The 57,050-nt window shown below is 45.3% G+C and carries 54 protein-coding genes, 5 tRNA genes and 1 other RNA gene (1 of these 60 running past the window's edge); 32 read left to right on the top strand and 28 right to left on the bottom strand.

All coding sequences use genetic code 11. The annotated features are described in order from the left end of the window. Positions 1-942 carry the 3' portion of a Zn-dependent hydrolase gene (locus tag CSHOW_RS00300; RefSeq protein WP_004321823.1) on the top strand. The gene continues 303 nt to the left of window position 1, outside the view, so only the last 942 of its 1,245 coding nucleotides appear in the window; its start codon lies beyond the left edge, outside the window; the stop codon is at positions 940-942. A 290-nt stretch (positions 943-1,232) separates the two neighbouring features. Here the strand turns inward: CSHOW_RS00300 and CSHOW_RS00295 are convergent, their stop codons facing one another. From CSHOW_RS00295 to CSHOW_RS00280, 4 genes are all read right to left on the bottom strand, one after another. Continuing rightward, complete coding sequence (locus tag CSHOW_RS00295; protein ID WP_004321818.1) at positions 1,233-1,394, bottom strand: hypothetical protein; 162 nt, start codon at positions 1,392-1,394, stop codon at positions 1,233-1,235. A 72-nt stretch (positions 1,395-1,466) separates the two neighbouring features. Then, positions 1,467-5,087, bottom strand: coding sequence for a hypothetical protein (locus CSHOW_RS00290; protein WP_004321815.1), 3,621 nt, complete (start codon positions 5,085-5,087; stop codon positions 1,467-1,469). Between the two features lie 87 nt (positions 5,088-5,174). Beyond that, positions 5,175-5,918 carry a DUF4214 domain-containing protein gene (locus tag CSHOW_RS00285; protein ID WP_004321812.1) on the bottom strand — a complete coding sequence of 248 codons (744 nt, stop codon included), beginning with the start codon at positions 5,916-5,918 and terminating at the stop codon, positions 5,175-5,177. Positions 5,919-6,037: 119 nt separating this feature from the next. Then, positions 6,038-7,450, bottom strand: a complete 1,413-nt coding sequence (locus tag CSHOW_RS00280; protein WP_004321810.1) for an alanine/glycine:cation symporter family protein — start codon at positions 7,448-7,450, stop codon at positions 6,038-6,040. Here CSHOW_RS00280 and CSHOW_RS00275 point away from each other — a divergent pair. After that, the gene (locus CSHOW_RS00275) at positions 7,449-7,634 is read left to right on the top strand and encodes a hypothetical protein (RefSeq protein WP_004321808.1); all 186 of its coding nucleotides are present in this window, start codon (positions 7,449-7,451) and stop codon (positions 7,632-7,634) included. The two genes, CSHOW_RS00280 and CSHOW_RS00275, sit on opposite strands and share 2 nt — an antisense overlap. 161 nt (positions 7,635-7,795) lie before the next feature. Here CSHOW_RS00275 and CSHOW_RS00270 read toward each other — a convergent pair whose 3' ends face one another. Together CSHOW_RS00270 and CSHOW_RS00265 are read right to left on the bottom strand one after the other, a co-directional pair. Further along, on the bottom strand, positions 7,796-8,980 hold the full coding sequence (locus CSHOW_RS00270; protein ID WP_004321804.1) for a replication-associated recombination protein A: 1,185 nt from the start codon (positions 8,978-8,980) through the stop codon (positions 7,796-7,798). Between the two features lie 226 nt (positions 8,981-9,206). After that, the gene (locus CSHOW_RS00265; RefSeq protein WP_004321802.1) at positions 9,207-11,360 is read right to left on the bottom strand and encodes a TonB-dependent receptor domain-containing protein; all 2,154 of its coding nucleotides are present in this window, start codon (positions 11,358-11,360) and stop codon (positions 9,207-9,209) included. Positions 11,361-11,516: 156 nt separating this feature from the next. Here CSHOW_RS00265 and CSHOW_RS00260 point away from each other — a divergent pair, with 156 nt between their 5' ends. After that, the gene (locus tag CSHOW_RS00260) at positions 11,517-11,789 is read left to right on the top strand and encodes a DUF5339 family protein (RefSeq protein WP_004321801.1); all 273 of its coding nucleotides are present in this window, start codon (positions 11,517-11,519) and stop codon (positions 11,787-11,789) included. A gap of 100 nt (positions 11,790-11,889) precedes the next feature. Here CSHOW_RS00260 and CSHOW_RS00255 read toward each other — a convergent pair whose 3' ends face one another. Further along, positions 11,890-12,408, bottom strand: a complete 519-nt coding sequence (locus CSHOW_RS00255) for a pyridoxamine 5'-phosphate oxidase family protein (protein WP_004321797.1) — start codon at positions 12,406-12,408, stop codon at positions 11,890-11,892. A 79-nt stretch (positions 12,409-12,487) separates the two neighbouring features. Here CSHOW_RS00255 and CSHOW_RS00250 point away from each other — a divergent pair, with 79 nt between their 5' ends. Continuing rightward, positions 12,488-12,784, top strand: coding sequence for a hypothetical protein (locus CSHOW_RS00250; RefSeq protein WP_004321793.1), 297 nt, complete (start codon positions 12,488-12,490; stop codon positions 12,782-12,784). Positions 12,785-12,995: 211 nt separating this feature from the next. Here CSHOW_RS00250 and ung read toward each other — a convergent pair whose 3' ends face one another. Further along, positions 12,996-13,682, bottom strand: coding sequence for a uracil-DNA glycosylase (ung, locus tag CSHOW_RS00245; RefSeq protein WP_004321791.1), 687 nt, complete (start codon positions 13,680-13,682; stop codon positions 12,996-12,998). 191 nt (positions 13,683-13,873) lie between these two features. On the opposite strand from ung, the gene CSHOW_RS00240 reads away from it, so the two are divergent. The 3 genes from CSHOW_RS00240 to CSHOW_RS10620 are packed head-to-tail and all read left to right on the top strand — an operon-like array spanning position 13,874 to position 16,161. After that, positions 13,874-14,362 (top strand): YbaK/prolyl-tRNA synthetase associated domain-containing protein, encoded by a 489-nt coding sequence (locus CSHOW_RS00240; protein WP_004321788.1) that lies wholly within the window; start codon positions 13,874-13,876, stop codon positions 14,360-14,362. Positions 14,363-14,388: 26 nt separating this feature from the next. Further along, positions 14,389-15,885, top strand: coding sequence for a DUF7380 domain-containing protein (locus tag CSHOW_RS00235; RefSeq protein WP_004321786.1), 1,497 nt, complete (start codon positions 14,389-14,391; stop codon positions 15,883-15,885). A 6-nt stretch (positions 15,886-15,891) separates the two neighbouring features. Further along, positions 15,892-16,161, top strand: coding sequence for a DUF4209 domain-containing protein (locus CSHOW_RS10620; RefSeq protein WP_081451820.1), 270 nt, complete (start codon positions 15,892-15,894; stop codon positions 16,159-16,161). 124 nt (positions 16,162-16,285) lie between these two features. Here the strand turns inward: CSHOW_RS10620 and CSHOW_RS00225 are convergent. The 5 genes from CSHOW_RS00225 to CSHOW_RS00205 all read right to left on the bottom strand — a co-directional run bounded on the left by CSHOW_RS00225 (position 16,286) and on the right by CSHOW_RS00205 (position 16,851). After that, a tRNA-Ser gene (locus CSHOW_RS00225) sits at positions 16,286-16,375 on the bottom strand. 30 nt (positions 16,376-16,405) lie between these two features. Continuing rightward, positions 16,406-16,561 (bottom strand): hypothetical protein, encoded by a 156-nt coding sequence (locus CSHOW_RS00220; protein ID WP_004321784.1) that lies wholly within the window; start codon positions 16,559-16,561, stop codon positions 16,406-16,408. A 19-nt stretch (positions 16,562-16,580) separates the two neighbouring features. Beyond that, positions 16,581-16,654: transfer RNA gene (locus CSHOW_RS00215), tRNA-Cys, on the bottom strand. Positions 16,655-16,664: 10 nt separating this feature from the next. Continuing rightward, a tRNA-Leu gene (locus CSHOW_RS00210) sits at positions 16,665-16,751 on the bottom strand. A gap of 25 nt (positions 16,752-16,776) precedes the next feature. Further along, positions 16,777-16,851, bottom strand: a tRNA-Gly gene (locus tag CSHOW_RS00205). Positions 16,852-16,968: 117 nt separating this feature from the next. On the opposite strand from CSHOW_RS00205, the gene CSHOW_RS00200 reads away from it, so the two are divergent. The 15 genes from CSHOW_RS00200 to CSHOW_RS00130 all read left to right on the top strand — a co-directional run bounded on the left by CSHOW_RS00200 (position 16,969) and on the right by CSHOW_RS00130 (position 32,161). After that, a tRNA-Ala gene (locus CSHOW_RS00200) sits at positions 16,969-17,044 on the top strand. Positions 17,045-17,183: 139 nt separating this feature from the next. After that, positions 17,184-17,879, top strand: coding sequence for a response regulator transcription factor (locus CSHOW_RS00195; protein WP_004321782.1), 696 nt, complete (start codon positions 17,184-17,186; stop codon positions 17,877-17,879). Next, entirely contained in the window at positions 17,863-19,302 is a 1,440-nt protein-coding gene (locus tag CSHOW_RS00190) for an ATP-binding protein (RefSeq protein WP_004321781.1), read from the top strand. The genes CSHOW_RS00195 and CSHOW_RS00190 overlap by 17 nt, the downstream gene beginning before the upstream one ends. 97 nt (positions 19,303-19,399) lie before the next feature. After that, positions 19,400-21,466, top strand: coding sequence for a cytochrome c3 family protein (locus tag CSHOW_RS00185; protein WP_002953273.1), 2,067 nt, complete (start codon positions 19,400-19,402; stop codon positions 21,464-21,466). Between the two features lie 54 nt (positions 21,467-21,520). Next, positions 21,521-22,333, top strand: coding sequence for an FKBP-type peptidyl-prolyl cis-trans isomerase N-terminal domain-containing protein (locus CSHOW_RS00180; RefSeq protein WP_004321780.1), 813 nt, complete (start codon positions 21,521-21,523; stop codon positions 22,331-22,333). A gap of 36 nt (positions 22,334-22,369) precedes the next feature. Then, positions 22,370-23,053: a 4Fe-4S dicluster domain-containing protein gene (locus CSHOW_RS00175; protein WP_004321778.1), complete on the top strand. Its 684-nt coding sequence runs from the start codon at positions 22,370-22,372 to the stop codon at positions 23,051-23,053. 1 nt (position 23,054) lies between these two features. Further along, on the top strand, positions 23,055-24,026 hold the full coding sequence (gene nrfD, locus CSHOW_RS00170) for an NrfD/PsrC family molybdoenzyme membrane anchor subunit (protein WP_004321776.1): 972 nt from the start codon (positions 23,055-23,057) through the stop codon (positions 24,024-24,026). Between the two features lie 19 nt (positions 24,027-24,045). Next, positions 24,046-26,742, top strand: coding sequence for a cytochrome c biogenesis protein CcsA (ccsA, locus tag CSHOW_RS00165; protein ID WP_004321775.1), 2,697 nt, complete (start codon positions 24,046-24,048; stop codon positions 26,740-26,742). Between the two features lie 11 nt (positions 26,743-26,753). Continuing rightward, complete coding sequence (locus tag CSHOW_RS00160) at positions 26,754-27,599, top strand: cysteine-rich Sel1 repeat protein (RefSeq protein ID WP_004321773.1); 846 nt, start codon at positions 26,754-26,756, stop codon at positions 27,597-27,599. Between the two features lie 14 nt (positions 27,600-27,613). Continuing rightward, positions 27,614-28,750 carry a nitrous oxide reductase accessory protein NosL gene (locus tag CSHOW_RS00155; protein ID WP_004321772.1) on the top strand — a complete coding sequence of 379 codons (1,137 nt, stop codon included), beginning with the start codon at positions 27,614-27,616 and terminating at the stop codon, positions 28,748-28,750. Further along, entirely contained in the window at positions 28,747-28,935 is a 189-nt protein-coding gene (locus CSHOW_RS00150; protein WP_004321771.1) for a hypothetical protein, read from the top strand. The genes CSHOW_RS00155 and CSHOW_RS00150 overlap by 4 nt, the downstream gene beginning before the upstream one ends. Further along, on the top strand, positions 28,925-30,034 hold the full coding sequence (locus CSHOW_RS00145) for an ABC transporter permease (protein ID WP_004321769.1): 1,110 nt from the start codon (positions 28,925-28,927) through the stop codon (positions 30,032-30,034). Before CSHOW_RS00150 ends, CSHOW_RS00145 begins: the two co-directional genes overlap by 11 nt. Beyond that, entirely contained in the window at positions 30,031-30,705 is a 675-nt protein-coding gene (locus tag CSHOW_RS00140) for an ABC transporter ATP-binding protein (protein WP_004321767.1), read from the top strand. The genes CSHOW_RS00145 and CSHOW_RS00140 overlap by 4 nt, the downstream gene beginning before the upstream one ends. Beyond that, the gene (locus tag CSHOW_RS00135; protein ID WP_004321765.1) at positions 30,702-31,655 is read left to right on the top strand and encodes a hypothetical protein; all 954 of its coding nucleotides are present in this window, start codon (positions 30,702-30,704) and stop codon (positions 31,653-31,655) included. The genes CSHOW_RS00140 and CSHOW_RS00135 overlap by 4 nt, the downstream gene beginning before the upstream one ends. After that, complete coding sequence (locus CSHOW_RS00130; RefSeq protein WP_004321763.1) at positions 31,652-32,161, top strand: hypothetical protein; 510 nt, start codon at positions 31,652-31,654, stop codon at positions 32,159-32,161. The genes CSHOW_RS00135 and CSHOW_RS00130 overlap by 4 nt, the downstream gene beginning before the upstream one ends. A 398-nt stretch (positions 32,162-32,559) precedes the next feature. Here the strand turns inward: CSHOW_RS00130 and CSHOW_RS00125 are convergent, their stop codons facing one another. Genes CSHOW_RS00125 through rsmA form a run of 4 tightly spaced genes read right to left on the bottom strand, consistent with a single transcriptional unit; the run spans position 32,560 to position 37,265 of the window. Further along, a complete protein-coding gene (locus CSHOW_RS00125) occupies positions 32,560-33,333 on the bottom strand; it encodes a pseudouridine synthase (RefSeq protein ID WP_004321761.1) in 774 nt (257 codons plus the stop codon). 1 nt (position 33,334) lies between these two features. Beyond that, positions 33,335-34,294 carry a KpsF/GutQ family sugar-phosphate isomerase gene (locus tag CSHOW_RS00120; protein WP_004321759.1) on the bottom strand — a complete coding sequence of 320 codons (960 nt, stop codon included), beginning with the start codon at positions 34,292-34,294 and terminating at the stop codon, positions 33,335-33,337. Between the two features lie 9 nt (positions 34,295-34,303). Continuing rightward, positions 34,304-36,454, bottom strand: coding sequence for a ribonuclease J (locus CSHOW_RS00115; RefSeq protein WP_171992798.1), 2,151 nt, complete (start codon positions 36,452-36,454; stop codon positions 34,304-34,306). Beyond that, positions 36,402-37,265 carry a 16S rRNA (adenine(1518)-N(6)/adenine(1519)-N(6))-dimethyltransferase RsmA gene (gene rsmA, locus CSHOW_RS00110; protein ID WP_004321755.1) on the bottom strand — a complete coding sequence of 288 codons (864 nt, stop codon included), beginning with the start codon at positions 37,263-37,265 and terminating at the stop codon, positions 36,402-36,404. Before rsmA ends, CSHOW_RS00115 begins: the two co-directional genes overlap by 53 nt. A gap of 103 nt (positions 37,266-37,368) precedes the next feature. Between rsmA and hisF the strand changes: the two genes are divergently transcribed. From hisF to CSHOW_RS00085, 5 genes are read left to right on the top strand one after another with little or no spacing between them, the layout of a single operon-like run. Beyond that, positions 37,369-38,124: an imidazole glycerol phosphate synthase subunit HisF gene (gene hisF / locus CSHOW_RS00105; RefSeq protein WP_004321753.1), complete on the top strand. Its 756-nt coding sequence runs from the start codon at positions 37,369-37,371 to the stop codon at positions 38,122-38,124. A 37-nt stretch (positions 38,125-38,161) separates the two neighbouring features. Next, positions 38,162-38,827, top strand: a complete 666-nt coding sequence (locus CSHOW_RS00100) for a hypothetical protein (protein ID WP_004321751.1) — start codon at positions 38,162-38,164, stop codon at positions 38,825-38,827. Beyond that, on the top strand, positions 38,824-39,915 hold the full coding sequence (gene rlmN / locus CSHOW_RS00095; protein WP_004321750.1) for a dual-specificity RNA methyltransferase RlmN: 1,092 nt from the start codon (positions 38,824-38,826) through the stop codon (positions 39,913-39,915). Before CSHOW_RS00100 ends, rlmN begins: the two co-directional genes overlap by 4 nt. Beyond that, positions 39,912-40,016 carry a cellulose biosynthesis protein BcsF gene (gene bcsF / locus CSHOW_RS10615; RefSeq protein WP_081451819.1) on the top strand — a complete coding sequence of 35 codons (105 nt, stop codon included), beginning with the start codon at positions 39,912-39,914 and terminating at the stop codon, positions 40,014-40,016. The genes rlmN and bcsF overlap by 4 nt, the downstream gene beginning before the upstream one ends. Continuing rightward, entirely contained in the window at positions 39,997-40,326 is a 330-nt protein-coding gene (locus CSHOW_RS00085; protein WP_004321748.1) for a hypothetical protein, read from the top strand. The genes bcsF and CSHOW_RS00085 overlap by 20 nt, the downstream gene beginning before the upstream one ends. A gap of 49 nt (positions 40,327-40,375) precedes the next feature. Here the strand turns inward: CSHOW_RS00085 and CSHOW_RS00080 are convergent, their stop codons facing one another. Next, positions 40,376-40,969: a hypothetical protein gene (locus CSHOW_RS00080; protein ID WP_004321746.1), complete on the bottom strand. Its 594-nt coding sequence runs from the start codon at positions 40,967-40,969 to the stop codon at positions 40,376-40,378. Beyond that, positions 40,966-41,889 (bottom strand): pseudouridine synthase family protein, encoded by a 924-nt coding sequence (locus CSHOW_RS00075; protein WP_004321744.1) that lies wholly within the window; start codon positions 41,887-41,889, stop codon positions 40,966-40,968. The genes CSHOW_RS00080 and CSHOW_RS00075 overlap by 4 nt, the downstream gene beginning before the upstream one ends. A 124-nt stretch (positions 41,890-42,013) precedes the next feature. Here CSHOW_RS00075 and purB point away from each other — a divergent pair, with 124 nt between their 5' ends. After that, the gene (gene purB, locus CSHOW_RS00070; protein WP_004321742.1) at positions 42,014-43,357 is read left to right on the top strand and encodes an adenylosuccinate lyase; all 1,344 of its coding nucleotides are present in this window, start codon (positions 42,014-42,016) and stop codon (positions 43,355-43,357) included. After that, positions 43,357-45,732 (top strand): ribonucleoside-diphosphate reductase subunit alpha, encoded by a 2,376-nt coding sequence (locus CSHOW_RS00065; RefSeq protein ID WP_004321741.1) that lies wholly within the window; start codon positions 43,357-43,359, stop codon positions 45,730-45,732. Before purB ends, CSHOW_RS00065 begins: the two co-directional genes overlap by 1 nt. A gap of 263 nt (positions 45,733-45,995) precedes the next feature. On the opposite strand, the gene tpx is transcribed toward CSHOW_RS00065, so the two are convergent. After that, positions 45,996-46,520 (bottom strand): thiol peroxidase, encoded by a 525-nt coding sequence (gene tpx, locus CSHOW_RS00060; protein ID WP_004321739.1) that lies wholly within the window; start codon positions 46,518-46,520, stop codon positions 45,996-45,998. A 148-nt stretch (positions 46,521-46,668) separates the two neighbouring features. Between tpx and nrdD the strand changes: the two genes are divergently transcribed. Continuing rightward, on the top strand, positions 46,669-46,830 hold the full coding sequence (gene nrdD / locus CSHOW_RS00055; protein ID WP_004321737.1) for an anaerobic ribonucleoside-triphosphate reductase: 162 nt from the start codon (positions 46,669-46,671) through the stop codon (positions 46,828-46,830). 17 nt (positions 46,831-46,847) lie between these two features. After that, the gene (locus tag CSHOW_RS00050; RefSeq protein ID WP_004321736.1) at positions 46,848-47,534 is read left to right on the top strand and encodes an anaerobic ribonucleoside-triphosphate reductase activating protein; all 687 of its coding nucleotides are present in this window, start codon (positions 46,848-46,850) and stop codon (positions 47,532-47,534) included. A gap of 230 nt (positions 47,535-47,764) precedes the next feature. Here CSHOW_RS00050 and CSHOW_RS00045 read toward each other — a convergent pair whose 3' ends face one another. Then, positions 47,765-48,181, bottom strand: coding sequence for a hypothetical protein (locus CSHOW_RS00045; RefSeq protein ID WP_157753479.1), 417 nt, complete (start codon positions 48,179-48,181; stop codon positions 47,765-47,767). A 100-nt stretch (positions 48,182-48,281) separates the two neighbouring features. Continuing rightward, positions 48,282-48,716 carry a hypothetical protein gene (locus tag CSHOW_RS00040; RefSeq protein ID WP_004321731.1) on the bottom strand — a complete coding sequence of 145 codons (435 nt, stop codon included), beginning with the start codon at positions 48,714-48,716 and terminating at the stop codon, positions 48,282-48,284. Between the two features lie 53 nt (positions 48,717-48,769). On the opposite strand from CSHOW_RS00040, the gene ffs reads away from it, so the two are divergent. Continuing rightward, positions 48,770-48,867: signal recognition particle sRNA small type (gene ffs, locus CSHOW_RS00035), an RNA gene on the top strand. A 4-nt stretch (positions 48,868-48,871) separates the two neighbouring features. Here ffs and CSHOW_RS00030 read toward each other — a convergent pair. From CSHOW_RS00030 to dnaA, 6 genes are all read right to left on the bottom strand, one after another. Further along, positions 48,872-50,101 (bottom strand): HD domain-containing protein, encoded by a 1,230-nt coding sequence (locus tag CSHOW_RS00030; protein ID WP_004321729.1) that lies wholly within the window; start codon positions 50,099-50,101, stop codon positions 48,872-48,874. Next, a complete protein-coding gene (gene queF, locus CSHOW_RS00025; RefSeq protein WP_004321727.1) occupies positions 50,098-50,805 on the bottom strand; it encodes a preQ(1) synthase in 708 nt (235 codons plus the stop codon). Before queF ends, CSHOW_RS00030 begins: the two co-directional genes overlap by 4 nt. A 9-nt stretch (positions 50,806-50,814) precedes the next feature. Beyond that, positions 50,815-52,206, bottom strand: coding sequence for an EAL domain-containing protein (locus CSHOW_RS00020; RefSeq protein WP_004321724.1), 1,392 nt, complete (start codon positions 52,204-52,206; stop codon positions 50,815-50,817). Continuing rightward, entirely contained in the window at positions 52,207-54,516 is a 2,310-nt protein-coding gene (gene gyrB / locus CSHOW_RS00015; RefSeq protein ID WP_004321722.1) for a DNA topoisomerase (ATP-hydrolyzing) subunit B, read from the bottom strand. Positions 54,517-54,533: 17 nt separating this feature from the next. After that, positions 54,534-55,601, bottom strand: coding sequence for a DNA polymerase III subunit beta (dnaN, locus tag CSHOW_RS00010; protein ID WP_004321720.1), 1,068 nt, complete (start codon positions 55,599-55,601; stop codon positions 54,534-54,536). A gap of 138 nt (positions 55,602-55,739) precedes the next feature. Further along, entirely contained in the window at positions 55,740-57,050 is a 1,311-nt protein-coding gene (gene dnaA / locus CSHOW_RS00005) for a chromosomal replication initiator protein DnaA (RefSeq protein WP_004321713.1), read from the bottom strand.

Raw genomic sequence — 57,050 nt, 5'->3', positions numbered from 1 at the left:
GAGCTGATTAGAACGCTAAACGACGAAGGCGTACAGACGCGCAGACCGCTTGAGCTGGTCGTCTTTGAGTGCGAGGAGTCGAGCAGATTTAACATCGCGACGCTTGGCAGCAAGGTCATGTGCGGCAAGCTGGGTTATGAAAAGCTAAAAGACGTGCGCGACTTTCAGGGGCGCGCTATCGGCGATATCTTTGCCGAGTTTGGCATCGATCTAGCGAGTATCGAAAAGGCTAAAAATTTGACGCCGAACTATGAGAGCTTTTTCGAGCTACACATCGAGCAAGGGCCGCTACTATATAACGAAAATATCCAAATCGGCGTCGTGAGCGCCATCGCCGCGCCGCACAGATTTAGCGTGCGCGTGCAGGGCCAGGCTCAGCACTCCGGCACGACTGCGATGAAGTACCGCCGCGACGCGCTTTGCGCAGCGGCACAGATAGTGCTAGCCGTCGAGAGCGTCGCGCGCGAAAACGCGGCAAGCGGCGTGATAGCGACCGCGGGCAACTGCACGGTAAAACCGGGCGTTATGAACGTCGTACCGGGCGAAACGACGCTGCTAATCGACCTGCGCGGCATCGACCTGCGCACGCGCGAAGCGGCCTACGAGCAGATCTTAGGCGAAATCTCGCGCATCGAATCACAGCGCGGCGTCAAATGCGAGATCAAGCAGCTAGCCTTCGACGAGCCGTGCGCGCTGGACGGCCGCCTCATCGAGCTAATCGCCCAAAAAGCCGAGCAGCTCGGGCTTAGCTTTGAAATCATGCCAAGCGGCGCGGGGCACGACGCTATGCATATGAGCGAGCTGTGTCCTACGGCAATGATCTTTATCCCGTCTAAAGACGGTATCAGCCACAATCCGGCGGAATTTTCCAGCTGGAGCGATATCGCTAACGGCGTAAATTTACTAAAAAGCGCGGTTTTAGAAACGGCTGGGAGAGCTTGAGTCTAAGGCTAAATTCGGCGGGCGGCGAAAATTAGGCAAAGGCGGCTTAAATTCGCATTTAGCGCAAAAATATCCGCCTTAAGTTTCGGTTTAAATTTTACTCGCTCTTTGGGCGACTAAATTTGGATTTTAATTTTACGAATTTTACGGATGATTTAGCCCTAAAACGGCCTAAATTTAAAACACAGTATTGTCGTTTTCGCTTTTTGGGTATGCCTTGGACGATATCCCGGTACTCGACGATCTTGCCGTCCTTGACGCGAAATATATCCATAGCCGAGCGTCCGCGATCATTCGCGTTTAGTTTGACGAGGCTGCGGATAAAAACCGCTGCCCGTGCCGATATATTTGATCTGCGCGCTTGTTTGCATTTGCGCGAGTTCGTTGCATGAACTTGCGACAAGCTCGCCGCTACAGCCAAATAAAGATGTAGGCCTAGTAGCTATAGCCAAGCGCTTTATTTTGGGCTAAAGCGTAAATTAAATTTAGTCGACCGACTCGGCCGACTAAATTTCATCGCAAAACTACAGCTCTGCGTTAGCCGCGGTTATGTCGTAGTTGTTTTGAAAGCCGCTATTGGTATTTACGATGCCTAGCAGCTTGATGTCGCCCTGGTCTAGCTTGCCGTTGCCGTCGTCCTCGATCTTATAGACGTAGTTATAGGAGTACGAGTTGCCCTCTTGCTTGAGGTTTTTAGCGATAAGCAGGGCTTTTGCGCCTTTTTCAAACGACTCTTCAAATACCTTTTTAAGCGCGTTTAGCTCGCTATTTGCGCCGCCGCCTTGATTTGACGGCGTAAAGCTTAGCTCGGCTTTATAGATCTTGCCGTCTTGTAGCGTCGCTTTTTGCCCGTTTGCGTTTAGGTCAAACTCGCCCGCGCTTAGCTGCTTGCCCTCAAATACCTTTGAAAAATCAAGCTTATCATCTGCGCCGAATTTCTCCAGCTGCCAGTTTTTCTCGTCTTTATCCAGAGTAAAGATATATTTGCCCCCGTCCGCGCTCGCGGTTTTGCCGTCCTTTAGCGCCTCGCTTATTTTTAACGTTTGGCTAGGGGCAAATTTGCCTTTTAGCTCGCCTAGCTGCGAGGCGGTTAAATTTATAGGCTTATCGTCGCTGCTGCTAATGCTTGCTATTTTGTCTTTGTTTGAGATTAAATTCGCCAAATTTTGCTTTATGTTTTCCGCCGTATCTAGCAAATTTAGCCCGCCGGCGCCTTTTGCCGCTTCGGTCGCAAACTGCGCCGCGCTAAGGCTTTTTGACGCGGCTGCTAGCACGATATTATCAGCGCTAAGATTAAAGTCGCGGTTTGCGCTAACGGAGCCTATATATTTTACCTCATCCTTAGTTATTACGTTATCGCCGTTATTTTCGACCTTATATATCTCAAAACCGCTGTAAGTTTTAGCTAGGATTATCGATTTTTCGTTGCCTGCGGCTTTGGTTAAAAAAGCCTTGCCTTCGCCGAAAATCTTATCAAACCCGGACGCAAAGCCTGCCGCCGTACCGCTAACGTAGTAAATTTTGCCGTCTTGTAGCTGCGTTTGCGCGTCTGCGGCAACGTTTAGATCGCCGACAGACGTTACGTTAGAAGCCAACCGGGAGAAATCAAGCTTGTCGCCGTTAGATAAGGCGTTTATAACGACTCTAGACGCGTCTTGCTTAAAGGTAAAGGTTTCTTTGGCGTCGCTTGCGTAGACCGAGCCTGTTACGTTTGTTATTTTTAGATTGTCGTCTGCGGCAAATTTAAAAGTTTCAAACGTATCTTTATCAAGTTCTAAAACGTCGTCTCCTTGCACATCGATCTGTTTTTTGGCATTTCCTGCGCCAAAAGATAGCCCCGCAAAGGCCTTTAGCAGCTTTGAACCGTCCGCGTTTAGCTCTTGCGCGCTTTGCTTTAGCGTGATTTGCGTGCCGTATTTAGTATGCAAATTTAGATCGTTAAGCTTAGCTAGCTCTTCCACGTCGCTCGCGCTAAGTTCGATGTTTTTATCTTTTAAATTTAGCGCTTCTATCTTTGAAACGTCCGCCGTCTTTAAAAATTTCATGATTTTTTTAAAGTCGTCTGCGATATCGAATTTTCCTTTTCCCGCGAGTTTAGCGGCAAATTTAGCGTATTCGTCTACGCTTACTTCTAGCGTTTTGTTGATTTCAAAGCTATCCACCTTGTCGCTTAGCACGGCATCCTTATCGTTTGAGCTAACGCCCGTTAGTTTTATGTTATCGTTAGCGTCAAATTTATTCGCGCCGATTTTATTAAAATTCATGGCCGAGATTTTTAGCTCCGCGCCGTCTGAGGTTTTTATGGATTTTATCTTTTCGCCGAAATAATTAAGCCTGTTTTCTACCGCGTTTTGTAAATTATTCGCGCTATCTTCGATCTCTAGGGCGCCGTTTGCGATTTTATAGCTTGAGAGCTTGTCGCTAGATAAAAAGCCTTTGCCGAAAATTTCGTAAAAATCAGCCGCGCTTAGCTTTTGTGTTTTAGCTATCGCGCCGTCTTTTAGCTTGTCGCTAAACGCGCCTAAAGCTTTTAGAGACTCTTTGCTAAACGCGTCTTTATCCGTTAGCGTTACGGCCGAATTCGCGATTTTATCCGCAGCCTCTTTGTTGAGCGACGTTAGCTCGGCTACGCTTAGAACGGCCGATTTTACCGCACCGTTAGCAAATTTAGCAGCATTTTGAGCTAACGTTTGTAGCTGGGCGTTTGTTAGCGTGCCGTCTTTGCTAAGCTCTACCGCACCGTCTGCGATCCTATCTTTTAGCGTGTCGCTTAATATCTCCTTAGCCTTTTCAAAGCTTGCGACTAAAGATTTTATATCGCCGTTTTGCTTGAGCTCGAATTTAACTCCGCCAGTAGTTATGTTTGAGTACGCGTTAGGTAGGATTTTATCTCCTAGCTTGCCGGATAAAAACGACTCTTTGGTTATGTTTTTGGCTCCGTCTAAATTTAGCGAGCCTAGATACTGTGCGCTGTTTTCAAACGTAAAATCATCGCTTGATATCTTTGCGACATTGCCTTTGTCGAAAAACTCGTAAGTCGTATCGCCGCTTTTTAGCGCGTCGCCTTTTTGCGAATTTGAGCTTAGGCTTTGTTCGTCGTAGGCTTTTACCGCGTCTTTGGATTGCGATTTTTTCGCAGACCTAAAGGTATAAACGTCGCCGTTAGCGAATTTAACGGCCTTTATGTTTAGCGCATCCGCGTCTAAAGGCTTGGTAGCTTGCGCGTCTTGATAAAATTTGCCCTCTTTTTTATAGACGTTTTCCGTGCCGTCTAGCTTAAGAGCAGGCGCGTCGTCAAATAGCTTGGTAAAGCCCTGCGCGTCGGTTGCCTTGATGGCGCCGTCGGCTAAAATATTTTGCTTTAGCGTAAAGGCTCCGTCTTTTGCGGTCGGATCGATACTAACGCCTTTAAATACGATCTTTAAATCATCCGAGTTGCTAAAGCCCGCGTTTTTACCGTTAGCGTAGAGGATAGTGTCGTCGCCGTCTTTGATAAACTGCTTTGCGCCCGCTTGCAGTCCGTCCTCGTTTTGAGCCTGCGTAAGCGAGTCTGCGCCTCCTGCAAATTTGACCTTGTCGCCAGGTTTTGCGCCCTCTATGACGACGGTGCCGGTATGAGAGTTAAAATGCGGAACGGCCTCTTTATTTGTAACGTAATAAGTCGTTTGTCCGTCTTTTACGAGCTTATAAACCATACCGCCCGCGCCTTTATCTACCTTTTGCGCGCTGACGCCGTCTGTCGTGCCCTCTACCAGGCCAAACGGCCGCTCGAAAAAGCCGTTGTCGTTAAATTTAACGCCCGATCTAGGCTGGAGGCTGTGGCTGTAAGGGACGCCGTTTTCTTGATCTTTGGCGCTAAATTCGTGCCCGTCTTTGGTAAATGCGCCAAGTATTGCCGTGCCTTTTTCCGCCTCCAAGCTATCGCCTGTCGGGAAGTTTTTTACCGTATAAACGTCGGCTTTTAGCGTCTTGCCCTCGGCGGTTTTAACCGCGCCGTTTTGGACCGATAAATTTATCTTTTGATCGGCGCTTAAATTTACGCCGTCGTTATCCGCGCTTCTTATGCTTACGAAGTATTTTTTACCGCCGTGTTCTATCTTCGCCGAGTAGCCGATGACCTCGGTCGATGAGGCGGATGCTAGCATCTGTTTTAGCGCGCCCTCTACGCCGTCGTTTGGAGTAGGCTTAGGTTGCGGCTTGGGATCTGGAGTTGGGGTCGGTTTAGGACCCGGCTAAGGTTGAGGTTTTGGATCCGGCGTAGGGTCAGGCTTAGGATCTGGCGTAGGGGCGGGTTTTGGAGCGAGTTCTTTTGAGATTTCATCCTCCGTTTTGCCGGTTACGCCGGAGATGATTTTTACCTTAGAGTTGGCATCTAGCGCAGCGTCTAACTTCGCCTCGTCTACGGTCAAATTTAAGCTTTTAGCACCCGCTAGCACGGCGTTTTTGATGTCGCTTGCGTTTGAGTGGGGCGTAATGGTTTTATTTATCTGGATAAAAGCTTTTAATTGCTCCTTTATATCGCCGCCGTTTGGAACGTCTTTAATGAGGTCGGCTACGACGTTTGAGGCGATTATCTTGTTTATCAAGAGATTATGCGCGTTTTTCGTAGCTTCGTCGGCGGCATTTGAGTGAACGGGGTCGCAAGCGGCCTTTAGCATATCGGCCGCGACCTTCCCTCTATCTTCGCCATCGTTTAGCTTTTTCGTCCAGCCGGCTTTGCCCTCTTTGTCTAGATTAGCTCCGCCTTTGCCAAATACGTTAGCATATATATGCTCGACGAAATTTGCGTTTTCGTTTACGCTATCGCCAAAAAACTCTTTTGCCGCTACGGTGTCTAGCATCGTATTTGCGATGGTAGAAACGCTTAAATTTTGCGTATTTGCAGCACCCAGCCAAGCCTTACTGCCCGCGCCTTCGCTCGATCTGCCGAAGAGCCCGACGTAAAGCGCAGAAATTTGCGTCTGAGTTATATTCATAACGATCTCCTAGATTTAGATTAAAAATATAGGAAATTGTAACAAATCCAACTGAAATCAATTCTTAAAATTACAGCAAAAATATATAAAATAGCAATTACATTAAAATTTTAAGTTTTCTAAAATAAATTCGGCTCTCTTACATAGTTTTTCTGTTCGTATTCCTTGCCCGCATCGTGATCTTTTAGGAGCTTAACTACGACCGGGCTAAGCGCGATGATGGCGATCAGGTTTGGAAGCACCATGAGGCCGTTAAACATATCGGCTAGCTCCCAGACGAAATTTATCTTTAGCAAGCTGCCCGCGAACACAAATCCGACGACTAATATCTGCAAGATTCGCACGAATTTGGCTCCAAAAAGATAGCGCACGTTGATCTCGGCGAAGTAGTACCAGCCCAAAATCGTCGTAAAAGCAAAGAAAAACAAGCAAATCGCTACGAATCCATAGCCGCCCGCGTGTCCCAAAACATGCGTCGAGAAGGCCTCTTGCACGAGCGAGATGCCAGTTAGCACGGCTTTGCCGTTTTCAAAATGTATCACGTCGGCACTAAGCACGACGAAAACGGTGATATTTAGCACGATAAATGTATCGACGAACACGCTCATGATGCCGAGCACCGCCTGATCTACCGGGTGTTTGACGTTGGCCGCAGCGTGCGCGTGAGGAGTCGAGCCCATGCCCGCTTCGTTTGAGAACAGTCCGCGCGCGATACCGTATCTCATCGCCGTAGCGATCGTGGCTCCGGTAGCGCCGCCCCAAGCTGCGGACGGATTAAACGCGGCCTCGAATATAAGCGCTATGACGCCCGGAATTTTATCAAGATTAAAGCAAATGATCACAAGTCCGACCGCGACGTACAGGATCGCCATGATAGGTACAATCTTTTCGGCGACTCTGGCGATGGCTTTGACCCCGCCGATAAATATCATAGCGCAAATCGCAGCCAAAAATAGTCCGCTCGCCCACTGCGGTATGCCAAACGCGCCCTTAAATCCGTCCGAGATCGAGTTGGCCTGCACCATGTTTCCCATAAATCCGAGCGCCAAAATGATCGCTAGCGCAAAAAATGCCGCCAAAACCTTGGCGTAGCGGCTCTTTAGCCCGCGACTGATATAAAACGCCGGTCCGCCGATCATGTGCCCGCTGTCGTCTTTGGTGCGGTAAATTTGCGCGAGGCAGATCTCTGCGAAATTCGTCGCCATGCCTAAAAACGCCGCGCACCACATCCAAAATATCGCGCCCGGTCCGCCCATGATGAGCGCGGTTGTGGCGCCCACGAGGTTGCCCGTGCCCACCTGCGCCGCGACGGCCGTGGCGACTGCCTGAAACGAACTCATGCCCGATTTTCCCGCCGCTTCGCCGTGCAATGAGAAGTTGCCAAAAAGCCTATTAAGGCCCATTTTAAACTTAAAAATCTGCACGAAACGAAGCCTAATCGTAAAGTAAAGCCCCGTACCGCAAAGTAGCGCGATGAGGAAATACGGCCCCCAAAGGAATGAATTTATAGAGCTTACAAGGTCGGTGAGCATGGATTTGCCTTTATTTTTTAAAATTTTTCAAGTATATTTAAAAAAATATAAAACTAAAATAAATAATAAAAATTTTTTAGCCTATTTTAAAAATATAGGTCAAATTTGGATCGAATTTCGTAAAATAGCGATTTTTGAAGCGTTTTTAAATTGGATTTTGCCGTTACGTTTGGAGTTTGAGTAAATTTGCCGAGTAATTTAACGAACTTGGCAAAATCCAACACGAGGCAAATTTGACTGCGATACTTTTTTGTAAAATTTGACGCGATGGCATGGGTAAATTTGATCGGCGCAAATTTAATGTAAGTAATTTAAATTTTGTCATCCGCCGCAATCACTCCAAATTTAACCCTTAGATTTTATTTTAACCAGCCAATCATCTAGCGTCTTTTCAAAGCCGATACCGTTGCTCTCGTAAAATTTAAGCGGCTTTTCTAGGTATTTTTGCTCTACCCAGCCGCCAAAGCTATGCGGATACAGATAGTCCTTGGCCTCGGGCGCGGTGTTGATGAGATAGGGCGGTATGGCTAGCGGCGGCTCGTTTTTGACGTAGGACAGTGCGGCGTTTATGGCCTTGTAGCTGGAGTTTGACTTTGGCGAGTGGGCTAGATACATCGCGCATTGAGCCAGGATTATCCGCGCTTCAGGAAAGCCGATCTTGCTAACGGCAGCTAGCGCGTTAGCGGCTAAATTTAGCGCGTTAGGGTTTGCGTTACCGATATCCTCGCTGGCAAATATCGCCATCCTGCGCGCGATAAAATCAGCACTCTCGCCAGCGTCGATAAGCCTTGCTAGATAGTACATGACGGCATTTTCATCGCTTCCCCGCAGGCTTTTTATAAAGGCACTTGCCAGCCCATAGTGCACATCGTCATCGCTAACGCCTTCGCTAACCGCGTTAGCTCGCAGCGTTTTTAAATTTTCTAACGTTATTTTTTCATCCAGACTCACGGCAAACTCGAGCAAATTTAACAGTCCGCGCGCATCTCCGCCGCTACTTTTTACGAGATAGGCCTTAGCTTCGTCTGAGATGTCAAATTTAACCTCGTCCCTCACGCGCTCAAGCAGTTTTTCAAAATCCTCGCTCGCAAGCGGCTTAAACTCAAATAACATCGAGCGGCTGCGGATGCCCGAGCTTAGCGTGATGTAGGGATTTTCGGTGCTGGCTCCGATTATGGCGGCGCGGTAGTTTTCCATCGGTATCAGCAGGGCTTCTTGCTGCGTTTTGCTTAGGCGGTGGATTTCGTCGATGAAAAATAGCGGCTTAGAGAGTGCATTTTCGTGGTTTTTTAGGATTTTGCGAAATTCCTCGATCTTTAAATTTCCGCCGTCAAATTCGTAAAAATCATACTCCATCGACCGCGCGACGACGCGAGCAAAGCTAGTCTTGCCGCAGCCTGCCGGCCCGTAAAATATGCTATGCGGGATTTTTTTATTTTCGATAAATTTTTTAAAAACGCCCACCAGCTCGCGCTGTCCGCAGATCTCGTCCAAACTGCGCGGGCGAAATTTCAAGGCGAAATTTTGCAAATTTGCTCCTTTTAAATTTTAAGACATTATAGTCAAATTTAAATTAAGAAGCGGATTTGCGGGAACGGGTGGGTCAAATTTGAGCGGGTAAAAAAGCAAAATTTGACGCTAGCGCCCTACCCTAGTAAATGAGAATTTAAACAAAAACGAGCCCTCAAAAACGGTAAATTTAACGGCTAAAGCGAGCCGAATTTAAACCAAATTTAGCTCGCTCGCCGCGTCAAATTTAAAACGTCTTCTCAAAATCTACGTAGAAGTTTCTGCCTTTGCCCACTCTGGTCGTATTTTTAAATCCGTTTGCGAAAATGTACTCTTTGTTAAAGATATTGTTTACGCCAAAGCTGATTTTTAGCCCTTTGTTTAGCAGATGGCTGTCGAAATTTTTCGGCTCCCATCTACCTTTAAAGTTTACGATAGTAAAGGTTTCGTCTACGTATTCGTATTTTTGACCGCGCACGACGTAGTATTTCTCGTCGTTGTTAGGCCTAAACCAATGCGTCATATCGCCGCCCAGACTAAGCCCCCACGGCTGGTATCTATACATCGCGCCCAAAGTTAGCTTATCAGCGTAGACTGTGAGTATCTTTTTGGTCGCTTTGTCGTAAATTTTCGTATGATCATATCCGAGCGAGAATGTAAGGTTGTTTATCGCGTATTTGGACTCGATCTCGACGCCTCGGCGTTTTGCGTTATCTACGTTTTCGTACATACCGTAGCGTCTGCCCGGCGCTTCGGCGTCAAACGGCGGATTGCCCTTGTCCGGTCTTGCTTTTAGATTTATCATATCTTTGATGTTGCCGTCGTAGTAAGTGGCCTTAAAGTACAGCTCGTCATCACCCAAAAGTCCCTGTTTGTCGATAGAAAAGCCCACTTCGTACTCTTTTGCGATTTCAGGCTTTAGGTCGGGATTTGGCATGTACCAGTAATGCGGATTTAGCGGGCCGGCTGATGACGTCTCGTTTGGCGTCGGTCCTCTAAAGGTCTCTGCGTAGCCTGCGAGTAAATTTATGCCGTCAAAGACCTCGTATGCAAGGCCCAGTTTTGGAGAAAATCTAGACTCCGAGTATGAGTTGCGATCGCCGCTTTTGACTCCGCGTTTAAATTTATCGAATCTACCGCCCAGAGTAAACTCGAACTTGCCTACGCTAAATACGTCTTGCGCGTATATACCGAGGTCTTTGTAAAAATTCGGAAATGAGCCAAAGTCGCTAAGCGCGCCGTTGTACCAAAATATCGCGTCCTCTTTTCTGTGTTCGTAGTCGATGCCGGTAACCAGCCTGTGCTCTAGCACGCCGGTGTCAAAGAGGCTTTCGTTTTTGAGCCTGACGCCCCATCTGTCGTCTTTGTTTTTGTAGTCGATGTAGACGGGATTGCCTCTGCTAAAGCCTGTTCTGATCCTGTGATTTAGGGCTTTTGCGTTGTAGTACTGAGCGGAGAAATTTATCCATCTATTATTAAGCGGAGTATACTTATATATCACACTATAGTCTCGCTGTTTTAGCCGTCCCGAGGTAGGCAGCTCCACATCCTCGCTCCAGAAAAGCGACTGCCAAGGCGAGGAGGAAAATTTTTCGTGGTAGTTAAATACGCTAGCCTCCAAAGCATGCTCGTCGGTTATCGCCCACTCGGCTTTGGCAAAGACGGTGTTTACCTGCTCGTCGTTTTCTGCATATTTCACGCCCGAGCGTTTGCCGTCTCTAGCCATCTTTATCTTGCCGAAATCCGCATGCTTGCCGTATAGCAAAATACCGAAATTTTCCGTCGGCTTAGCTGCGACGGCGGCTCGATTTGAGTTCATGTGATTACTTTCTTGGCGGTGGCCGATCGTGACGCCGTAGTCGCTGCCCGGGTTTATAAAGTCGCTCACGTCTTTAGTTTTCATACTCACGATACCGCCGACCGCGCCGCTGCCGTGCAGCACGGAGCTAGCGCCCTTTACGACCTCGACGCGTTTTAGCAAGTCGTTATCCACGCGAAAGGTTGAAATTTGATTAGAAAAAAGTGAAGGCGACCGCTTGATACCGTCTTGTTCGATGATAACGCGCGCTTCGCTCTGATAACCAAAGCCGCGGATGTTGTAGTATTGGCCGACTTGTCTGCCGTGGTCGTTGCCGAGCATCACTCCAGGCACCGAGCCAAGGGCGTCGATAACGGACGGCGATTTAACAAGGTCGTTTTGATTTAGGACGCTGACTTGGCCCGCGTATTTAGCGACGTCTGTTTCACTCCTGTTTGCCGTGACGGAAACCATATCTAGCTTTACAGATCCGGTTGCATTGCTATCGGCTCGCTTAAATTTGCTATCCACTCCTCCTGTCTGTGCGAGAGCCGAGGCTGCACTCAGTAAAACTGCAGCCGCTATAATGCTAAATTTACCCATAACATCCCCTTTATATTAAGAAATTGATAATAGGTATAATTTTATCTATTTTTTATTTAAATTAACTTTTATTTTTAACGAAATTTTTAAATTTCATTTACGAAAAAAGGAAAGAAAAAGGATATAATGCCCGCCTATTTCATCTAAGGAGAATATATGAAAAAGTCATTGTTAGTAATCGCCGCCCTTGGTCTAATGGGCGCAAATGCCGCTGCCACGGTTGAGCTTTCGCCTTCTTGCGAAGAGTACTTTAAGCTAGTTGACCAGTTTGTTGAAAAAACAAAAGACAATCCGCAAATGGCGGCTATGAAATCTACTTACGAAGATCAAAAGGCCCAGTTTGCTCAGCTTCCTCAAGACTCTCAAGAGGCCGCTTGCAAACCTGCCCTTGAACAAATGAAGCAAGTTATAGCTACGCTACCTAAATAATTTTTATCCCTCCGCTTGGAGGGATTTTTTGTTTTTTCAAATTCTTAGTTACTATCCAAATTTTATATATTTATCAAATTTGCCGCCCCAAAGCGCAAATTTAATCCCGAATAATCTTCGCCTTCGCCGTTATGCTCGCGATCTTTAGCTCGTAGATATTCATCGCTTTTAGTCCGTGAGACGCTGCGACGTCAAAGGTACGCATGTAGTTTGGCGTGTATTTTTCGCTAAGTAGCCGCAGCGCGTGCAGCCTCGCCGCTTCGTCCGTCACGGTGTAGGCCTTGGTTATGGCGACGGCGGATTTGTACTCGGTCGTAAAAACTTTCGCGCCAAGCGCCTTGCCGTCGTCCTTGATCGCATCTAGCTGCTCGTCTGTTAGAACCGGTACCCGCGCGTAGCTCACGCAAACTAACGTCACGCTCTTGCCGTCTTTTAGTAACTTTGCCTTAGAACCCGCAGGAGCGCCGTGCAAAAATACGCTCTCACCCTCGCGTACGACCGAGATTGGCACGCTAAAAATCTCACCCGCCTCATCAATGCAAGAGATCGTGCCGTATTCGCACACATCAATGATCTCAAGCCCCTCCTGCGCGGTTAGTTCTCTATCTTTTCGTCTCATTTTCCACCTTTAAATTTTTGAAAATTATAAAATTTAAATCCTAAAAAAGTGTATAATTTCGCAAATTTAAAGGACGGCAATGAGAAAAATATTAATATTTTGCGCTCTGGGCGCACTGGCTTTAGGCGCTCAAAACGCGTGCGAGGAGTACGTGAAGCAAAGCAAAATTTACCTAAACGAGCTTTACGAAACAAAATCCAAGCAGTTAAAAGACGATCCGCAGGCCTTTAGGCTCTTTGAGCTTAAATTTGACGAGCTACAAAAGGCACAGGAGGGCCAAGCGGCGCTAATCATGCAAAGCGGCGACGAGAAATTTTGCGAGCGCGAATCTGCCAAGATAAAATCCATGCTAGACGAGATGAGGGCGGAAAAGTAGGCGTTTGTATAGACAAATTTGAGTTGCTTTTGCCGAGTAGGGCCAAAATCTCTACAATCAAATTTGAAACCCGCCAAACCTAGTCTGGCAAGCTTTTGAATGCAAATTTAATGTAGCCTGGCACAATTAAAATTGTATGCTTACTAAATTTTGCAAACTCGCTTTAGCCAAATCATAAAAGCTCGTTTTGTCGCAGCCGCATAAAAGCACACTAACTAGCGTTGTTTAAATCCCAATCTATCGGCGCTTTGCCGTGTTCGGCGAGATACAAATTCGCCTTTGAAAAGTGCCTGCAACCAAAAAACGCGCCGCGCGCTAACGGACTTGGATGCGCTGCTGTTAGTACAAGGTGTTTGTTAGCGTCGATGAGAGGGATTTTGGCTTTAGCCGGATTGCCCCAGAGCATGAAAACGACGTTCTGGGCGCAATCGCTAAGCTTCCTGATCGCAGCGTCCGTAAACTCCTGCCAGCCGAAATTTGAGTGCGAGTTAGCCTGCCCTGCACTAACGCTTAGCGTCGCGTTTAGTAGCAGCACGCCCTGCTTCGCCCAGTAGCTCAGATCACCTGAGTTTGGCTCAGTTATGCCCAGATCGTCGCGGATTTCTTTGTAGATGTTGGCGAGGCTCGGCGGGATTTTGACGCCGTGCGGTACAGCGAAGCTTAGCCCCATCGCCTGCCCCGGGCCGTGGTATGGGTCTTGGCCCAGGATCACGACCTTGACGGCGTTAAACGGCGTGAGATTAAAGGCGTTAAATATCAGCGCGTTTGGCGGATATACTTCGCCGGCAGCCTTTGCGCGCAAGAAATTTTCCTTTACGCGAGCGAAATTTTCGCTCAAAAACTCCTCTTTTAGCGCTTCTTTCCAACCCGCTTCGATTTGGATTTTGTCGATCTGCATGATTTTTCCTTTGTAAATTTGCTCTTTTTCTTTACGTTTATTTTAAGGCAAATTTACGAAATGATAGCCAAAAAATATTTAAATTTAGACGCATTTGGCTTGCTAAATCTTTAAAATAATCGGGGCGGCAAGGCGGATATTTTAAAATTTGCTGTATAATCAAAACTAAAATTTAAACCAAAGGAATAGCGATGTCCGAGCAAATTTTCGAGAAGATAAAAGAGCTGTTAAGCGCGCAAAACGCAAACTTTCGCGCGGTATCTCACGAAAGCGTCAAAACCTCGGCCGAGGTCGCCGTAGCGCGCGGAACGCAGCTAGGACAGGGCGCAAAGGCGCTCGTTTGCGCCATAAAAGGTGGCGGCGCCAAACGATATGTTTTGGCGGTGCTGCCGGCGGATTATAAGGCTGATTTACAGCTCATCGCGCGCGCACTTGGCGGATCAAGAGCTAGCCTAGCAAGCCCCGACGAGGTCGCGAGGCTAACGGACTGCGTACCCGGCAGCGTTCCGCCCTTTAGCTTTTGCGAGGAGTTAGAGCTAATCGCCGATCCTAACTTATTTACGCGCTACGCCGAGCTTGCTTTTAACGCAGGCTTGCTAGATCATTCTATCATTTTAAATACGAAAGACTACGAGCGTATCGCGCGGCCGAGATTGGTCAAATTTGCGATGACGGAGTAAGAAATTTAGTCTAAAAAGGATAAAATTTGATCGAAAAAATACAGCAAACAACGATAACTAAAGATAATTTTTTGGGTATAAACTTGAACGAAATACTCAAAGACGCAAAATATTTTGACGATTACAGTTTTAAATTTGCGGACTTGTGCAAGGAAAATTTTAGAAATGGAAATTTAAAAGCGAGCAAGGTATTTTATTTATTAAGAAATGCTTGCTCTATGACTTTAAAACCCGGAAGCCTAAACGAGCCGTACGAAGCCGGGTGCATCTGGGGCAATGGCAGACCGGCAATATTGGATGATTTTACCGAGCAAGATTTGGAATTTTTCGAAAGTATTTTGGATGAAATAACCGATTGCAGACTAAAATCAAGGATAGCCGATATTTTATGGATTTTAAAAAGTCCCAAAAATACTAAATTTTTAGAGATCGCCGCAAATGAGTACTCGAAAATATCTCTAGAGCCAAGCTCGCTAAATCAATTTAAGATAGATGCGTTTGAAAGAGCTATTAGACTATCGCAGCTATCTAAAATTACAAAAAATCAATACGCCGAAATATCGAATAAAATTTTAGAATGTTTTAATAAGGCAGAACCGGCCGATAAATACTACTGCTTAAGGATGTCGTATTTATTAGATATCGCTAAGCTAGACAAAAAACTGCAATCAAGCGTAGCTGGAAAATTAGAAAATTTTGCCGATACCTTTGCCAAAGAGGAAGAATTTATTGCAGCAATAGACTATTACCAAGAGTCGCAAAAATGGTATAGGAAGCTCGAAAATAGCCATAAAATAGCCGAAACTGCACTTAAAATAGCTAATATCTTAATAGAAAAAGCAAAAGGAAATGGCGCTATATCGTCAAAAATAGATCTAGAGCAAGCGCTAAAAGAGCTTAGAAGCGTTCCCAAAAAAGATAGAAATAGGCTAGGAATCGATCAAAAAATAGACGAGATACGCGAGCTGATAGAGCAAAATAATCAAGATATCGGAAGTGAAATGAGCTTAATTGCTACCGATAAGATTGATATTTCACGCTATCAAAATAATGCAAAGCTAGCAGTAAAAGGCAAGCAACTAACTGAAGCGATATTATGCCTAGCTAATATCACAGCAAATCCGCTATATGAAGATATCAAAAAGTCATCCGAGAGCATTTTAAAGGAGTCTCTGCTTTCAAATTTTATTACTCAAATTTACGTAGATACCGACGGAAGGAAACCATCGCAAATAACGACAAAAGATGATCGATTAAAACATGAAATGTACCAGGAATACTATATACACGTCAAGTTGGCGGTAGACGGCAGTATACTGCCCGCATTTTGGCAAATTTTAGAGGAACATAGAGTGCCTATACGCTTCATTTATGATATTTGCAGAAATTCTAGCACGGTTCCGGCTGGCAGGGCAGATATCTGGGCGCAAGGTTTATATTACGGTTTTGACAGAGATTTTTTGGTTTCAAGTCATTTGCTGATACCTCAAATAGAGCATTTGACGAGAATTTTGCTACAATAAGAAAAAATTCCTACGACTACTATCGATGAATACGGCGTAGAATCGGAAAAAAGCATAAACTCGCTTTTACAAGAACCAAAAATATATGAATTGCTCGGGAGAGATTTGACGGAAGAGCTAAAATTTCTACTAACGGAGCCGATGGGGCTAAACTACAGAAATAAAATATGTCACGGACTAGTCGGCGAATCTCCAAACGATGCCGATATTTATATTTGGTGGCTTTGCCTTAGGCTAGTGGTTAATAATTGTGTTTTATTCGGGGTTACTCGCTAGAATTTATTACTTTAACTGCAAATAATACACGCGATAAAATCAAAAAAAATTACTAAAATTTAAAAAAATACAACTAAAAGTTGGGGATACTCATATATTAGGAGTTAATACAATAATTAAATAGTGGCCGGGAGATAGGGATTCGAACCCCAGGAGGCTTTCACACCTCAACGGTTTTCAAGACCGCCGCTTTCGACCGCTCAGCCATCTCCCGTAAAAATATTTTGGCTAATTATAGCCAAATTTATTCGGTTTTTTCCTTAACGTAGGAAGCGCCTTTATTGACTTTTTCCTTTGACCATTCAACGGCGTTATTTGTATCCTCTTTGGCTCCGCGCCAAGTATTTGAACAGCCAACCATAAACAAAGCAGCAGATAATAGCACTAGTAAATAACGCATTTTCTCTCCTTATAATTTTTGGAGGCGACACCCGGATTCGAACCGGGGATCAAAGCTTTGCAGGCTCATGCCTTACCACTTGGCTATGTCGCCTAAAAGTCAATGGTGCCCGAAACCGGACTTGAACCGGTACGGTAAAAAATACCGAGGGATTTTAAGTCCCTTGCGTCTACCATTCCGCCACCCGGGCAAAAATTCCCTAAATTTAAAACCGATGGAGCGGGAAACGAGATTCGAACTCGCGACCCCAACCTTGGCAAGGTTGTGCTCTACCCCTGAGCTATTCCCGCATTTTATTTGAAAAATGAGATTTTAGCTGATTTTTGCTTAAAATTTTATTTTATTTCGTCAAATTTCAAAATTTCGTAAGATAAAAATGATATAATTCCAAAATCTTTTCAACAATTGGGGTTATAGCTCAGCTGGGAGAGCGCTTGAATGGCATTCAAGAGGTCGGCGGTTCGATCCCGCTTAACTCCACCAACTTTTAAATTTTTCCCCAAATTTTGCTTCATCAAAAAACTTTGATTAATTTATATTTTATAGTTAATATCTCAATCCTTGAAAATAGTATTTTAAGCTTGCTTGTGTTAGTATCGGTAAAATTTAGTACGAGAAAAAGATGCAAGATTACTCTATTTTAGATGTTTTATCCAACAAAAAAGTCCTTTGCTTAGAAGATGAACCATATATATTAAAAAATATGATCGACTCCCTCGAGCTGTTTTTTGCCGAAGTAAAAGGCGTAAGCGACGGCATCGAGGCGCTAGATGAGGCTATGAGCGGCTCATACGACGCGCTCGTCCTAGACGTCAGCGTCCCGCACATGGACGGATTAGAGGTAGCCAAAAAGATCCGCTGTGCAAACCGCAAAATCCCTATCGTCATCATCTCAAGCCACACTGAGCAAGAGTATCTGTGGCGCGCGGTCGAGCTAAAGATCACGAGATATCTCTCAAAGCCCTACGATAAAGATACGTTTATAAAAGCGCTAGAAGACGTCGCGATGGAGCTCATCGATCATACGCCGATGTTTAGTATCAACGACGACCTCAAATACGACTTTAGTAAAAAAATCATATACATAAAGGAAGAGGCCTGTCGCCTCTCCAAAAGCGAGAGCAAGCTTTTGGAGTATTTTTTAAACAACAAAAACCAAACCATCACTTACGAACAGCTATTTGACTACATGTGGGAATTTGAACAGCCGACCAAAGAGGCCATCAAAACCATCGTAAAAGAGCTGCGCCGCAAGATCGGCAAAGACACAATCAAAAATTTATACGGCGTAGGATATCTATGTGAAGTCCAAATTTAAATTTATCGTCCTGCTGCTCGTCGTTTTGTACGGCGCCATTACCGTTTTGGTTTTTAACTTTTACCGCGATCTTGCGCTAAAAGACGCCAAGCAGGAGGCCGTTTACGTGCTAGATGCGATGAACGGCATACGCGACTACATCTCTACCGTCCAGCGCCCGCTCATAGATGAGCTAAAAGATCACGGCATCATAGACAAAGACCTTTTTGACCCCAGACTCATGTCCTCATCCTACATCACGCGTCAAATTTACAAAATCCAGCTCGCTAAAAAAAACATAAACTACGACTACAGGCTAACGGCGACGAATCCGCTAAATCCCGAACACGAGGGCACGGAGTTTGAAAATGAAATTTTAGAAGGGTTTAAGGAGGGCAAATACGAGGTCTACTCTGACGTAATCAAAGACCAAAACGCCTCGTACTTTTTCGTCGGCCTTCCTATCAAAAACTCACACCCGTCCTGCGTCGAGTGCCACAACATAAACAGCGCGCCTAAAAAAATGCTCGAACAATACGGAAATTTAAATAATTTCGAGGGCAAAGTCGGCGACACGATAGCAATGGTGAGCTTTAAAATCCCGGTAAAAAGTATTTTGCTCTATCACAAGCAAGAATTTATAGTTAGCGGCGTGGCGATCACGGCGATCTTTGCGGCGTTTTTATTTTTCGTTTATAAAATCCACAAAGGCAACGAAAAAACCAAGCTGCAAAACGAGCTTTTGATGATAAATCAAAGCCGCCTGGCCTCGATGGGCGAAATGATCGGCAACATCTCGCACCAGTGGCGTCAGCCTCTAGCGCAGATCAGCTCGACTCTGGTAAATTTGGAGCTTTATTCCGAGCGAGGCAAACTAAGCGAGCAGAGGCTAAAAGAGGCCATCGAAGAGGCAAACGAGCAGATCAAATTTATGTCTGACACTATCGAGGACTTTAAAAATTTCTTTAATCCAAATATGCCAAAGAGCGAATTTGACGTAAAACAAGCTATAGAGCAGGCTTGTAAAATTTTAAACGCGACGCTCAAAAGGCACGTCATCGACGTAAAAGTCGAGATAAAAGAAAATTTTACGCTTTACGGAAATATAAACGAGCTCATTCAAATTTTAATTAACATTATAAATAACGCCAAAGAAGCATTTTTAAATCTGCCGCAAGAGCGGGCGCAAGCAAACCGAATGCAAATTTTAATAACCGCCCTTTTGCAAAACGGAGAACGAGCGATAACGCTCGAAAATAACGCCGGCAACATAGATAAAGGCGTGATAAATAAAATTTTCAAGCCGCATTTTACTACAAAAAAGTCGGGCAGCGGGCTTGGACTATATATGAGCAAGGTAATAGCCGAAAAAAATAACGCCCGAATTTACGCGCAAAATATAAATAATGGCGTAGTATTTACTATTAAATTTAAAAATTCATAATTTATTAAATTTCCCCTTTTTTCGCCCCCTTTTTACGATAGCATTATCAGTATGAAATCTTTTTGATTTTAGATCCAAAATTTATAAGGAGGGCGCAATGAGGAATTTAAGTAAAACCTTATTAGGTTTGCTTATGGGCGTTAGCGTCTTCGCATCGCAAGCCTGTTGCGAAGAACACAACATGCAGATGTCTCAACAAGCGCGAGACGTCATAGCAAACCCAAAAGGCACGCTTCAAAGTAGAGGCGTAATATCCTTGCAAGACTACATCGTAGAAGAGCAAGAGATGTATGAGTGGCTGTTTAAAAACCACCCGATTTTCACAAAATACGGCGGTAAAACAGTCGGTAAACTGGACGTTCACGACCGTGGACTTGAGTGGCTTGCCGAAGGTCACGGCTTTGACATGTCAAAAGCTAGTAAAAGAGACGGCGGTAAAGGCTACAGCTCTATGATGTATAGGATACCTGCGGGTTCGTCTTTGCAGTTTCCTAACAAATTCGTAGGATCCGAAAAGTGCGGCGAGTGCCACCCTGCGCAGTACGAGGTATGGAGCAGATCGCGCCACGCCACTACTATCCGCTTCCCCGGCGAACACCCGGAGGTTAATAACAACCTAACCGATCCGGTATTTAGCCCGGATACCGCGTCTATCTTGCCTCAGGGTATTACTCCAGATGTTATTTATGCGACCGTCGGACACCTAAGAACCAAATTCGGCTACATAGACGCGTGGCTTTTGCGCGGAACTTACCACGTAGAGGGCGGTTTGCTACGAGACGGCACAGGTCAGATCGTAGCAGGCGGTAACCAATTCCAAAGAACTTGGGCGTTAAATTTAACTCCCGAAACAGTTAAGAAAATCAAAGATTTCGTTCCTGATTTTCCGGAAACTCTAGCTGATTACGGCGATAACGGCGGATACGTCAGAGGCCTAGCCTCATACGCCGCTAAATACAAAAAGTCGATGTTTTTCCAAGCAAACGGTTCTTACTGCGAAGTTTGCCACCCGTTCAAATTTGACTTTAAAACTAAGAAAGAGTTCTATGCGGCTCTTGGTAATGCCAAAGAGCTTCAAAAGCACACTATCTCTAAAGGCGTAAGCTGTGAGGAGTGTCACGGAGCCGGCGGTCACCTTGACGGAGCTACAAACTTTAGAACTTCAAACTGCGAACGCTGTCACCAAAGATTTAACTATAGCCCAGACCTAGCTAGAGCCAATCCTCTAAACCAAGGCAAGCTTGACCTATCTCTAAGCTCTAAATTTAAATCAATGGGACCAGGATGCGGATCTGAGGGTTCACAATCATACTTTACCGCTCACTACGATAAAGGTATGCGCTGCACCACTTGCCACGATCCTCACGATAACACAGGTCCGGTTGTAGGCGATAAGACTATCAAAGGCGTAAACTATAACTCAGAGCAAGGCTACCTAAGTGCGCTTTACACTAAACCAAAAATCAGAAAAGATTGTCAAGATTGCCACAAAGAGCAAGCATATATCGCTTCTAGAGCCGATACGCATAAAGATAACACTTGCGCATCTTGCCATATGCCGTTCATGATGAGCTGCGAGAACTTCTACGCTATTCAGTTCCAAGACAACGCGGGATTCGATACTCAAAGAAGATCGCACATCTGGAAGATCGACGTAGATCCTGCTAGAAAATCTCTAGTTGCGGGCGACGCGGCTAAAGGACCAAGAGATGCTAAAGATTGGCACTTCCAAAGAGATAAAAACGGACATAACTTCGTTGACCTAATGTGGGCGTGCGCTAGAACGTCTTGGGCGGATAAAGATATGCAAGATACTAAAGGCTGCCACAGCCCTGTTCTATCTGAGCTAAAACCTACCCTACACTTCAAGAACCAAAAACAGGTTTACGACGAAGTAATGGGATGGCAAACTCCTGTTAAAAACGACTTCTCTCAAGTCAAAATCGGTATCGAGGGACTTTATGCTATCTTAGAAACTAAGAAACTAAGCCCTAGCGATAAGACGAGAGTTTATGAGCTAATCGAAAAAGCGCAAGACACAGTTGACTTGCTACAAAAAGACGGCTCATGGGGTATGCACGGCTTTAAATATACAAAACAAAGACTCGACGCTTCTAAAGAGTACATCAAAGAAGCCCAAAGAATCATAAACAACAATTTATGATACGATTACGGACGCCGCGATTTTACGGCGTCCAAATTTAATAAGGTAAAATTTATGCGTTTTAAACTTAGCAAAAATCCGCTTTTAGCTCTCTACCTAACGGCCGGCTGCGTTTTGTACGCAAGCGCTGCAGACAAAGAGGCGATGACGCAAGAGCAAAAAGAATCATACAGTATCGGAATTTCAACCGGAACCTATATATCCGCACAACTAAAAAAACAAGAAAGCCTAGGCGTTAAATTTGACAGCAAGGCTCTTTTAGACGGCTTTGCAGACGCCTTTAAAAAAGAACAAAAACTAACGGACGAAGAAATAATCTCCCTGCTTAATCAAAGGGATGAAAAACTAAATAAGCTAACCCAAAACGCGCTAAAAAAAGCGCTTGAAAAAAATTTAAAAGAGGGCGAAGAATTTATGGCGAAAAACGCCAAAAACAAAAAGGTCAAAACGACTAAATCAGGGCTTCAGTACGAAGTCATAGCCGTCGGCGACGGCGACAAGCCAAGGCCTGAGAGCGTCGTAGCGCTAAACTATAAAGCCTACCTCATAAACGGCAAAGTTTTTGACGACACGTACTCTAGAAACGAGCCTGCGATCCTCTCTATGGTAAATTTAATAGACGGCCTACAAGAGGGCCTCATGATGATGAACGGTAACTCGAAATATAAATTCGTCATCCCGTCTCACCTAGCTTACGGAGACGAGGGCGCGGACGAGATACCGGGCGGCTCGACGCTGATTTTTGAAGTCGAGCTAGTAAAGGCGCTAAAACCTGGCGAGTTAGCCGGCGCAGCCAAAAAACTAAGCGAAACTCAGCCGCGAAATTTCCATGGCGCGCATAGCCACGGAAGTAGCGTTGGTAGATAAATTTAGGATATTTAATCCATACGGATGGAGAAGAATATGAAAGAGCAAAATACAAGAAGGACGTTTTTTAAATTCCTTGCTTCGGGCGCGGCAGTTGCGGGAGCGACTAGCGTACTGGGCAAGAGTATAAATTTAGACGCCCAAACGGAAAACGGCAAAAAGCCGCACTATGGCATGATATTCGATCAGAACAAATGCGTCGGCTGTACCGACTGCGAGATCGCCTGTAAAAAGGTAAATTCGGTTCCGAAAGGTCAGATGAGGCTTTTTATCCAGGATAAAACCGATCCGCTAAATTTAAAAGAAAAGCGCTACGTCAGGGTATCTTGTCAGCAGTGCGAGGACGCACCGTGCGTGAACGTCTGCCCGACCAAAGCCTGTCACAAGGACGAAAAAACCGGCATTACGACGATGAACACCGACGACTGTATCGCCTGTAAATACTGCATCGTCGCCTGTCCTTACGACGTGCGCTTCATAAACCACGAAACAAGAGCCGCAGAGAGCTGCAACTTCTGCTTGGATACGAATTTAAAAGACGGTCACGAGCCCGCCTGTATCGAGGCGTGCAGATACGAGGCGATCGTATTTGGCGATCTAAACGACGAAAACTCGCACATCAGCCAGCTACTTCGCGTAAAAGACAGCCTGCGCATGCATCCTGAGTGCGGCACGAAGCCGAGCCTGCGCTATATTCCTGCGGTTAAATTGGGGGTGTGATATGAACGGAGCTATAAATTTCACTGCGACCTTCTCGCACGGCGTAGAGTGGGGCTGGCCGATAGCGGTTTATCTCTTGCTAGCGGGTATGAGCGGCGGCGCTTTGATCGTCGCGATCCTCGTCAAATTTTATAAAAATCAGACCGAAAGCACGCCGCTGTTTAAGGCTGCGTCATTGCTATCTTTAGTTACGATCTTACTCGGCATGGTCTGCCTGGTAGCCGATTTAGAGCGACCGCTTCTTTTTTGGAAAATTTTGATTAATTATAACTTCACATCGGTTATGTCCGTGGGCGTTGCAGCGCTTTGCGTCTATATCCCGCTTAGCTTCGTAGCCTGCCTTTATGCGTTTGAAGATTGCCTAAGAGAGTTTTTGACGCGCAATCTTAGCTTTTTAAAAGGGCTTTTCGAGCTTGTGATGAAAATCGTAAACGCGCTTCGTCCGCTACTTCTTGCGCTTACGCTTCTTTTTGCGGTCGCGATCTGCGCATATACGGGATTTTTGATCTCGGTTTTAGTTAGATTTCCTATCCTTAATACCGCTGTTTTACCTGCGCTTTTCGTGGCGTCTGGCTTATCGGCAGGCATCGCGGGCTCAAGCCTGATAGCCGCGCTTTTCTTTAGAGCTGACCCGCACGGCGGCGATCTAAAAACCTTGCACGCTGTCGAGTGGCCGGTTTTGGCGATGGAAATTTTACTAATCGGCATGATTTTCGTCTCGCTAATCACCGGAAGCGACGTGCAAAAAGCCGCGAGTGTCGCATTTAGCGAGGGATTTTATGCGAAGATGTTTTGGCTAGGCGTCGTAGGCGTTGGTTTTTGCGTACCGCTAGTTTTAAATTTCGCACTCGGCAAAAAGATCGCTCACACCGCGTTTGCGTTCTACGTTAGCGCGCTTGCCAGCGTGGTCGGAGTATTACTTCTTAGAATGTTTATACTATACGCAGGTCAAACTTACGATATAATAATGTAAAAATTCGAAAGAGGCGATTTTGGGCGTAAATTTATTTAGATTTTTCACTTCTTACAAATTTGCGCTCTGCCTCCTCTTTATCCTTGCCGCGGGTGCAGGTGTCGCAACCTTCTTAGAGAGCATTTACGATACGCAAACGGCTAAAATTTTAGTCTATGAGGCGCGCTGGTACGAGTGCGTCATGGGCGCTGCGACGCTGGGCCTACTCGACATAATCATAAAAACAAAAATGTGGCGCCGCTTCGGTTCATTCGTACTTCACGCGGCATTTATCGTTATCTTTATCGGTGCGGCGCTAACGCGTTATCTGGGCGCCGAGGGCGTACTGCACGTAAGAGCGGGTGAGAGCGAAAACGAGATGGTAAGCGTCAAGCCGTTTTTGCAAATACGCACAAAAGACGCATTTTTCGAGTATCCGCTAAATTTATCCCAAATCGGCGATAATAATTTTAGCTTCACGCAAAGTATAAATTCCAAAAATTTCACCGTCAAATTTGACTCCTATAAACCAGCGCCCAAAGGCGAGCGCGGTACTCTCGTAGTAAAAGCCGGTTTTGAAGGGCAGCGAGAACAAACGGCTAAAATCCACGGCGGCGTAGGCTGGCTGGGCGAGCCTAGCACGCTAAATTTTGACGGCGAGGAGATAATGCTAACATGGGGCTCAAAGCTAGTTAGCTTGCCGTTTTCGATAAAGCTTATTAAATTTGAGCTTGAGCGCTACCCAGGCTCGCAAAGCCCGTCCTCATACTCTAGCGACGTAGAGGCGCTTTCAGACGCGGGCGAGGTTTTAACGAGATATAAAATTTACATGAATCATCCGCTAAATTTGCAAGGCTTTAAACTCTTTCAGTCATCCTACGACGCGGACGAGCAAGGCACTGTACTAGAGGTCAACCGCGATCCTGGTAAAATTCCTACCTACATCGGATATTTCTTGCTTTGCGTCGGCGTCATCGGCAACTTTTTTACCAAAAACAGCCGCTTTTTAAAGCTCATAAATTTCATCAAAAACAGCCGATTTTCGCTCGTCGCAGCATTTATCGCACTTGGTTTTTTAAATTTTAGCGCAAACGCAGCCGAGCAAAACGAGAGCGAGATTTTAAAAACTTTCGCCACAAACACCGCCGCTCACGCTAACGGCGAATTTGCAAAGCTTCTAGTGCAAGACTACGCGGGCAGGATAAAGCCGCTTAGCACGGAAGCCGGCGAAATCGTAAATAAAATTTCCGGCACAGACTCGCTTTATGGCCTAAGCGCCGAACAAATCGTGCTTGGGATGAATCTAAATCCCGCGCTGTGGCAAGATATCAAAATCGTCAAAATAAAAAACGGCGAGATCAAAAAGATGTTAAATTTGAGCGGAGATTACGCGAGCTTTAGGGACGCTTTTGACGCAAACGGCGAATATAAACTAGCCGCGCAGGTCGAAGCCGCGAACGAAAAACCGCTCTCTAAACGAGGTACGCTCGATAACGACCTCATCAAATTTGACGAGCGACTAAACATCGCGTATCTCACGTTTAAGGGCACGTTTTTTAAATTTATCCCGGTAGCAAACGACCCGCAAAATGCGTGGCTCTCGCCAAACGACGCATTTGGCGACGAGCGAGTCGATACCAACGCAAAAAGCATGCTAAACGACTATATAACTGGCCTACAAGAAGGCATCGCGGATAACGACTGGAGCAAGGCGGACTCCGCGCTAGCTGCGCTAAGAAACTATCAGCGAACGGCTTCGGAGGAAATTTTACCTAGCGTTAGCAGAGTCGATGCCGAGGTATTTTATAACCGTGCTTCGGTGTTTAAAAAACTGGTTTATTTCTACTGGATTTTGGGCTTTGCCGCGCTTTTGCTTGGGCTTGCTTCAGTGTTTTTATCGAGGCGAATTTTACCGCTTGAGCGAGCGATTTTAGCGGCATTTGCGCTGGGATTTGCCGTGCATACGGCGGCTTTAGCTCTGCGTTGGTACGTCTCAGGACACGCACCTTGGAGCGATAGTTACGAGTCGATGATCTATATCGGCTGGTCGGGAGCGCTAGCTGGGATGATATTTTTTAGACGTTCGTTGCTTGCGCTTGCTGCGGCTGCGTTGCTAGCCGGCATCGTGATGCTGGTGGCGCATATGAGCTTCGTAAATCCGCAGATTACCAACCTTGTGCCGGTACTAAAGTCATATTGGCTCAGTATCCACGTATCGGTTATCACTGCTAGCTATGGATTTTTAGGCCTTGGCTGCGTGCTGGGTCTTATCGCGCTAGGGCTTATGGCGTTTAAAAACAAAGCTAGCGAAGCTCGGTTAAACGAGCAGATCAGATATATCGCAGCGATAAATGAAGCTAGTCTAATCATCGGTCTTTGCTTGCTAACGCTTGGAAATTTCTTCGGCGGGATTTGGGCGAACGAGAGTTGGGGGCGCTACTGGGGCTGGGATAGCAAGGAGACATGGTCGTACGTATCGATCCTAGTTTACGCGATCGCGCTGCACCTGCGCTTTATACCGAAGCTAAATTCGCTCTACGTATTTTTGATCGCATCGGTGTTCTCTTACGCTTCGATCGCGATGACTTATTTTGGCGTAAATTTTTACCTAACGGGCATGCACTCTTATGCCAGCGGAGATTTGCCGCCGGTACACATTAGCGTCTATATCGCGCTTGGCTGCATGCTTTTGATAACCGCGCTAGCCTTTAGAGGGCGCGACGTAAAAACGATTTAAAAGGAGAAAAAATGTATAAAAAACTACTAATGGTGGCGGTTTTATGCGCCGGCGCAAACGCGGGCTTTATCCAAGAAGGCATGCAAGCCCAGCAAAGCGGCGACCATAAAAAGCTGATAGAAATCTACGAAAAAGCCTGCCACGAGGAAAACAAGGCATCGGGCTGCTACAACCTTGCAGTGGTGTATTTTGAAGGCACGGGCGGAGTGGAGAAAAATTACGAAAAGGCGATAAATTTATACCAAAAAGCTTGCAATGCCAAATTTGCGCTTGCTTGCAACAACCTAGGCTACATCTACGAAAGCGGTAACGGCGCGACTCAGGACTTCGCTAAAGCCGCCGCATACTACGAAAAAGCCTGCCAAGACGACGAAGGCTGCACCGCACTAGGACTTCTTTATGCAAACGGTGCAGGCGTCAAAACCGATATCAAAAAAGCCATCTCGCTCTACACCAAAGCCTGCAACTACGGCGATATGATGGGATGCAATAACCTAGGCTACCTGCACCTTGAGGGCATGGGCGTAGAAAAAGACTACGCTAAAGCAAAATCATTTTACGAAAAGGCCTGCGCGGGCGGCGTGGGTATCGGCTGCGATAACCTCGGCTTTTTATATGCATTCGGCCAGGGTACGGAGCAAGACTACGCTAAAGCTAAAGAATTTTACGAAAAATCCTGCAACCTAAACTACGACAAAGGCTGCAACAACCTAGCCATAATGTACGCCGAGGGCAAAGGTGTCGCGGCCGATATCGCCAAGGCCAAAGAGCTCTTTGACAAAAGCTGCGCAAAGGGCCTAAAAGTCGCGTGCGAGAATGTGGAGTTTTTAAAACCGGAAACAAATAAAACTAAATAATTTAAGGAGATAATATGATTTTACGTTCTATTTTGGGTTCGGCGCTACTAGCGGCGTTAATGTTTGGCGCCGAAGCAAATGAACAAGCCGGCAAGATGAAGCCGATGTTTCAAAGCGTGGATCCAAGCAAAGCTACGCTCGTAGGAAGCGGCGAGGATAAAGAGTACTGCGCCGTTTGCGGGATGAATTTGGTTAAATTTTATAAAACAAACCACGTTTATAACGGCAAGCAAGTAGCATCGCTCCACTGCCTATACGAGCTCACGGAAGGCAAGATCCCAAGCGACGCGCAGGTCGTCGATACGAAAAATCTAAATTTGATCGATGCAAATAAAGCCTTTTACGTAGTCGGCAGCAAAATAGGCGGCACGATGACTAGAAATAGCAAATACGCCTTTTCAACCGAGGCCGACGCAAAAGAGTTCCAAGCCGAAAACGGCGGCGAGATAATGGACTTTGCCAAAGCATACGAGATCGCTGGACAGGACTTTGAGGGCGATAACAAGATGATCAAAGCCAAACGCGAAGGCGGCGTTTACGCGCACGGCAAGGAATTTTACGAAGCAAACTGCGAGAAAACCGATCCAAAAAGCTTTAAAGCCATCTCCGAGCTAAAAGCCCACCTCAAAAAAACATGCGACGCAAAGGGCGCCAGCAAAGCTCCTGAGTACGACAAGCACCTACAAGCCGCAGCTTTGTATCTATGGGACGCTCCGGCAAATTTAGGCACGAGCGATCAAGCCTCAAAATCTAAGCAAAAAACGCAAAAAGCCGAGAGGATCGTCGTACCAAAAGGCGCACGCTGCCCTGTTTGCGGTATGCTAATCGGCAAAAACCCGCAGTGGGCGACGATGATAAAAACAAGCAAAGAGGAGCTTTACTTTGACGGCGTCAAGGACATGATGAAGTATTATTTCGAAAAAGGCAAAAAAGACGATCAAATTTACGTTAGCGACTACTACAAGCTAAACAAAATCGACGCCAGAACCGCCTACTACGTAACCGGCTCAAACGTACTCGGACCTATGGGCAACGAGCTCATACCGTTTGCCAGCGAAGAGGATGCTAAGACCTTTGCCAAAGATCACGGCGGCAAACAGATCGTCAAATTTGACGAGATCACGACTCTTTTAGTAGAGAGGTTGATGTGAGACTTATCTGCGTTTTAGCGGGCTTTTTTGCGCTTCTTTACCTTTGTATCGGGGCGCATTACCTTGGCTACGATAGAGCGAGCAAGGAGGCTCAGCTAAATTTGATCCAAAAATCCGTCAAAGACGCGCAAATTTCGACGAATTTTATTTCAAAAGAGTACGGGAAGTTTGTCTATGCCGAGTAAAAATTTTATCGATTACGCAGTTACGCTGCTCTATAAAGACCGTGCCGATCACGCTTTTAGCTTTTTTATCTTCGCTTTTATCGTGTTTATCTTAAGCGCGGTTCTTTTCGTCTCAAGCTCCATCCAAAGCGACCTAACGAATTTGACTCGCTCAAAGCCGGAAGTCGTCGTCGAAGCTCTACGCGCGGGCAAACGCGACCTGATACACGACGGCTACATCTATGACGTCTCAAAGATTCCCGGCGTTGCTAGCGTCGAGGGAGCGGTCGAGGGAGAGTATTATTTCGCGCAAAAAAGAGTCTGGTTTCATATCGTCGGCGATGAAAATTTAGACGAAAACGAGATGATCGTGGGCGAAGGCGTGAAAAAAGAGATGGCGGAGCTTTATTACGAGGACGTTTTTAACTTTTTAACCGAAGAAAAAATGATCCCGATAAAGATCAACAAAACCGCGCCGCATGAAACAGGCATCGTTTCAAACGACGTTATCTACATGAATCCCGCCACCGCGCGCGAAGTACTAAGTCTAAAAGAGGGCGAATACACAAGACTCTACGTCGAAGTGCCAAACGTAAACGAGATCAGCGAAGTGGCCCTAAAGATCCAAAACGTCTATCCAAACACCGAGGTTACGAGCATCGAGGACGGAGTAGCCAAAATAAGGCACCTTTACTACTACAAAGGCGGCATTTTCATGGTGCTTTACGTCGTGGCGATGGTTTCGTTTTTCATCCTGCTGAAAAATCAAATTTCGCTCGCTTACGGCGAGAAGAAAAAGGAGATCGCGATATTGCGCAGTATCGGCTTTAGCGTAAGAAATATCATCGCGCTTAAATTTATCCAAAACATCGTCGTTTCTTTTAGCGCCTATTTGCTAGGCGTCGCGGGAGCGTATCTCTACGTGTTTTTATTCGGCGCGCCGTTTTTACGCGATATATTTTTAGGCAGCGAGGTGGCGAATTTTACGGATTTTACGCCGATCATCGACTTTAACATGCTGTTTTTGATCTTTGTTTTTAGCGTGATTCCGTTTTTGGCATTCGTCATCATCCCGTCGTGGCGCATCGCCGTTAGCGACATGAGCGAGGCAGTAAAATGAACGCGATAGAAGTAAAAAATCTCTGTAAAATTTACAATCAAAACAAACCAAACGAATTTCACGCGCTGAAAAATATAAATTTGACGGTAAAAAGCGGCGACCTAGTAATCCTAAAAGGCGTTAGCGGTAGCGGCAAAAGTACGCTACTAGGCATTCTAGGCGCGCTTAGCAAACCAAGCAGCGGCGAAGCGCTAATCAACGGTCGCAACGTCTCAAAACTACCAGACATCATGAGTTCAAATTTTAGACATAGCGAGGTTGGGTTTATATTCCAGTCGTTTAACCTGATCGAGGGCCTTAGCGTCTATCAAAACGTACTAGCGCCGCTAAGCCTAACAAGTCTTAAAAAAGCCGAGCTAAATTCGCAAATCGATCGCGCGCTAAATCTCGCCAACATCGCGCACAAAAAAGATCAAATCATCTCAAAGCTAAGCGGCGGCGAGAAGCAGCGATGCGCGATAGCAAGGGCTCTAGCGATGGATCCTAGCGTCATACTAGCCGACGAACCGACGGCAAATTTGGACAAACAAAACTCGCTCATCTTCATCGAAATGCTAAAAAAATTCAAAGAGCTAAAAAAGACCGTCGTAGTCGCCACGCACGACATTTTGTTTGACGATCTGGACTTCGTGGACGGTTACGTGAGGATGCAAGACGGAGAGATGCTGTGAGCGTATTTTTATCGGACGTTGTTATCGCGTTTTTGCTGATCGAGCTCATCATCATCGTGCTGATGGGCATTTCGCAGTATTTCGTCGTGTGTATCATGCGCCTGTGGGACTTTAACTCGACGTCAAATTTACAATACGACCTAGAAAAGCGCAACTACCTCGTAAATACGATTTTGTTTTTCGCCGTAGTTTGCAAGATCGTTTTGTTCGTATTTTTCGCGCTATCTCTAAACGAGCTAGCAGACGTGGTGCCCGGCGCCATGTGCTCGGCGGGCGTCATCGGATCAAACGAATTTGGCGGCATTTTGCTACTGCTAAAACTGCTGCTTATCTTTGGCTTTGGACTGTGGCTCATCATAAATTCGCTTGATTTAAAGGCGACGAATTTTCCGTATTTAAAGCGAAAATACATCATCTTCACCGCGCTTTTTATCGGCGTTTTGATCGAATTTGCCGCCGAGATCCTATTTTTTAGTAACGTGCCGTTAAAAGTGCCCGTCTTTTGCTGCTCGGTCGTGTTTCAGGCGCCAAAGCTACCGTTTGGCTACACGAAGTTAAATTTGGTCATATTTTACTACGCCATTTTTGCGGTCATTTTGACGCTAAATTTACTCAAACAGACGATGGCGAGCTTTGTTTGCAACCTGCTGTTTTTATTTATTGCATACTACGCGATTACTTATTTTTTCGGGCTTTACGTCTACGAGCAACCAAATCACAAATGCCCGTACTGCATGCTAAAGGGCGAGTATTTTTACGTCGGCTACCTCATCTGGGGCTCGCTGTTTTTGGGTATTTTCTACGGCATATCGGCGTTTTTGGTGGAGCTAATCGTGAAAAAACCTTACGAGCATTTGCTCAAAATTTCCTCTTTTTGGCTGGCCGTAAATGCTCTTGTTTGCAGCTTTTTCGTCGCTAAATACTACCTTTTGCGAGGAGTTTTATTATGATAAAGCAAATTTTCGCCGCCGTGCTACTCATCGGCGTGGTGGCGCTGCTCGCGTTTTCGGTGGATACTAGCGAGGGCAAGATCGTCGTTCGCCACGGCAACGTAGAAAAAAAGCCGCTAGAAATCGAGCTTAACAAATACCTCTGCTTTGAGAGCAAGGTTCTCATCAGCGACCTAAACAACACGGCTCAGGCTGTGATGCCAAACGGCGATACGTACTTTTTCTACGACATCTCAAACTCGTTTACGTGGCTAATGCGACAAAAAAACAAAGATGATATCGTGCTATGGGTCTATTCGCAGGACACCAGCCGATATATCCTAGCTAAAGACGCCTGGTACTCGCGCGTAGACATCACTCCGATGGGATACGGTATCGGCGCGTACGAGTATCACGTTTACGGCATTAACGATAACTATTTCGAGGACGTCATGCTCTACGCCGCACGCGGAGAAACGCTGATAAATCCGCTGATTTTTATCTTGCTTTCGGAGAATAAAATTTAGCTTTTAAAGCCTGTTTGTTTTATTCTCCTAAATTATCTCTACAAAGTAAAATAGTTAAATTTGACGGATTTAATTTTAAATTTGCTTACATTTTAAGGCTTTAGAAGAACCCGTTTAGCCTATATGCAGCTAAATTTTAGTGAAACACGCGCAATGAATCTCCTCGCAGCCTGTAAATTTGACGTCCAAACAGGCGTTTAAACGTTAGTAAATTTACTGCTACAGGAGATGACTTATTAACGGTAAATGTTGAAATTTCATCTTTGTCGGTTAAATTTGCACGTATTCCAAAAATTTGATCAATTTTTCCGCCAGTTTACCAGTTTGATGAACTATTAGCTAACGTTAATTTTTAACTATGAATTTTACATAACTGACGGGTAACGTTTTACAAAAGGTTAGTACCTAACGTTATTTACCTTTAGAAAATCCCTCAGCGCTTCGTATTCGCCGTTTTCAAAATAACGCCATTTGCCGGGCTTTAGCATGCCAAGATCCACGCGGCCGAAACTAACTCGTTTTAGATCCATTACCTCAAGGTCGAAATATCCGAAAAACCTGCGTAGTTCGCGGTTTTGCCCTTCGTTTATCACGACTTTTAGCTTTGTAAAGCCGCCGCTTGAGCCAAAAATTTTATAGTCTAAAAAAGGCTTAAATTCCATCGACTTTATCGCAGTTTTAGCATGCGCGCCTTTAGTAGCGTCCGCGGCGAAAAACCCCTCGTTCATCGCCGTTATAACCTCAGGCGTTATCTCACCCTTTACTTTTAGATAGTATTCGCGCTCTACGTCGCTGTTCATCAGTGCGGTAGCGATCGCCGGTGCGTCCGTTAGTAAAAGTAGTCCCTCGCTAGCGTAGTCAAGCCGCCCGATACTAACAAATTTAGCAAACTGTCGGTCAAGGCTATCATAAATCGTTTTGCGTCCGCGGTCGTCTTTTTTACTAACCAACTCGCCTTTTTGTTTGTGATAAACGATCATCGTAAATTCTTTTTTTAGCCTTACTATGCGACCGTTTATCTTTACTTTATCCTCATCGCTAACGCTAGTGGCTAGCTCGCTAATGACGCGGCCATTTACGCTAACTTTGCCCTGTTTTATGAGCTCGTCGGCCTCTCTGCGTGAATAACTCGTGTTATGCGATATAAATTTGTTTAGTCTGCTTTTTTGCATTTTATAGTCCTAAATTTGCAAGGTCGTGTATGTGTAAAACGCCGACCGGAACGCCGTTTTCTACGACGGCTAGTAGCTGGATCTTGTAACGCTCGATGAGCGCTAACGCATCTATCGCTAACATCTCTTTATCATTTAGCTCTTTTGGTTTTAGCGTCGCGTATTTGATCGCAGCGTCGTTTAGATCAAAATCCTCTCTCATCAGCGCGCGCCTAAGGTCTCCGTCGCTTAAAATAGCGTCCAAAACGCCGTCTTTATCGACGATCAAAACTGTACCGAGTTTGCCGTGCGTCATCGTGTCGATCGCCTGTTTTAGGCTCGCATTCCAGCGGACTATAGGCAAATTTTCGCTTCTCATAACGTCTTTTACTTTTAGAAATAGCCTTTTACCAAGGCTGCCACCGGGATGAAAATTCGCAAAATCCTCTTTTTTAAAGCCTCGCTTTTCCATCAAACAAACGGCTAACGCATCGCCTAGGGCTAACGTTAGCGTCGTAGAGCTAGTTGGCGCGGCATCTAGCGGGCAGGCTTCTTTGCTAACGTCAAGTTTCACAAACGAGTTGCTAAATTTACCGAGCGTGCTAAATTTATCCCTCGCCATCGCAACTATCGGTACGCCAAAACGCTGCACGTGAGGCAGGATTTTGGTTAGCTCCTCGCTCTCGCCGCTAAAGCTGATAGCTAGTAGCGTATCATCCTTGCCGATCATACCCAGATCGCCGTGCATCGCCTCGGTCGGATGCATGAAAAAGCTAGGCGTACCAGTGCTAGCAAGCGTCGCGGCGATCTTTGCGCCCACGTGTCCGCTCTTACCCACGCCAGTAACCACGACTTTGCCTTTGGTTTTATATAAAACCTCAACCGCTTTTTCAAATTCGCCATCTAAAATTTCGGCATTTCTTGTTAGCTCGTTAGCTTCCGTTTTTAGCACATTAGCGGCTATTTTTATTATATCGCTCATTTTGCGCCCTTACATCAGGTATATGATCGGCACGATGGTCGGATACTTTTTGACTTTTCTAAATATATGCTTGCGGATGACTTGGCGCACCTGCCCCTCGAGTATCCTGCCGTCTTTTAAAAGCTCCTCTTTGACGTTGCTTAGATACTGCTCCAGCACGCCCTCCATCTCTTTTCTAAACTCACCGTCTTGCTTATCGCCCACGAGTCCGTAGCTGATAACGCGAGGCTTGTTGATGAGCTTAGCGCCGTGGCGGGAAATTTGCGCGATGATCATCACGACGCCCGCTTCGGCCAAATTTTGCCTATCGATCACGACGTCGTCTGAAATTTGCTTGTTGATTTGGTTGTCGATAAAGACCTTGCCCGTTTTTACCGTCTTGGCGCGCTTCATGTATTTTTGGCAAATTTCTATCTGATCGCCGTCGCTCATCAGGTAGATGTTTCGCTCATCCACGCCACATGCCACGGCAGTTTCTTTATGCTTTGCGATGTGGTTGTACTCGCCGTGAACGGGGAGGAAAAATTTAGGCTTTATCAGGCGCAGCATCAGTTTTTGCTCCTCTTGTGCCGCGTGACCGCTCACGTGTATCTCGCTAAAGTCCTGATACGCGACGCTAGCGCCTGATTTGATGAGGAAATTTAGCACAGTCGAGACGCTACTTTCGTTGCCAGGGATCGCCTTTGAGCTGATGATGATCTGATCGGTCGGCTTTATTTTGATATATTTGTGCTCATCCGTAGCCATGCGGTACAGCGCGCTCATCGTCTCGCCCTGAGAGCCGGTGGTGACGATCAGCACTTCGTTATCTTTAAATTTGCCGACCTCGTTAGCGTCGATAAAAATTTTCTTATCGAGTTTGATGTAGCCAAGCTCCATCGCCGTGTAGAGGTTACGCTCCATGCTGCGGCCGATGACGCAGACCTTGCGGTTGTATTTTAGTCCCCAGTCGATCGCCTGATAGACGCGGTGGATGTTGGAGCTAAACGTACTCATTATCACGCGGCCTTTGGCTTTTGAGAAAATCGCGTCAAAGGTCTTACCCACGCTACTTTCGCTTTTCGTAAAGCCCTCGCGGTAGCTGTTCGTGCTATCGCTCATGAGGCACAGCACGCCGCGCTCGCCGTAGTAGGCTAGGCGCCCCAGATCGGTAGGATAGCCGTCGATCGGGGTGTGGTCGATCTTAAAGTCGCCCGTGTGGATGATGGTGCCCGCCTTTGTCGTGATGGCAAGCGCGCTGGCGTCGATGATAGAGTGCGTGATATGTATCCACTCGACCTCAAAATCCCCTATCAAATACGGCTTACGCTTTTCGACCGAGCGGAAAAGCGAACGCTCCTGTTTTAGCCCGTGCTCTTCAAATTTATTATTTATCATACCGAGCGGTAGCGGCGTAGCATAAATCGGAAATTTAAACTCTTTGTAAAAGTAGGGCACCGCGCCGATGTGATCCTCGTGGGCGTGCGTGATGACGACGCCTTTTATCTTATCTTTTATCTTGCGCACGTAGTCAAAGTCGGGGATCAGGATATCCACGCCATGCATACTCTCGCTAGGAAAGCTCATGCCGATATCGACGATGATCGCGCTCGTGTCGGTCTCAAATATCGTCATATTTCCGCCGATCTCGCCTAGTCCGCCAAGAGGCGTGATACGGATCCTGTGATCGGTGGAGTTTAGGTATTTCATCGGCTCCAGGCGCAGTTCGTGGACGGCTTTGTTTGCCTCCATAGATGCGGCGATATCTTGCTGCCACTGCTCGTTTCCGCTTAGCTTGGCGGGTAAATTTTTCTTCGGCTTTCGCTGTTTTTTAGGCTTAGCTTCGCCCGTTTGATTTTCGGCGTTAGCGGCTTGCTTGTTAGCGTTTTTATTTTCGCTTTGCGCGCTGTTTTGGGAGTTTTGTTTGTTATTTTTACTGCGATTTTTTTTGCCGTTTTGTTTGTTAGCGTTAGTTTGTTCGCCGTTTTGAGTATGCTGTTTGCCGCCGTCAAAAGGCTCTAAAAAGAAATTATCTATCACGCTTTGACTAGCTTTTTGCTCGCCGTTTTGCGCGTTTTGATCTAAATTTTCTTGTTTATTTTTATTTCTCGGGCGAAATCTGCGCTTTTTATTGCTCTTGCCCTGAGAGGCCACCGCTTTTTCTTCGTTTTTGTCGTTCATTATCTTCCTTTAAATTTTTAAATACTTCTAGATAAAGATCGACATTTAGCTCATGCGGACGGATGTGTGCGCTCAAATTTAGCATGCTGAAAATTCGTTCGATTTCAGGCCTTTCATAGCTTGAACTCAAATTTTTCATCAGCGTTTTTCTAGGCGCGCTAAAGACGATTTTGAGGTAAGTTTTAAATTTTTCGTATTCAAATTTACTCTTAAATACGCCCGTTTCGCCTATTAAATTTTTACTTTTTTGCAGTTTTATAACCGAGGAAGTTACCTTCGGCGGTGGGTTAAAGCAGCTCGCAGCCACGTCAAAAAGCAGCTCGCAGCCGCCTTGAAGCGAGGCTAAAATCGCCAAAGAGCTAAAATCTCTATCGCCGCTTTTTGCGCTAAATTTAAGCGCGACTTCCTTTTGTATCATCACGACCAGGCCGCGACATTTTTCGTCTTCGATCGCATTTAGGATCATTTTCGTAGCGACATAGTAGGGCAGGTTTGCCGCTAAAAAATACGGCTCATAGCTTAGGCCGTCTTCGCTCCATTGATCCAGCGCGTCTTTGCAAAAAAGTTTCAATCGTCCGTTTTGAATTTCGTTTGCGAATTTTTTCTGCAGCAGCGCAAAAAGCTCAGTATCTATCTCGTAGCTAGTTACGCCGCAAATCCGCAAAATTCTAAATGTCAAATCACCTAAGCCAGGCCCAATCTCAACGATATTTTGCGTATCTTTGGGAATCGCTTGGATGATTTTGTTTAGCGTCGCTTCGTCGTGTAAGAAATTTTGTCCGAAGCATTTTTTTGCTTTAATATTTTCCATTTTTTTCCTAAATTTCGCCGATTTTACCCAAAAATATCTTATGTAATGATTAGATAAGTCAAATTTAGCTAAAATAAAGCAAAATTTTAGCTAAAGAAGAGCGATGAATCATTTTGCAAAACGCATAATCCCGTGCCTAGACGTCAAAGACGGACGCGTGGTAAAGGGCGTAAATTTCGTAGGTCTAGTGGACGCGGGCGATCCGGTCGAGATAGCCAAACGCTACAATGAGGAGGGCGCGGATGAACTGTGCTTCCTCGATATCACGGCGTCACACCTTGAGCGCGATACGATCGTGGATGTCGTAGAGCGGGTCGCGCGCGAGCTTTTTATCCCGCTAACAGTAGGCGGCGGCATACGCACGATCGACGATATCTCGCGCCTGCTAAACGTCGGCTGCGACAAAATAAGCCTCAACTCCGCCGCGATAAAAAATCCAAATTTGATAGACGAAGCGGCGAATAAATTCGGCTCGCAGTGCATCGTAGTCGCAATCGATGCGAAGAAAACGGGCGAGAGTTATAGGGTTTTTATAAACGGCGGTAGGCTAGATACCGACAGGGACGCGCTTGCTTGGGCGAAAGAGGCGCAGGAGCGCGGTGCGGGTGAAATTTTACTCACGTCGATGGACTGCGACGGCGTTAAAAACGGCTTTGAGCTAAATTTAACGCGGATTTTTAGCGAGCTTGATATCCCCGTGATCGCAAGCGGCGGTGCGGGCAAAATGGAGCACTTTAAGGACGCATTTTTAGCGGGCGCGGACGCATGCCTAGCGGCGTCGATCTTTCACTTTAGAGAGATCGAGATTAAGGCGCTTAAAACATACCTCAGACAAAACGGCATCGAGGTCAGACTGTGAAATTTGAGCTCAAATTTAGCGCGCAAAAGGGCAGGGTATGATTATCTCAGCAGGACGAAACGAGATATTTCCTTTCACGCTACCTATGGGAGTCGGGCTAGTAGATATGAGCATAAATTTGACGGCGCTTTTACAAAAGCGAGCTATGGTTGATGGTTGCGGTAAATACGAGCAAAATTTGACGGCTAATCAGCAGCTTGACGAGAGGCTAAATTTGATTGATTCACCTATTTTGCAAAGCGCGAAATCCGCACAAAATCCGGATAAAATTTTAAATGCGCTGCCGAGTGAAATCATTTTTATAGGCTCGGCAGGACTTTACAAAGACGGTGAAGTTTTTGAAATTTACGAGAGCTCGTCTGCGGCAAATATCGAAATTTCAAGCCTAGAAAACAAGAGTTATTCGCCGATAGAAAGTGAAATCGCTTCTGTTGTTCCACGTGGAACATGCAAGGTAAATTCTTCAAATTTTATCACGACCGATCAAAATTTGGCTCATGAGCTTTTTGATTGCGGATATTTTTTAGAAAATATGGAATTTTTTGCCGTCCTCAAAGTCGCGCAAAAATTCCAAATCCCCGCTTACGGTATATTCGTTGCGACGAATTTCTGTGACAAAAACGCACACGCAGACTTTATCAAAAACCACGAGCAAGCAAAAAAAGAGCTTGAAAAATACTTAAAACAAAAGGAAATCATTTGAAAAATTTGCTTGATTTTACATTAGATGAGCTAAAAGATCAGCTCTCACCGCCGTTTCGCGCGAAGCAAATTTTTGAGTGGCTATACAAAAAAAACGCAACTAGTTTTGATGAAATGCTAAATTTGCCGAAGGATCTGCGCGCAAATTTGGTCCAGGAGTTTTACCTTGATCCGCTAAAGTGCGTCAAATTTGAACGTAGCGCCGATGGCTCTATAAAGTATCTTTTCGAGCTTAAAGACGGGCTGCGTATCGAAAGCGTACTGCTACCGATGAAAGAGGAGCTAAACGACGAAAACGGCGAGGTAACACGCCATGCTCGTTATACGATCTGCGTTAGCTCCCAGGTAGGCTGTCGTATGGGCTGTTCGTTTTGTCTAACGGGCAAGAGCGGACTAACGAGAAACCTAACGCCGGGCGAGATTGTAGGGCAAATTTTATGTATAAAAAGAGAAAACAAAATCCCCTACGAACGCCGCGTAAACGTCGTATATATGGGTATGGGCGAGCCACTGGACAACCTAGAAAACGTTAGTAAAGCCATAAAAATTTTAAAAGAAAACGATGGGTTAGCTATCACGCCGCGCCGCCAGACCGTTAGTACGAGCGGGCTGGGTAGCCAGATAAAAAAGCTCGGCGAGATGGATCTGGGCGTGCTGTTAGCAATATCTTTGCACGCCGTTACTAACGAGCTTCGCAGCAAGCTAATGCCTATAAATAACGCCTACAAAATCGAGTCCGTTATGGAGGCGGTGAGGGGTTTTCCGATCGATATGCGCAAGCGAGTGATGTTTGAGTATCTCGTCATAAAAGACATGAACGACGGTATAAAAGATGCTAAAAAGCTCGTTTCGCTGCTGCACGGCATCAAAGCAAAGGTAAATTTGATCTACTTTAATCCGCACGAAGGCAGCGAATACGGACGCCCGAACACGGCCGATATGGAGGCGTTTCAGACATATCTGCGCGATCACGGCGTGACCTGCACTATCAGACAGAGCAAGGGCCTTGACATCAGCGCGGCGTGCGGTCAACTAAAAGAGCGCGACAACCAAATGAGCGGCAAAACGCTAGCCAAGACGGCAAAATGACGCTACTTGATATATCCCAGATAGTTTTCGTTTGCGTTGTGGTTTTTATCGGGCTTGGACTAATTATAAAAACGGCTTTTTATGACAAACGCGACCGATGATATAGCATTCTTGTATGAGCAAATAGATAGAAATAACGATAACTCGTTTTTCGTTTTGCTCTATGATTTTTGCTATTTCGATAAGAAAGTTTTTAAGAAAATCCTAAAAGTCTGCCTAGAAACCGAGATAGAAGATAAAAATTTAAGGGCCGAAATTTTAGATATTTTACACTTTACGACCTATCTGATCCTCTGTCATCGCGACAAAAAAGATGTATATAAGATAAAAAACTTCAAAAAAGTCGAGAAAAAATTCGGCGATTATTTTCAAACTATGAGGCAAATCAGTAGAAAATTTATAACACAATAGCGCTAGAGTAAAATCCTAGATTTTATTAATTATGGTTAAATTCTATTTTTTAATAAACATACAACACTCCGTCGCCGTAGCTAAATTTATCCCGCTGCCTTACGCTATCGCCCACAAAGGTAATCGGATTATAAGCCTGCCGGAGCTTTGGCGCATTATGCTTCCAACCGCAAGGAAGGTAGCCTAAATTTAATATTTTTAGCAAATTTGTATTGAAATCAATGCGGAAATTCGGGCAAATTTTACGTATGCCGTACTCTTGAAATGCGCGCAAAACAATCGGAAGCACCGAATAATCATAAGTTTCAGCCGGTAAGTCATGTGCCCGGATATCTTGGATCAGATGATCTTTTTTAACTGACAAAATCTCCCGAGCCGCGCCTGCGAGCTCATCCGTCAGCGAGTACTGCCGTAAAATTTGATCACTAAAACAGCAAATTTCGGCAAAAATATCAAGATCGATATCGCTCCACTCGTTTGACTTTAGTAGCTTTGATAACTGCTCAAATTTTGCAAATTTGACGCAAAACGGAGCGAAATTTTTATCGGTATCTAGCGAGTGATTGCCGATATTTTTAAACCAATTTTGCGTATTTAGCTCGCTTTCAAATTCTGATTTTAATTGCTTGATGTCTAACTTCATCGCTTGTCTTTTATTTTGATTTTTACGAGCTTGTAAAACTCGTTTCTAGCGTCAAATTTTGATTTTATTTTGTACTCTACGCCATCAAATTTAAAGCAAATTTCATCCGAATGTAGTAGCAACCTCGGTGCGCCTGTTATCAAAATTCGCTCGGCTTCGTTCATCTCTTTATCTAAAATTTTCTCGATTTGCAGTCGCGAGAGACCATATAGCGGTTCACCTAAAATCTTATGTTCCACGTGGAACAAATGCAAACGAATTTGATGCTGTCTGCCTGTGAGCGGTACGGCTCGCACCAGAGTCGCATCGATATCGGCAAAATACTCTATCGGCAAAATCTCCGTCACAGCGCCTTTGCCGTCCTCGCAAATTCGCATTCGCATTTTCACGTCGTCATAGTCGTTTGCTAGATCCATATTCGCTTCGATATGCAAATTTTCGCTTATTTTGCCGTACACGAGCGCGACGTAACTTTTATAAACCTGTCTGTTTTCAAAAAGTTTTTTCAAATTTACGACCGCGTTTTTATCTTTACCCACGACGATGAGTCCGCTAGTTTCACAGTCCAGCCGATGTGCGACCGACGCCTCTCGGCCGTAGAGCGACCAAATTTCGTCATTTAGCGAGTACTCGCAGTGCCTGCCGTTTGGGTGACTGAGCACACCGCTTGGTTTATCAAAAACAGCAAATTTATCGCACTCAAAAATCGGCTGTAAACCGCGCGGATTCGTCTCATAATCTATCAGACAAATTTCACCGCTTAGCAAAGCATTTTTCTCGCTGACAACCGCGCCGTCGCAGGTAAGCCTGCCTTTGTCGATTAGGCGCTGGACTTCGCGCATTTTATAACCGTTTTGCAGTAAAATTTCATACGCTTTTTGCCCTTCGGCACGCGCGATAAATTTATGAATATAAGGCAATTTTCACTCTTTAAATCTAAAATTTAAGGGCAAATTTAGCGGATACTAACCGCCTTTTCAGCCCAGTTTTTGTATAATCTTTCCTAAAAAAATTATACAAAAATTCGCATAAAAAAGGCTAAAAATGGTAGAGAGATATTCGCGCGAACAGATGGCGCAGAAGTGGGATACGCAGGCAAAATACAGCGCGTGGCTGGAGGTCGAAAAGGCCGCGGTCAAGGCATGGAATAAGCTGGGTTTTATCAGCGATGCGGACTGCGAGAAAATTTGCAAAAACGCTAAATTTGACGTAGCGCGCATCGACGAGATCGAAAAGACGACCAAGCACGACGTGATCGCGTTTCTAACGAGCGTGAGCGAGAGCCTGGGCGAGGAGAGCCGCTTCGTGCACTACGGCATGACTAGCTCAGATTGCATCGATACCGCCGTCGCGCTTCAGATCAAAAGCAGCATGGAGCTCATTATCGAGGACGTAAAGGGCCTCATGAGCGCGATCAAAACCAGAGCACATGAGCACAAAAACACGATGATGGTCGGCCGCAGCCACGGTATCCACGGCGAACCGATCACCTTCGGACTCGTGCTTGCGGTCTGGTACGACGAGGTCGCGCGAGCGCTAAAGCTACTGCAAGACGCCAAAGAAGTCGCCGCCTACGGCAAACTAAGCGGCGCGATGGGAAATTTCGCTCACGCACCGCTCGAGTTTGAGGAGCTAACCTGCGAGCAGCTAGGTCTAAAACCGGCTCCCGCGTCAAATCAGGTCATCCAGCGCGACCGCTACGCCCACGTCATCAGCGCGATCGCCGTCCTAGCCGCCACCTGCGAAAAGATCGCCGTCGCCGTGCGTCACTTTCAAAGGACGGAAGTTTACGAGGCTGAGGAGTACTTCAGCCCGGGTCAAAAGGGCTCCAGCGCGATGCCGCACAAGCGCAACCCCGTGCTTAGCGAAAACATCACCGGCCTTTGCAGGATGCTGCGCTCATACGTGACACCGGCGCTCGAAAACGTCGCGCTCTGGCACGAACGCGACATCAGCCACAGCTCGGTCGAGCGATTTATCCTGCCGGACGCCTTCATCACGGCCGATTTTATGCTTGCGCGCATTACGAATTTGATCGCAAATTTGGTAGTTTATCCGGAAAATATGATGAAAAATCTAAATTTAACCGGCGGGCTCGTCTTTTCTCAGCGCGTGCTTCTACAGCTTCCGCAGCGCGGGATTTCGCGCGAAGATGCGTACAAGATCGTACAGCGCAACGCGATGAAGGTCTGGGCGGATCTGCAAGAGGGCAAAAAGGCGATAAACGAAAACGGCGAGAGCCTGTTTTTGCAAAATTTGCTCGCCGACGAGGAGCTACGCGCAAGCCTAGGCGAAGCCGAGATCAAAGAGTGCTTCGATTATGCGTATTACGCCAGGCACGTGGATGGGATATTTAAGAGAGTATTCGGAAAGCAGGGCGAAATTTAATGAAAGTACTAAAACGAAACGGGCGCACGGAAGAGCTTGACGTAAGCAAAATCAAAAAATACACAAGCGAGGCGGTCGCTGGGCTAGCAAACGTGAGCCTAAGCGAGCTTGAGGTGGATGCGAAAATTCAATTTCGCGATATGATCACGACCGAGGAGATCCAGCAAACGCTAATCAAAACAGCCGTCGAAAAGATCGACATCGACCGCCCCAACTGGACCTTCGTCGCGGCGAGGCTATTTCTGTACGACCTTTATCACAAGGTCACGGGCTTTAGCGGCTACAACCACCTACGCGACTATCTGCAAAAGGGCGAAAAAGCGGGCCGCGTCATCCCTGGACTAAAAGAAAAATACGACCTGGACGACCTAAACGACTACATCAGGCCCGAGCGCGACTTGCAGTTTGCCTATCTAGGCATCAAGACGCTATACGACCGCTACCTCATCAAAGACCGCAGCGGCGCGCCGATAGAGCTTCCGCAGCATATGTTTATGGCGATCGCGATGTTCCTCGCGCAAAACGAACTAGACTGCCAAGGCTGGGCGAAGAAATTTTACGACCTCATATCTAAATTTGAAGTCATGCTCGCCACTCCGACGCTCTCAAACGCCCGCACGACGCGCCATCAGCTAAGCTCTTGCTACGTGGGAAGTACGCCCGATAATATCGAGGGTATTTTTGATAGCTACAAAGAGATGGCGCTACTTAGCAAATTTGGCGGCGGTATCGGCTGGGACTGGTGCAAGGTGCGCGCTATGGGCGGCAGCATCGACGGACATAAAAACGCAGCCGGCGGCATCATCCCGTTTCTAAAAGTCACGAACGACATCGCCGTCGCCGTCGATCAGCTAGGCACGAGAAAGGGCGCGATAGCCGTCTACGTAGAGCCGTGGCACATGGACGTGAGCGACTTCCTAGATCTTCGCAAAAACTCGGGCGAAGAGCGCCGCAGAGCGCACGAGCTATTTCCAGCGCTTTGGATAAACGACCTTTTCATGAAACGCGTTAAAGAAAACGCACGCTGGAGCCTATTTGACCCGGCAGAGGTCGCCGATCTGTGCGATCTATACGGCGATGAGTTCGAGGCTCGCTACATAGCATACGAAAACGACGAAAAGATCCAAAAAAACGTCGTCATGGCAAAAGAGCTGTGGAAGAAAATTTTAACTAGCTATTTTGAATCTGGCATGCCGTTTTTGTGCTTTAAAGATAATGCCAACAAAGCCAATCCAAACGATCACGACGGTATCATCAGAAGCTCAAATTTATGCACCGAAATTTTCCAAAATACGCAGCCAAACTACTACAAGATCAAGATCACGTTTGAGGGCGGCTCCGAGCAGCTATTTGACGAAGAAGAAGACGTCACGGTTGATAGCGGCATAACCAAAAAGGCCAAAAAGCTAAGCGCGCTAGATAGCATCGATGGGAAACAAATTTTCATCGTCGAAAAAGAAAGCGTCGAGGGCAAAACCGCCGTGTGCAACCTCGCGAGCATAAATTTAAGCAAAATCAACAAAAAAGAGGACATCGAGCGCGTCGTACCGATCGCCGTACGTATGCTAGATAACGTCATCGATCTAAATTTCTACCCGCACAAAAAGGTCAAGCACACCAACCTGGCCTCCCGCTCGATCGGCCTTGGCGTCATGGGCGAGGCGCAGATGCTAGCCGAGCGCGGCGTGAAATGGGGCAGCTACGAGCACCTAGCGCTGATCGATAGCGTGATGGAAAACATAAGTTACAACGCCATCTACGCCAGCTCAAATTTGGCGGTAGAAAAGGGCGTGTATCCGCTTTTTGAAGGCTCAAAGTGGAGCAGGGGAGTGATGCCTATCGATACGGCAAACGCAAACGCCAAAGCGCTTCTAAACGACAGAGGCGGGCTCTTTGACGAAAATGCCTGCGACTGGAGCAAACTACGCGAAAAAGTCAAAAAAGACGGCATGCGGAACGGCTATCTGATGGCGATCGCGCCGACATCAAGCATCAGCATACTCGTGGGCACCACGCAGACGATCGAGCCCGTGTATAAGCGCAAATGGTTCGAGCACAACCTAAGCGGCATGATACCAAACGTCGTGCCAAATCTAAGCCCTGAGACGTGGCAGTTCTATACGCCTGCCTACGAGCTAGATCAGCGCGTACTCGTGCGTGCCGGCGCCATCCGCCAAAAGTGGATCGACCAGGGCCAGAGCCTAAATATTTTCATGAGCCTAGACAAAGCTAGCGGCGGATATCTGAGCGAAATTTACACGCTCGCGTGGGAGCTGGGACTAAAATCGACCTACTATCTACGCTCCGAAAGCCCGGATAGCGAAAAGCTAAACAACGTCGCCGATCGCTCAATCGAGTGCGAGGGGTGTCAGTAAAATTTAGATTAAATTTTACTGGTGAGTGCTTAAATTTGCCATAAAATCCAAGCAAATTTAAGCGTGGCTCGCTTTTTCTATATTTGGTTTTACCAAACTCTCTACACCGTTAATTCACAGGCGCTGGCAAAAATAATTTTAATTTTATGGATATTAGTTAAAATTTGATATCGTTATATTAAAAGATGAGAAGCAAATTTAGGTGTAAAAATTTGATAATTTTTGCAGAAAAGACCGCTCTCGCGGCCTTTAAATTTCGCGGCTTACATACACCCGCACCCACAACCTCCGCTTGATTTTATCGCGTCAAATACCGCGTCGTAGTTCGGCTCGTCCGTGATCTCTGGGACGATTTGTTTGTGGATGACGACACCGTCTTTGATAACGAAAACGGCTCTAGCTAAAAGCCCCGCAAGCGGCCCTTCGCCGATGATTATGCCGTATTTTTCGCCAAACTCTCTAGCTCTAAAGTCGCTGCCGACTTTTAAATTTTTGATGCCCTCCGTAGAGCAAAATCTCCCCATCGCAAACGGCAGATCCATAGAAATCAAGCTTAGTTTGATCGCTTGTTTCGCTGCCATTTTTTCGTTAAATTTACGCGTCTCAGTCGCACAAACGCCCGTATCTAGCGACGGCACTGCGACTAGTATCTCGATGCCGTTGTTGCCGCCGACCTTAAACTCGCCTAGATCCTGCCCGACTAGCGCGACCTCTGGCGCATACGAACCTACAAATACCTCTTCGCCTTTTAGCGCGACGTCTGCGCCGTGAAATTTGACTTTTGTCATATTTTTCCTTTGTTTTAAATTTAATCGTAACGTGGATATTACCATACTTTTAACAATGGCTGAAAAACAAAGACGTGCCGAGAAATTTAAGACGGTAGTTATCTACAAAGTGCTATACTATTTGACATCAATTATCAAGGAGTGACAAATGAGCGACAAAGAAATCCTAGCTTCGCTTGAGGCAAAGCGCACGAAATGCGTCGTCTACACCCGCGTAATGGGCTACCACCGCCCGGTAGAGAGCTTTAACCTCGGCAAAAAAGGCGAGCACAAAGAGCGCGTCAAATTTTGCGAGCCAAAATCCCGCTAAACTCCTGCGAGTAAAACGTGAAAGACGCTGATTTTCCGCTTTACTCGCTCACCCCCTTTACGACTCTCGACTACCCCGACAAAACGGCCTGTATAGCGTGGTTTGCGGGCTGCAACATGCGCTGCGCCTACTGTTACAACGTCTCTATCGTCACGGGCGCCGGACAGATCAGCCGTGCTGAGTTTATCAAATTTTTAGACAAGCGCAAAGGCAAGCTTAGTGGAGTGGTTTTTAGCGGCGGCGAATGCACGCTTAGCCCCGCGTTTTTGCCGCTAGCTAGCGAGGTAAAGTCTCGCGGATTTTCACTCAAAGTCGATACCAACGGCTCAAATTTGACCGCGCTTGGGCAGGCTATCTCGTTAAATTTGATCGACTATATCGCGCTTGATTTTAAAGCGCCGAAGGAGAAATTTCTAAAGGTTACCGGCTCAAATTTGTATAAAAATTTCTTGCAAACACTTGAGTTTTTGCTGCAAACCGACCTTAAATTTGAGGTTAGAACGACGGTGCATGCGGACTTGCTAGACGAGACCGATATCTCTGCTATGAGCGAGATTTTGTACGAGCACGGATACAGAGGCGTTTATTACCTGCAAAATTTCCTAGACACGGGTGAAAATTTCGGAAATTTGACGCAGGCGAAGGCTAAATTTGATCCAAATTTGATACGTTCAAATTTAGAAATAGGACTTAGGAATTTTTAGTAAATTTAGTCAAATTTGACGTGCAAAATCTCCCAAATCATCACTTTCAGTTGTGATATCTGCTAATTTTAATAAAAGTCACGATCTTTTTTAGCTCGGGTGCGTCGCTTAGAGCCTGCATTTTTACGCTATACTCGCCTTTTTCGAACTCAGTGCGGAGCAAAACTTTATCGTGCGCAAAGCCTCCGTTTGGCGTGCTGTACCATGAAGTCGCGCCGTATTTTGACAGATCAAAGGTTTCGGTTAGGGTGCTTAAATTTGTTTGCCTCGCCGCCTTTTGCGTAGCTTATTTCACGGTTTTGCATGGATTTTAGTGCTACTTTTAACAAGATTTTTTCGCCTGTGCAGGCCGATTTTTCCTCTTCGCTCGTACCCATAGGCTCAGGGACGCCTTGCGTCGTATAGCCGTAGTAACCGGCTAGCTTAGCGGCTGTAGACTTCTCGCAAAACCACTTCGTAAACTCTTCGCTGCCGTATCCGGGAAATACCTCCTCGCTAAGCTTTTCTTCCTCTTTTTGCTTTTGCGGATCTTGCGCGTAGATGAAACTTATCTCGTAGATACCGGCCTTTTTGACGGTAAAATTTATATCGGTCGCGCTGCCGGCCTCCGACATATCGACCTCTTTGTAAATGCCGTCATCAAGCACATCTTCAGCAAAAAAATCAGATCCGTAATAAAAAGCCGAATAAAAAGCACCGCAAAAAAGCAGCAAAAATAGGCGAAATTTGACCTTCGAATTTGACGTTTTATCTGTTTGGTGCGTAGGTTTTTACCTCGTATAACAAGAAATCATACACGCGTTGCTGCACGAGGCCTTCGTATTCGTCGGCGTCGATGAGCCTGCGTAGGTGCTCGAAGTCGATCTTTAGCGCATAGTTTTTGTTCGCTCTGATGGCCTGATCGATCGCTAAGAGCAAGCTATCAAGCGTCATCGGGTCTTTGCGTTTGATACGGGAGACATACTCTCTGGTGGTTTCGATAAGTACGCGTTTGCGGTTCTCGTCGCCGCCGTAAATTTCGCTCGAGATATCGTATAAATTTGCAAAATCGTCCTCTTCGGGATTGAGTTTTGCCGAGATGATAGCCGCAAATATCTTCGCGCGAAACTCGAGCGAGCGGTGGTGATAGACCAAAAACTCCCTAAACAACGACAAAAATTTACATTTTATATCAAATCCCATGTTGCCGCCTAAAATATATTTAAGTAAAATTTGAGTAAAATCGCTCTTGCCCTTTCTTAGACCTGTGCAATGTCTCTTCTAGGCACCGCTTCAGGGTGGGAACACAGCAGAGCACTTAGGCTAGGCGTGTGCCGCAGTCATCTGAGAGAGGGTTTTTAAACCTGTAAAAGCGAAAAATGCTCCTTAAAATCATCGCAAACTTTTAAAAAATTCACTCCGTCCAAGCTCTGATTTTTCTGAAAAAATTTATCCATATTATTAAAACCTTCGGTTAGTTCGTTTGACTTCACGCCGTAGCTGATCGAGATCCCCGCCTCGAAAAACGCCGCGAGCTTGTCACAAAATTTAAGCGCTTTGCCGTCGATGGCGTTAAATTTATCCTCGTTTACATTCTCCATCGTGCCCTCGTGGTGTAGAGGCTTTTTCTCGCAGATCCTATTTTCAAACTCATTTTTGATAAATTTGCCGTTCTCCATGCGGATACCGAGGATATAACTAAACTCGTCTCTAAAATTTTCAGGTACGAAAGGCAAAATTTTCTCATCTATCAGGCGCATTTCGTATTCGCTGATTATCTCGTTTAGCCCTTCGATACCGTATTTTACGGGGCTAATGATATCGCGCGTTAGCGACTCGGGCAGATCGTGAAAGAGCGCGCAAAAGAAGTTATTTTCTAGCCTCGTTTTGCAGGCCTTAACCTCAAGCGAGTAAAAATAACTCAAAATCGCCACGACTAACATGTGGCCTAAAACCGCTGTTTCAGGGATGCGAGGCGTCTGCGCCCAGCGCTTTTGAAAGCGCAGTCTGCCGGCTAGATCGACTAGCTTGGCTAGCTTTTGGTTCATCACGATTTTACGCACGCCTATTAGCTCGTAATAATCCTCCAGCTCCTCCTCCACGCGCGCTTTTAGCTCGTCTATGTCGCTTAGAAATTTGCTCGTTTGATAAACGATCGAAAACTCCCAGCGCGTCGCGAGATAGCTAGCGGCTTTTAGGATCAGGCGCTCTTTGGCGTGAGCTTTATCCTTGTGCGTGAGATAGCGGCGCATCCGCTCTAAAAATTTACCGCCCTCGACGTCTTTTACCAGCCCTTCTAGGATCGTTAATACCCAGGCGTTTATTTGCTCGTTTTTGGTTTTTTGCATCTGATGAAACACGTCGGGGCGTATATCCGTGACTACGACTCGCGCGAGAAACTCGAAAATACCCGCCTCGATGATGTAGTTCATATCGGCGCCGTGCTCGAGCTTTGCGATGAAATACGCGATGATAAATTTATGCGCCTGCTTATCAAGCTCGACTAAATTCGTCATCTTTGGATAGTCGTTCCAGCGCGAGATGGACGCGGCTTTAAAGATGTGTTCGATGAGCTGCGCGCTTATCATTTATCTTCCGATGATTTTTTCACGACGCGGGCGCGCTTTTCGCCGGCAAATTCAGGCTTTTTAAAACCTTCTTTACTACCAGCCCTTCGCGGTTTATCGTCAAATTTATCTTTACTCGCGCGAGGTTTTCTATCGCCGGTTTTCGCACCTTTTTTATCGGCTCCAAAACTCTTGCCGCGAGAGCCGTCTTTGCTAAATTTAGACTCGCGTGCTCCATAACCGCCTCTATCGAAACTTCGATCGCTATCTCGCGTAAATTTCTCAAATTTCGGCGCTTCAAAGCTTTGTTCTTGCGTTTTTTTGATTATCTCATCCGAGCAAATTTCAATTATCGTGTGGACGTTGCCGCGCGGGTTAAAATCGCCCGTGATCTTCATCCATTTTGGAGCCAGTTTTCGCTCTAAAACGCCGTAAATCTCATTTATGCTGTCTTCATGGCTGATGTTGCGCGTCATGAAGCTATTGATGTAGAGTTTGATCGCTTTTAGCTCGACGACGAATTTAGCCGGCACGTACTCAAGATATATCGTCGCAAAATCAGGATACCCCGAGCGCGGACATAAGCAGCAAAACTCCGGCAACGTGATCTTGATCTTATAGTCGCGCTCGTGCTTGTTTTCCCAGATTTCCAGGTCTTTTTCTACGTCAAATTCGCTTATTATTTTCTCGCCGTATTTTGGCTCTACAACCTCATTTTCTTGCATTTTTTTCCTTTAAATTTCTTTTGGCTTCTCTATGAAAAAGCCCTGCGCGAAGTCGGTCTGATAGCGCTCCGCGATGTTGTAAAACTCGTCGTCCTCCACAAATCTCACGATGGATTTTACGCCTACTCTTTTTGCGGTCAAATTTAGATTTTCAAACAGAGTTTTAAATTTGTCGTTTTTGATATTTTTGTTAAATTCGATATCGTAGATAACAAAATCTATCGGCAAATATTTAAAATATTCAAAGCCCGCGTTGTTGCCGCCGAATTTATTAAGCGCAAAGCGAAAACCTAGGTTTTTATACTCCGTCAAAATTTCTCTAAATCTATTTATCTCATCATATACCAGCTTCTCGCTAAACTCGAAAATAATGCGATTTGGATCGATTTTGCCTAGCTGTACGAACTCTTTTATAAAATTCGTAAATTTCAAATTTCTAATCGAAACCGACGAAATTTCGATCACGATCGGATCTTCGTCTTTAAATTTAAGCTCAGATAGCTTTTTAATGACATTTATGTCAAAAAGCACCTCGTAGCCGTTTTTGTTCGCGATATTTTGCACTTTTGCCTTTGAGACGAGACCTTGCTTATCGGTGTAAACTTTTACGATGATATTTTTCAAATTTTGCCCGAAACGAAGACTTTTAACAAGCTGAGTTTGGAAGATAAATCTTTGCATATCGATACAGTTACAGACATCTTTTTCAAGATCGTCGGTGATGTCCACTTTATCCTCGTTATCGCTCTCGTTTAGCTTTTGGATGAGATAAGAAACCGAGTTTTTGAGGCTTGCCGAGTGATTTATGTCGATAGCGTCAAATTTGATCTTTAGCTCGATATTGTAGATTCCGTCGCTTAAAATGCTCTTTTCAAAAACGTTTAAAAGATGGATAAGCTCGGTACTTTTACTCTCACAAAATATTAGAAAATACTCGTTTGAATATCTACCGATGAGCGTGTTTTTAGACACTTTTTCGTTTAAAAATTTCTCCAGCCGCTCGACTAGTCGTTTGAGCAAAATATCGGTGCTAACAAAGCTGTAACGCTCGTTTATATCGTTTAAATTTTCTATCTTTAGCATTAGCATATTGCCGCCGCTTTTGCCTTTAAATTTAGAAGCTTGCTTTGATAAAAGTCTTAAAATTTCGTCTCTATTATAGGCTTTTGTTACTTGATCGAGTACGCTCGTTTGAAAGCTTTGATAAATTTTGTAGGCCGTAAAATAAACCTGACACAAAACCAAAATCGCAATCAGAATAATATCATCAGAGTCAAAATTTATTTGGTCTTTTTTAACAAAAATATAGACCAAAATAATAACGCTAAAAATAAATATCGAGGATACCTCGAGCGCGGTTTTAAACCTATTTGATCGTTCTTTTAGTTCTGATTTTAGCATTTATACGTCCAAATGTTTCACGTCTTTTGCGTGCTCTTGTATATAGTTTCTTCGCGGTTCGACCTCGTCGCCCATGAATAGATTAAACGTATCTGAGGCACTTACTACATCGTTTATGTTTATTTTTAGCAAACGGCGATTTTCAGGGTTCATCGTCGTTTCCCATAGCTGTTCGGGGTTCATCTCGCCAAGACCTTTATAGCGCTGGATATAGGCGCCTTTTTTGGCATTTTTCTCTATCTCGTCTAGCACGTCTATCACATCGCCTTTTAGCTCAATACCGCGCTCTTTTATCTTTTGGCTGATATAAAGCGCCTCCTCGTAAAGCGGATTTGTAAATAAATTTTCATTAACCAAAAGCTCTTCTAGGCCGCTTTCGGTTTGTACGTAAATTCTAGCTTCGTCTTCGCTAACGTAGGAGTTTAGAATATTGTGCCCCTGAGCCTCTAAATAATTTTTCAAAATTTCATAAATTTCGCCGTAGCTTTTTGAAACGATGTCCGGATTTTCGATCATATATCTAACAGCAGAAATCATGCTAAATCGCTTTTCAAGCTCTTTTAACACGCTTCTATAAGCCGCGACTATCTTTAAAAAGTCTATGAGATCAGCATTTCCTATACCTTCAAACTCGACACCTTCGATGCCGGTTTCTATTAGAAATTCATTCAGCGCTCTTTCGTCTTTTAGATAAATCTCTTTTTTACCCTTTTTATAGCGGTAAAGAGGCGGCTGAGCTAGATAGATGTGACCGTTTTCCACGACTTTGTGTAAAAATCTAAAGAAAAACGTTAAAAGCAGCGTCTGAATATGACTACCGTCGACGTCGGCATCAGTCATGATTATGATCTTGTGGTAGCGAAGCCTTTCAGCGTCAAATTCGTCGCCGATACCGCAGCCTAGAGCGGTTATCATATTTTTTATCTCGTCAGATTTTAAAATTTTATCTAAACGTGATTTTTCGACGTTTAAAATTTTACCTTTTAGCGGCAAAATCGCTTGAAATACTCTATCGCGTCCTTGTTTAGCCGAGCCGCCCGCAGAGTCGCCCTCCACCAGATAAAGCTCGCTGATCGTTGGATCTTTACTCTGACAGTCGGCTAGTTTGCCAGGCAGCGTTCCTATGCTTAAACCCTCTTTTTTACGCGTTAGATCGCGAGCTTTTTTGGCAGCTTCGCGTCCGCGCGCCGCCATCAGCGCTTTTTCCATTATCGCGCGAGCCTCGATCGGGTTTTCTTCAAAATACTTGCTAAGTACCTCAAAAACCATCTTTTGAACGATCGGTTTTACGTAGCTTGAGCCTAGTTTTCCTTTTGTCTGGCCCTCAAACTGCGGTTCTGGTACCTTTACGCTAATAACTGCGATAAGGCCCTCACGGATATCTTCGCCCGTGATTTTTGTGTCTTTTTCGCGGGCTGCGGCGTTTGCGGCGATGTAGTTTGTTATCACGCGAGTTAGACCCGCTCGAAATCCCGCTTCGTGTGTACCGCCGTCAGGGGTTTTGATGTTATTTACGAAGCTTAGTAAATTTTCGCTATAAGTATCGTTGTACATCAAGGCAAAATCTACTAAAACGTCCTCTTCGCCTCCGCTAAAAGATACCGCTTTACTTACGGCTTCGTTTTTATTTAAATCGGTTACAAAGCTCTCAAGTCCGCCCTCGTAGTGAAAACTCTCTTTCCTGCCGTTTCTTTGATCCTTAAAATTTATCGTGATCTTCGGGTTTAGATAGGCTAGCTCTCTAAAGCGTTTGGTTAAAATTTCATCGTCAAATTCAGTAACCTCAAAAATACTATCGTCAGGCCAAAACTCTACCTGAGTACCGGTTCTATTTGTATTTTTTATAACCTCAAGGTCGCTTTGAGGGATACCTTTTGAAAATTCTTGTCTATGTAGTTTGCCGTCGCGTTTGATATTCACGACTAGTTTTTTAGAAAGCGCGTTTACGACGCTAACGCCCACGCCGTGCAAACCGCCTGAGACCTTATAAGTGTCCTTGTCAAATTTACCGCCTGCGTGGAGCACAGTTAAAACGACCGTTGCAGCTGAAATTTTCTCCGTCGGATGCATACCTACCGGTATACCGCGACCATTATCGCTGATTATCGCCGAGCCTTCGCGCGTTAGCTCGATATCGATCGTATCGCAGTAGCCAGCCATCGCCTCGTCTATTGAGTTATCGACGACCTCGTAGATCATGTGATGTAGGCCGCTTATGTTAGTATCGCCGATATACATGCCGGGGCGTTTTCTAACCGCTTCGAGCCCTTTTAAAACTTTAATATTTTCCGCGCCGTAATTTTGCTGCATTATTTACCTTTGTTATTTTATAAATTTATCGGCATGATTACCGTTTTTAGCTCGTTTGAGCTCACCGTAAAGGCTAAATTTGAGTCGTTAAATCCAAATTCGAAATGTTCCTCTTCGATGTTTTGTAGGAAATCAAGCAAGTATCTATTTTTCACGCCGACGTAGATTTCTTCTTCAAGTCCGGTTGCAAATTCTATCGTCGTTTTAGCTTCCGAGTTATCTTCGACGATGCTTTCAAAGCTTATGGTTTGAGGAGCAAATACTATTTTCGTGCTCTCAGAGATGATTGAGACGGTTTTGATGCCTTCTATCATCTTATCTCTGCTTAGTCTTAGTCTTCGTTTGATTTCTTGCGGAATTACTCTGTTGTAGTCAGGAAATCTGCCGTTTATAAGCTTTGTAAAAAACTCGAAATTTGCGCTTTGTGCGATTAGAGTCGTATCGTCATAATAAATTTCAATCTTGTCAAAAAATAGCTTTTGTATCTCGCTAATAGCTTTTTTTGGGATTATTAGCGAAAATTCACTTTGAGTCGGCGTTTCAAATCTAAATACGCTAAGCCTTTTCGTGTCGGTGCCGACTATGTTTATGTAGTTTTGTTTAATGTCAATAAGAGCGCCGTTTAGCTCAAATTTAGGGTTATTATTGTCGATGCTTGTAAAAATTTTCTTTAAACTTCGTCCAAGCATTACGGCGTCGACTTCAAATTTATTTTTATTTTCTACTGTCGGGAAATTTGGAAAATCCTCAAATTTGTACATCGGAAGCTTATATTTTGAGTTTTTTTGTTTTATATAGAGGTAGTTATTTACTGTCTCTAGTGTGATTTCTTCGTCTTTTAGGCTTCTTATGATGTCAAGTAATTTCTTACCGTTTGCAGTAGCATTTCCCTCGTCCATGATTTTGACATTTGAGAGCTCATATGCTAGGCCGATCTCGTGGTCTGTTGCTTTGATATTTAGGATACCGTCTTTAGCTCCGATAAATATATGCGAAGTTATAGCGCTTAGATCTTTTTTCTCTAGGTAAGAATTGCTATTTGTTACGATGCTTTCTAAAGCGTTTTTATTAATCGCGACTTTCATTTTTTTCCTTTTGTTTTTAAATTTCTTTTAGTAGCATTAGTAGGTGGCGTGAAAAGTTTAAAACTGCTTTTATTTGCTTTAAATATGGCATTTGCGGCGTTAAAAAAACTGCTTATTTTTTCACTTTTATTCACGTTTTTACTCTTTGGTTAAAATTTTATTCTTTAGTTCTTCGACGCGAACTTTAAAATATTCGTTCGTTTCTATTAGCTCGTTTATTTTTTTTATGCTGTGGCTTACGGCTGAGTGATCTTTCATATTAAAAAACTGAGCGATCTGCGGCATCGAGTTTGGCGTCAAATTTTTAGCCAGATATATCACGATGCGCCTAGCTTCGACGATATTTTTTGAGCGTGATTTGCTTTTCATTTCGCTTGGTTTGACGTTTAGCTCTTTGCTTACGATTTCAACGATATTTTCTAGATTTATATTTTCGCGCTTTTCTTTTATCTGATCGCGCAGGATATTTTTGGCAAATTCTAGCGTGATTTCTTGTCTCATGAGCCTTGCGTAAGCGTTTAAATTTATTATCGCGCTTTCGATTTCTCGGATGTTATCGCCCATATTTGTAGCGATGTAGTTTATGACGTCTTTGTCGAGGTAAATTTTATCAAATTCGCATTTTTTCTTGATTATTGCGATTTTAGTATCGAGCTCCGGCGGTGTGATATCGGCGATAATACCCCACTCAAAACGCGTTCTTAGCCTATCTTCAAAGCCTTTTAGCAGCTTTGGTTGGCGGTCTGATGTCATTACGATCTGACCGTTTTTAGCGTGAAGCTCGTTAAACGTGTGGAAAAATTCCTCTTGGATTTTATCCGTTTTGCCTAAAAACTGCACGTCGTCGATGAGCAAAACGTCGCAGTTTCGGTACTTTTCGCGAAATCGCTCCATCGAGTGGTTGTTGAGGTTATAAGTAAAGTCCGTGATAAACTGCTCACTTGTTACGCAAATGACCATTTTACCGCCGTTTAGGCAAAAATTTCCGACTGATTGTAAAAGGTGAGTTTTGCCAAGTCCAGTCGGGCCATAGATAAAAAGCGGATTGTAAATTTTACCCAGCTGCTCGGAAACAGCTTTTGCGCTTAAAAATGCAAACTGATTCGAGTCGCCGACAACGAAATTTTCAAAAGTGTAGCTTGGATTTAGCAGGCTGCTTTGCGCTTTTATCTCTTTTACGTCCACTTTTTTAGCCGGTTTGCTTTGCGTTTTTGTCGCGGCTTGGACGTTGATCACGGGCTTTTGTCCGGTTTTTACCTCAAAAAGATGAGCGATTTTAGAGGCGTATTTGGTCTGGATAAATTTGGCGATAATCTCGTTTGGCGCGTTAAATACGACGTTCGTTGAATTTGAGCTTTTTTCGTTAAATTTAAGCTGCTTGATGTAGCATTCAAATTCCGACGGTAAAATTTCTTTGGAAAGTAGCTCCAAAACCTCGTTTGCGACCAA

Source organism: Campylobacter showae, from assembly GCF_004803815.1.
Taxonomy (GTDB): Bacteria; Campylobacterota; Campylobacteria; order Campylobacterales; family Campylobacteraceae; genus Campylobacter_A; species Campylobacter_A showae.
Note: the sequence above shows the minus strand (reverse complement) of the source record. Positions and strands in the feature narration are given on the sequence as shown.

What these genes read in the sequence shown, in the direction of transcription:
- CSHOW_RS00290 (WP_004321815.1), bottom strand. Translation starts at nt 5,087, where the DNA reads ATGCTAGCATCCGCCTCATCGACCGAGGTCATCGGCTACTCGGCGAAG.
- CSHOW_RS00285 (WP_004321812.1), bottom strand. Translation starts at nt 5,918, where the DNA reads ATGAATATAACTCAGACGCAAATTTCTGCGCTTTACGTCGGGCTCTTC.
- CSHOW_RS00275 (WP_004321808.1), top strand. Translation starts at nt 7,449, where the DNA reads ATGGATTTGCCTTTATTTTTTAAAATTTTTCAAGTATATTTAAAAAAA.
- CSHOW_RS00280 (WP_004321810.1), bottom strand. Translation starts at nt 7,450, where the DNA reads ATGCTCACCGACCTTGTAAGCTCTATAAATTCATTCCTTTGGGGGCCG.
- CSHOW_RS00265 (WP_004321802.1), bottom strand. Translation starts at nt 11,360, where the DNA reads ATGGGTAAATTTAGCATTATAGCGGCTGCAGTTTTACTGAGTGCAGCC.
- CSHOW_RS00260 (WP_004321801.1), top strand. Translation starts at nt 11,517, where the DNA reads ATGAAAAAGTCATTGTTAGTAATCGCCGCCCTTGGTCTAATGGGCGCA.
- CSHOW_RS00255 (WP_004321797.1), bottom strand. Translation starts at nt 12,408, where the DNA reads ATGAGACGAAAAGATAGAGAACTAACCGCGCAGGAGGGGCTTGAGATC.
- CSHOW_RS00250 (WP_004321793.1), top strand. Translation starts at nt 12,488, where the DNA reads ATGAGAAAAATATTAATATTTTGCGCTCTGGGCGCACTGGCTTTAGGC.
- ung (WP_004321791.1), bottom strand. Translation starts at nt 13,682, where the DNA reads ATGCAGATCGACAAAATCCAAATCGAAGCGGGTTGGAAAGAAGCGCTA.
- CSHOW_RS00240 (WP_004321788.1), top strand. Translation starts at nt 13,874, where the DNA reads ATGTCCGAGCAAATTTTCGAGAAGATAAAAGAGCTGTTAAGCGCGCAA.
- CSHOW_RS00220 (WP_004321784.1), bottom strand. Translation starts at nt 16,561, where the DNA reads ATGCGTTATTTACTAGTGCTATTATCTGCTGCTTTGTTTATGGTTGGC.
- CSHOW_RS00195 (WP_004321782.1), top strand. Translation starts at nt 17,184, where the DNA reads ATGCAAGATTACTCTATTTTAGATGTTTTATCCAACAAAAAAGTCCTT.
- CSHOW_RS00185 (WP_002953273.1), top strand. Translation starts at nt 19,400, where the DNA reads ATGAGGAATTTAAGTAAAACCTTATTAGGTTTGCTTATGGGCGTTAGC.
- CSHOW_RS00180 (WP_004321780.1), top strand. Translation starts at nt 21,521, where the DNA reads ATGCGTTTTAAACTTAGCAAAAATCCGCTTTTAGCTCTCTACCTAACG.
- CSHOW_RS00175 (WP_004321778.1), top strand. Translation starts at nt 22,370, where the DNA reads ATGAAAGAGCAAAATACAAGAAGGACGTTTTTTAAATTCCTTGCTTCG.
- nrfD (WP_004321776.1), top strand. Translation starts at nt 23,055, where the DNA reads ATGAACGGAGCTATAAATTTCACTGCGACCTTCTCGCACGGCGTAGAG.
- CSHOW_RS00160 (WP_004321773.1), top strand. Translation starts at nt 26,754, where the DNA reads ATGTATAAAAAACTACTAATGGTGGCGGTTTTATGCGCCGGCGCAAAC.
- CSHOW_RS00155 (WP_004321772.1), top strand. Translation starts at nt 27,614, where the DNA reads ATGATTTTACGTTCTATTTTGGGTTCGGCGCTACTAGCGGCGTTAATG.
- CSHOW_RS00145 (WP_004321769.1), top strand. Translation starts at nt 28,925, where the DNA reads ATGCCGAGTAAAAATTTTATCGATTACGCAGTTACGCTGCTCTATAAA.
- CSHOW_RS00140 (WP_004321767.1), top strand. Translation starts at nt 30,031, where the DNA reads ATGAACGCGATAGAAGTAAAAAATCTCTGTAAAATTTACAATCAAAAC.
- CSHOW_RS00130 (WP_004321763.1), top strand. Translation starts at nt 31,652, where the DNA reads ATGATAAAGCAAATTTTCGCCGCCGTGCTACTCATCGGCGTGGTGGCG.
- CSHOW_RS00125 (WP_004321761.1), bottom strand. Translation starts at nt 33,333, where the DNA reads ATGCAAAAAAGCAGACTAAACAAATTTATATCGCATAACACGAGTTAT.
- CSHOW_RS00120 (WP_004321759.1), bottom strand. Translation starts at nt 34,294, where the DNA reads ATGAGCGATATAATAAAAATAGCCGCTAATGTGCTAAAAACGGAAGCT.
- CSHOW_RS00115 (WP_171992798.1), bottom strand. Translation starts at nt 36,454, where the DNA reads ATGAACGACAAAAACGAAGAAAAAGCGGTGGCCTCTCAGGGCAAGAGC.
- rsmA (WP_004321755.1), bottom strand. Translation starts at nt 37,265, where the DNA reads ATGGAAAATATTAAAGCAAAAAAATGCTTCGGACAAAATTTCTTACAC.
- hisF (WP_004321753.1), top strand. Translation starts at nt 37,369, where the DNA reads ATGAATCATTTTGCAAAACGCATAATCCCGTGCCTAGACGTCAAAGAC.
- CSHOW_RS00100 (WP_004321751.1), top strand. Translation starts at nt 38,162, where the DNA reads ATGATTATCTCAGCAGGACGAAACGAGATATTTCCTTTCACGCTACCT.
- bcsF (WP_081451819.1), top strand. Translation starts at nt 39,912, where the DNA reads ATGACGCTACTTGATATATCCCAGATAGTTTTCGTTTGCGTTGTGGTT.
- CSHOW_RS00085 (WP_004321748.1), top strand. Translation starts at nt 39,997, where the DNA reads ATGACAAACGCGACCGATGATATAGCATTCTTGTATGAGCAAATAGAT.
- CSHOW_RS00080 (WP_004321746.1), bottom strand. Translation starts at nt 40,969, where the DNA reads ATGAAGTTAGACATCAAGCAATTAAAATCAGAATTTGAAAGCGAGCTA.
- purB (WP_004321742.1), top strand. Translation starts at nt 42,014, where the DNA reads ATGGTAGAGAGATATTCGCGCGAACAGATGGCGCAGAAGTGGGATACG.
- CSHOW_RS00065 (WP_004321741.1), top strand. Translation starts at nt 43,357, where the DNA reads ATGAAAGTACTAAAACGAAACGGGCGCACGGAAGAGCTTGACGTAAGC.
- tpx (WP_004321739.1), bottom strand. Translation starts at nt 46,520, where the DNA reads ATGACAAAAGTCAAATTTCACGGCGCAGACGTCGCGCTAAAAGGCGAA.
- nrdD (WP_004321737.1), top strand. Translation starts at nt 46,669, where the DNA reads ATGAGCGACAAAGAAATCCTAGCTTCGCTTGAGGCAAAGCGCACGAAA.
- CSHOW_RS00040 (WP_004321731.1), bottom strand. Translation starts at nt 48,716, where the DNA reads ATGGGATTTGATATAAAATGTAAATTTTTGTCGTTGTTTAGGGAGTTT.
- CSHOW_RS00030 (WP_004321729.1), bottom strand. Translation starts at nt 50,101, where the DNA reads ATGATAAGCGCGCAGCTCATCGAACACATCTTTAAAGCCGCGTCCATC.
- queF (WP_004321727.1), bottom strand. Translation starts at nt 50,805, where the DNA reads ATGCAAGAAAATGAGGTTGTAGAGCCAAAATACGGCGAGAAAATAATA.
- CSHOW_RS00020 (WP_004321724.1), bottom strand. Translation starts at nt 52,206, where the DNA reads ATGCTAAAATCAGAACTAAAAGAACGATCAAATAGGTTTAAAACCGCG.
- gyrB (WP_004321722.1), bottom strand. Translation starts at nt 54,516, where the DNA reads ATGCAGCAAAATTACGGCGCGGAAAATATTAAAGTTTTAAAAGGGCTC.
- dnaN (WP_004321720.1), bottom strand. Translation starts at nt 55,601, where the DNA reads ATGAAAGTCGCGATTAATAAAAACGCTTTAGAAAGCATCGTAACAAAT.